This window comes from Mucilaginibacter koreensis (genome assembly GCF_054783355.1).
Window position 1 is genome coordinate 334,462 of sequence record NZ_BAAGQS010000002.1, and the last position, 57,671, is coordinate 392,132.

A 57,671-nucleotide genomic window follows, 5' to 3' on the forward strand; every position below is an offset into this window, starting at 1 on the left:
GTACGTAATGCAGCTTGGTATACATTGTTGCCTAAATCTACAATATTCATTTCAGCATAATTTACTGATATTCCACTGGTGTTCAATTTAGCAACACGAACTGGTGTAGTCATTTCCTTTCCTGAATAGGTAGATTGATAAATATTTGCACCAGCTAAATCAGCGGGGGTAGCCGTAGTAGGATATTTATTCCAAGGATTCTGAACAATGAATCCTGACATTGGAAAAAGGATCTTGGAGCTATCTTTCCCTATTGGGGTTGGTTTGGTATTGATTACGCCATTGAACAAAAATTTAGGTTTAGTAATCACTATTTGATCGTTAACATATTTGATTGTAATATACCAAGAACCCAACTGGCCTCCATCCCACATACCAACTGAGCCAGCCCATGATAAATTTAAATTGCCAAGTTTGTCTTTCCAAAAGTTAGCGTCAAAATGACGTACCATCGGATCAAAAGATCCGATAATTAACTTATGCTGTTTCCAAGTTTGGCCACGGTCAGTGCTTACCGCAACAGAAAGATAGTTGCCGGGTTGTTCACCAACTCCACCTGTTTGCCAAGCCACAAAGTGAGTATTTCCTAATATGCCTAACGCAGGGCAACCTTGATACTGATGCGTAGTGTAAGTCGGATTTCCACCTTGATTATACAAGAAAGTTGTTTTAGAAGCACTATCTATACTAATAGGTGGAACTATAGATGTGGTATTAAGTATAGGTACATCTTTATTATCTATAATAACTGCAGTGGGTTTAGCATTTTCTTTTTTACAGGAATAAGAAAATAAGCTAAATAAAGTACCAGTGATAACAAGTAAGGTTTGTAATTTTTTGTTCATATGAGTAAATCAATGCTGCTACTCATTGGCAAAAGGTGTTCCATAGAATATTATAGGTATAATTGAGGTTATCAGGTTAAAATGTGCTGATTTTGTGATTATAACTGAGGAAAATATTACACAAATCCACAATTATAGGCTTGTTGTTATTGTATATATATATCGTATCTTTGATTTTCATGATAAGAGAAAATTGTGATTGCAAAATATAATTAATTCTTTGTGTTTATAATATTGTATCAAATAGTTATTGAAAAAATAATATTAAATACATAGATATACATCAATTTTGTGTGTGAATTGGCTCTGCTAAAAATTTAACAATATTTATGTACAAAGTATTAGACTGCACCTTACGTGATGGCGGTTACTACAATGGGTGGGATTTTGATGATAAAATTACATCAGTATATTTCCAGGCCATGGAGCAACTGCCTATTGATTATGTAGAGATAGGATATCGTAATAATCCCTCAAAAGGTTACGAAGGTAGATATTTTTACTGCCCGCAGTTTGTGTTGGAGCGCTGCAAAAGCATGATGCCGAGCAAAAAAATTGCGGTAATGTTCAATGAAAAAGAGGTTAAACCGCAGGATGTACACAAATTGTTGGAGCCATGTAAAGGCTTAGTAGATATAGTTAGAATTGCCGTAGCACCTAACAAATTCAAGCAAGCCATTGAACTGTCAGCAGCTATACGTGCCGAAGGTTTTGAGGCTGGGGTTAACCTCATGTACATGAGCAGTCTCCTAAATAGCGGTACCGAAGAGGTATTTGATACGCTTGCTACTATTGAGGGTATTGTAAACTATTTTAGTTTGGTTGACTCATACGGAGGTGTTTATCCAGAGGACGTTGCCCGCTTAATTAAGCAATGCAAAGCTGTTACTAATGTACCGGTTGGATTTCATGGTCACAATAATATTGAATTAGTTTTTGCAAATACTTTAGCTGCCATTAACGCCGGGTGTGATGTTGTTGATGCTACAGTAACCGGTATGGGCCGTGGCGCCGGTAATTTAAAAACAGAGTTATTATTAACCCATCAGGCTACCCGTGAAGGTAGAAATGTAGATTTTAATAGTCTGGCCGATGTAGTTTCAAACTTCGAACAATTACAAGATATATATGGTTGGGGTACTAATCTACCCTATATGGTCTCCGGCACTAATTCCTTGCCGCAAAAAGATGTAATGGATTGGGTATCTAAACGTACATACTCCATCAACAGTATCATAAGAGGACTCAGCAATCAATCAAAAGGGCAAGAAGATAATTTGAAACTTCCGGTTTTTGATGGTAGTAAGCATTATAAAACTGCTGTGATTGTTGGCGGTGGTCAAAATGCAGTTGCTCACGCTGAGGCTATTAAAAAATTCATTGATCAAAATAATGATATATGCATCATTCACGCCAGCTCAAAAAACAGCTGGATATATACTGATATAAACGTTCCGCAATTCTTCTGTCTGGTAGGCAACGAGGGGCACCGGTTGGAAAATGTGTTTAGCGATGTAGCTAATATTAATCCAATATGTATTTTGCCGCCGTTTCCTCGTAAAATGGGTACTTATATTCCCAAAAGTGTGATTAATGATTCTTATGAACTGGGCGAAGTAAACTTTGCAGACAGTTATAAAGACTCGCATACAGCACTTGCCGTACAATTAGCAAAAGAACTGCAGGTTCAAGACCTGTATGTTGCAGGTTATGATGGATATCTGGCACAGCCTGTGTTGCAAAAGGAGCAGGATCTATTAATTGAAAATAATTACCTTTTTGCTTGTGCAGAAAAACATTTTGGTAAACTGACTTCGCTTACTTTTACCAACTATAAAACATTGAATATTCAGTCTGTTTATAGCTTGATTTCCTGATTTAATATGCGCATAGTAGGAATAATTCCGGCCAGGTACAAATCATCCAGGTTTCCGGGTAAGCCATTAGTAATGCTTCATGGTAAGCCTATGGTGATCAGGGTAGCAGAGCGCACAGCTGCAGCTCTCGGTACAGAAAATACTTATATCGCAACCGAAGATCAGCGGATTGTGGATGTGTGCACACAATATGGTTATCAGGCTGTACTCACCAGTGATAATTGTAAAACCGGTACAGATCGCTTGTATGAAGCCTCATTGCAAATTGAAGCTGATATCTATATTAATGTTCAGGGCGATGAGCCTTTGGTTGACCCACAGGATATTAAAAACATAGCCCAGGCAAAAGTTAACCAGCCTGAATATGTAATCAATGGTATGCGTGCTTTAGAAGAAACCGAAGAGCCAACCGATATTAATATTCCTAAAGTAATTACTAATAGGTTTAATGAGTTGGTTTATATGTCGAGGCTGGCTATACCGGGTATTAAAGATGTAAATATTGGTAAGCCGGTATACAAAAAGCAGGTATGTATTTATGCTTTCAGTAAAACCAACCTTAAAGATTTCAGTAGCTTTTCATCAAAAGCTTATAATGAACAATTCGAAGACATTGAAATATTAAGGTTTTTTGATACCTATACTAAAATTTTGATGGTTGACACTGAAGGGCAGAGTTTGGCTGTTGATATACCCGGCGACGTTGCTAAAGTGGAAAACTTTATGGCTGCGAATCAAATTACCTGATTACTTAAACCTTTACTGTTTATGCTAAGCAAATACAAAAACATCATTTGGGACTTTGATGGTGTCATTCTGGATTCGATGCCGATCAGGGATAGCGGGTTTTCTGCTATTTTTGAAGGTTATCCTGCCGAGCAGGTAGAGCAACTGCTAGCATACCACAAAAGCAATGGCGGCATATCTCGTTTTGCAAAAATCAGGTATTTTTACCAGGAGATATTGAAACAGGATATCACCGATGAAAAAGTAAATGATTATGCTGCTGCTTTCTCAAAAATCATGAAGCAAAGGTTAACCAACAAAGACCTGTTGATTGCAGAAAGCGTTGCTTTTATTAAGTCCTCTTACCAAAAGTATAACTTCCATGTAGTATCGGCTTCTGAGCAATCGGAATTAAGATATTTGATTGAATATCTGAATTTGCAGCCTTACTTCAAATCAGTGCATGGCTCACCGGTTCCGAAGATTGAAAATGTGAAAAAGGTGATTGAAGAAAACCACTACAATCGCGCCGAAACTTGTTTGATCGGTGATTCCGGTAATGATCATGAAGCCAGCGAAATTAACGGAATTCACTTTTTTGGTTATAATAACCTGAAACTGGTAGACCGAGGTCAGGGTTACCTGCATAATTTCGATTTTGCTGTTTAATTTCCAATATTAAAAGGCCTGATGAAGTTTAGGCGCTTACCTCAAATATAGTTAACCGCAGTAGTGGAAAAACACGATAAAATATATATAGCAGGCCATCAGGGCATGGTAGGTTCGGCTATTATGCGTAAGCTACAGTCCGAAGGGTTTACTAATTTTGTAACCTGCACCTCGGCCGAACTCGACCTGCGCAACCAGCAGCAGGTGGCAGATTTTTTTAAAGCCGAGCAACCCGATTATGTATTTCTGGCTGCAGCCAAAGTGGGTGGTATCATCGCCAACAATACCTATCGTGCCGATTTTTTGTATGATAATTTGCAAATTCAGAATAACATCATCCATTCATCTTATTTAAATAAGGTAAAAAAGCTGATGTTTTTGGGTTCCAGCTGCATTTACCCCAAAATGGCACCGCAGCCTTTAAAGGAAGATGCACTACTTACCGGACTGCTTGAACCTACCAACGAGCCTTATGCCATTGCAAAAATAGCCGGCATAAAAATGTGCGATGCCTACCGCTCGCAATACGGCTGTAATTACATTTCGGTAATGCCTACCAATTTATATGGCTATAATGATAATTATCATCCCGAGAACTCGCATGTGCTGCCAGCCTTAATACGCCGCTTTCATGAAGCTAAAACTAAAGGGTTGCCTGAAGTAGTTATTTGGGGCAGTGGTTCGCCCATGCGCGAGTTTCTGTTTGCCGATGATTTGGCAGCCGCCTGTTATTACCTGATGCAAAACTATGATGAGCCGGGCCTGATTAATATTGGTACGGGAGAAGACCTCAGCATTAAAGATTTAGCTTTACTGGTAAAACAGGTGATTGGGTATGAAGGTGAGATTAAATTTGACACTACCAAACCGGATGGCACACCACGTAAATTGATGGATGTTTCAAAATTACATGCCAAGGGCTGGAAGCATACTATAGATTTACCTGAAGGCATAGCATTGGCTTATCAGGATTTTTTGAAAAGATATTAAATATAAAATTATACACTCACAAAACAAAGCCTTATGGAAACATAGGGCTTTGTGCTTATACTTGCAAAGCAAAACGAACATTGCAGCCGCTACTGCGTTACATATACCGCTAAAGTAATTTATGTTAAACATTATCAAATCACAAATTGCCTCATCGGTACAGGTAAAACAAGAACTGTTAAACAATGAATCCATCCTGCAGCAAATTGCAGATGCTGCGCAACTGGTTATTGATACTTATCAGCAAAAAGGTAAAACTTTATTGGCAGGCAACGGCGGCAGTGCTGCCGATGCACAGCATATTGCTGCCGAGTTTGTGGGCCGTTATTATTTCGACAGGCCGAGTATTCCATCCATTGCCTTATCAACCGACACCAGCATTATTACGGCCATAGGCAATGATTATGGTTATGATGAGCTATTTGCGCGCCAGGTGCAAGGTTACGGCACAGCAGGCGATGTATTTATCGGCATATCTACTTCAGGGAATTCAGCCAACATTTTAAAGGCTTTACACGTATGCAAAGAAACCGGTATCAAAAGCATTATACTTACCGGCCAAAGCGGGGGTAAAATGGATGGCGTAGCTGATATTTGTATCAAAGTGCCTTCGGCCGATACGCCCCGTATACAAGAGTCGCATATATTAATTGGCCACATGATGTGTTATTTGGTAGAGCAGGCCTTGTTTTCTAAAAGTAGTTAGTTTTAGTTTTTAGTAAGATAAGTATGGCAAAAATATTGGTGTTAGGTGCACAGGGGCAATTGGGGCAATGCCTGGCTAAAGTGGCTGAGAAACAGCAGATACAAGGCATGATTTTTCCGCCTAAAGATGAAGCCAATATTTTAGATATGGATGGCCTGCAACGTTTATTTGAACAACATCAGCCTGATTTTGCGATTAACTGCGCCGCCTATACGGCAGTGGATAAAGCGGAAGATGAAATGGCTGCAGCCCGTAAAGTAAATTGCGATGGTGCCGCCAACATCGCCCGTTTATGTAAAGCGCACAACGCTACGCTGATCCATATCTCTACTGATTTTGTATTTGAAGGCAATACGCCTTATCCTCTGGTAGAAGCTGACGCAACTAACCCTATCAGTGTGTACGGCCTCACCAAACTGGAAGGCGAAAAGGCGATTGCCGAACTCACGGATGCTTATTTTACCTTACGCACCAGCTGGCTGTATTCTGAATATGGTAATAACTTTGTGAAAACCATGCTTCGCCTGGCCGAAGGGCGTGATGAACTCAAAATTATTGCAGACCAGGTAGGTACACCAACCTATGCCATTGATTTAGCCAGAACCATATTTGCCATTATAGAAAGCGGTAGCCAAGCCTATGGTATTTATCATTACAGCAATGAAGGCGTCACTTCATGGTATGATTTTGCCAAAGGGGTTTTCGATGTAGCGGGTGTAAAAATTAAAGTCTTACCTATCCGTACCCATGAGTATCCAACAAAGGCCGTACGTCCGCCTTTTTCTGTAATGGATAAAACCAAAATCAAGCAAGCATTTGGTATCAGCATCTCCTACTGGAGAGATAGTTTGGTAGAATGTATGGGTAAATTATAAAATATCAATCAGTAAAGAACTATCAGTGTTGCTTAAGCTGTTGATCGAGCTGGGCAATTAAATGGTTGAGATCTTCAGACTTATTAAGCCACTGTATCTCATCATCGCGCCTAAACCAGGTGAGTTGCCTTTTAGCAAAGCGCCGGGTGTTTTGTTTAATGGCAGCAATGGCTGAAGACAAATCTGTTTTCCCATCCAAGTAATCAAATAATTCAGTGTACCCCACAGTATTTAGCGCGTTCAGGTGCCGATAGGGGAGCAAACTTTTTACTTCTTCCAGCAATCCCTCCTGCATCATGATGTCTACCCGGTGGTTGATACGATCATATAATACTTCGCGGGGCAAATCAATGGCTAACTTGATAATGTGAAAAGGCCGCTGCTTATTAATTGCTTTCCGTAAAGATGAAAAGGGCTGACCTGTACTTTTAATGACTTCTAATGCACGGATCAACCGTTGCGGGTTGTTGATATCTACTTGTTGATAATAAACCGGATCAGTTGCCTGCAATTGCTGCTGTAGAGGCGCAATGCCTGATTCCGTATATAAGTGGTTTAATGCTTCGCGAATGGCCGGGTCAACCGTTGGTAAGTCATCAAAGCCTTCGTGAATGGCTTTTAGGTACAGGCCTGAACCACCTACCATAATAACCACATCGTGCATTTGAAAAAGTTGATTCAGCAATGCCATGCCTTGCTGCTCAAAATCACCCACGTTAAAGCTTTCAGTAATGGAGTGAGAGTTGATGAACTCATGAGGTGCGGCTGCTAATTCATCAGGCGTGGGTTTGGCCGTACCGATAGACATTTCACGATAGAATTGCCTCGAATCGGCCGAGAGAATGACGGTATGATAATGCTTAGCCAACTCAATAGCCAAAGCCGTTTTGCCCGAAGCCGTAGGGCCGGCAATGCTGATGAGTGTCTTCGCAGGCATATGATATAATTGTTTATTAAACTAAAACGTCATTGCGAGGAACGAAGCAATCTTTTTTGTAGTGGAAGTTGTAGAGAGATTGCTTCGTTCCTCGCAATGACGGGTATGATATTGTATATATCTTCACCCAACTTTCGTTAGGCTTAATCAATAATTTTTAATAATCATCATCGTGGCCGCGTTTACCGGATGAAAACTCATCTTCATCATCCGAAAATTCGTTACCAAATTCATCTTCTTCTCCACTTTCTTCTTCATGCTCATCAGCCACGGCGCCATCTTCGCGTACTTCCGAAAAGTCTTCTGTGTCTTCAGGGGTATATTCCATTTCGTTCAGGAAATCGAATTCTTCGCTGGTTGGCGGTATCACGGTAGGGTTATACACATTGCCAAATTGCTTGGGAGCTTCGCCCACAGTTTTAGCAGTAACAGGGTAAGCTACGCCCGGCGCATCATCCAGAATCTTTACCAGCTCCACATGAAAGTCAAACGGGCGGTCGAAGTTAGAAGTATAATAAAATTTTTGATGCGGGTCATCAATAAAGCCGCTTAACTTGGTGTTTTCCATTAACCTTATTCCGCGGTCAATTTTACGCTGTGTGGGTTTGTAAGCAATTTCTTCACCTTTGGTCCATTGGTCATTGCTTACATAAAAAGACGAGGAATAATCCGGATTGTAGTTAATAGATTGGTGTATGGCCATATGCAAATCCTGAAAAGTTTGATTAGACTTTACATCAATATCTCTGCTCACTTCATCATAATCCTCGAAGGTCACTCTAAACCGGTATACTGCCATGTTTTTATACGTAGATTTTAGTCAAAAATAATATTTTCAGTTTTAATTTGAGTTTGTTACAACTTTTAAGCCAATTTCTTCACCTTTTTGAATAGTGAACTGTATAGCAGCCTCATAAGTGTTCGGTATGTCACCTTCCAGTATTGCTTCGCGGATTTGGTTTTTGATTATACCCACCTCACGGCCCTCTTTGAGGCCAAAGAGCTGCATAATATCATTTCCTGTTACCGGGGGCTGCCAGTTGCGTATACGGTCGCGCTCTTCAACATCTTTTAGCTTCTGTTGTACCAGTTCAAAATTCTGACGGTACTTTTTTATTTTGTACTCATTTTTGGTGGTAATGTCGGCTTTGCACAACAGCATCAGGCTTTCGGTATCATCGCCGGCATCAAAAAGCAAACGCCTTACGGCTGAATCGGTCACAATTTCCTGCGCCAGTACAATAGGCCGCATGTGTAATTGTACCATCTTTTGCACAAATTTCATGTGCTCATTCAGCGGTAGCTTTAATTGGGCAAACAACTTGGGCACCAAGCGGGCACCGCGGTCTTCGTGGCCATGAAATGTCCAGCCATGGCCCGGCTCAAAGCGCTTGGTAAGCGGTTTGGCAATATCATGCAGTAGGGCAGACCATCGCAGCCACAAATCGGTAGTGGTAGCGCTAATGTTATCCAGCACCTGCAGGGTGTGATAAAAATTATCCTTATGGCCGCGCCCGTTCACAAAATCAACTCCATGTAATGCTGCCATTTGGGGAAAGATGAGCTGCAATAAGCCGGTATCAAACAAATACTTAAATCCGATAGAAGGCTTGGGCGACAGCATAATTTTATTTAACTCATCTGTAATGCGCTCTTGTGATACAATACCTATGCGCTCTTTTTGCCTTTGTATTGCCTGAACTGCCTCTTCGTCAATACTAAAGTTCAACTGGGTAGCAAAGCGGATGGCGCGCATCATGCGCAGCGGATCATCTGAAAAAGTTTCCAGCGGGTTCAGCGGTGTTTTAATCAACTGCTGCTCCAAATGCTGCAATCCACCAAAAGGATCAATTAATTGCCCGTACTCATCAGGGTGGAGTGCAATGGCCAGTGCGTTGATTGTAAAATCACGGCGCTTTTGGTCATCATCCAGGGTGCCGTTCTCTACTATAGGCTTGCGTGAATCAGAACGGTACGATTCTTTTCGGGCACCTACAAACTCTACTTCCACATCCTGGTAGCGCAACATGGCCGTACCAAAATTTTTAAACACAGCCACCTTAGTATTTAAGGCCTTGCCCATAGCTTCGGCAAACGCAATACCGTTGCCTAAAACCACAATATCAATATCTTTAGAGGGCCGGTTCAAAAAAATATCGCGCACAAAGCCACCAATGGCATACGCCTGTACCTGCTGTTCCCCCGCCATACGCGAGATCATTTTAAATACCGGATGCTTCAGGTGCTGCTTCATAAATAACAGGCGCAAAGGTAAGGATATCGAAGCAGGTTAAAAATGATTGGAGTAAATTAAGGGAGAGGATACGTTTGCAAAATAAGTGAATCACTTCCTATCATCACGTGATTGCAAAGTACAAGCAATCCTTACACGCCTAATTAAGACACTGAACAGAAATATTGCTTCGTACCTCGCAATTATGTGGTATGCTTTTACAAGGAAAAGCAATTACAATGCAATTTACACTGCCAGTCCCACTATCTGTTGTAAGTCCTAACTGTGCTGCGGGCTTTCCACTGCTATCGGGTTTAGCGAACTTAAGTCTGTGCTGTTAAGCGAGGAAATATAAAATTAACGATACCAAACTTTACCGCCGTATAAACTCGAACTTTCCACTTGCATCCAGGCGCATAATGGTGGATGGCTTTTTAGGTGTGGTATCATACTGCTCCAGGTTAACTACATAGTCTACGCCGTTGATAACATCCTCGCTAACATCGGCAAAGGTTTGGGGCGAAGGCTGTCCGCTGATGTTGGCCGATGTAGAAACGATAGGCTTGCGGAAGCGTTGTATCAGTTGCTGGCAAAAGGGGTGTTTAGCCACACGAATGCCCACGCTGCCATCAGCATTGATAACGGCAGGTGACAGGTTTTTTGCATCAGGCAATATCAACGTAAGCGGGTGCTCGGCGTACTCAATTAAATCATAAGCAATGGCCGGGACTTCTTTGATATAACTTTCCAGCTTGTTTTCTGTATCCAGCAATACAATAACACTTTTAGCCTCGTCGCGCTGTTTCAGGGCGAATACTTTTCTCACGGCCTCAGTATTAGTGGCATCGCAACCAATACCCCAAATGGTATCGGTAGGGTAAAGGATGATACCGCCCTGTTGCAGTACGGTAAGTGCTTTGGCTATTTCTTCTTTAAGCATAATGTTGCAGCGTTTGCTGATACAAAGTTATATGTTGTGCAGCTAAATCAGCATCATTAAACCGGTTTGCATAAATTTTACCTTGCTCAATCATACGCTGGCGTAACGAGTGATCTGCAAGTATCCGGTTGACTTGAATGGCCAGGCCTTCTGCATCATCTGGATCAATGTATAAGCTATCTGGCCCGCCGGCCTCCTCCAAACAAGAGCCGGTGGCAGCTATGACCGGGATACCCGAGTTTAAAGCTTCCAGTACCGGGATGCCAAAACCCTCGTACCTCGATGGGTATACAAACACAGTGGCCAGTTGGTAAATGGCAGGCAAATCGCTGAACGGAACCTGATGTAAAAAAGTAACCCGGTTGAGCAAATTATACTCTTTTAAATAAACTTTTACTTCATCGAGATAGGGGGTAGGTTTACCTACAGCTACCAGCTGAATATCTACAGGTAATTGCTGTAAAGCTTGAGCAACGAGCAGCAGGTTTTTACGCATTTCGATGGTGCCAACGGTAAGCAAAAATTTATCGGGTAGATTGTACCGGTTACCTACGGCAACTTTTTGTTCAAGGCTTATAGGATTGCTGAAAACGGCATCGCAGTTCTGGTAAATCACACTAATTTTTTGGATATCTACCTGTAACCGCTCTACTAAATCTGTTTTGGTTTGTTCGCTGATAGCGATAACGTGATTGGCTGCGCGGCAGGCGTACTTTAATTTGGCAACATAAATTTTTTGGTTCAGCCAGCTAAAGTACTCAGGAAAACGAAGCGCAATAACATCATGAACGGTAACTATTGAGGCTATACCGCTATTTACAATGCCTAAGGGTAATTCATGGCTTAAGCCATGATAAAGCTGTATACCATCGGCTTTTAAATCTTTAATAATTCCCTTACTGCGCCACCACGAAGTGAGCCACTTACTTTTAGGTAAATGAATGTTGGTATGCGCTAAAGCCTTAAGCAAACTTAGGTAAGCGTTCGGCTTCTTTTTGGGAGTATATAAATGATAGGTATGATTAGGTTGATGTTCGCTTAAGCTTTTGAGTAACCAGCGGCTGTAATTACCCAGCCCGGTTCCGTTTAAAAAAGCACGCTTGGCATCAAATCCAATCTTCATTATTGGGGTTTATTGGTTCATTAGTTCAATGGTTCATCAGGAAAATAACATCTTCCCTAATCAACCAATGAACTAATGAACCATTGAACTATCTTACACTGCAACGTTATTTTCGCGTAAGGCGTCGTTCAGTGAGGTTTTTTTGTCGGTCGACTCTTTGCGTTTACCAATAATAAGAGCGCAGGGCACCTGGTATTCGCCGGCAGCAAATTTTTTGGTATAAGAACCGGGGATGACTACCGAGCGGGCAGGTACGCGGCCTTTGTATTCAACGGGCTCAGATCCGGTTACATCAATAATTTTAGTAGAGGCAGTTAATACCACGTTGGCGCCTAATACAGCTTCGCTTTCTACATGTACACCTTCTACCACAATGGCGCGTGAGCCAATGAAACAGTTATCTTCAATAATTACAGGGGCAGCTTGTACCGGCTCTAAAACACCACCTAAACCTACACCACCGCTTAAGTGGCAATTTTTGCCTACCTGTGCGCATGAACCTACCGTAGCCCAGGTATCTACCATGGTGCCTTCATCTACAAAAGCGCCAATGTTAACGTAAGACGGCATCATAATTACGCCTTTAGCCAAATGCGCACCGTAGCGGGCAATACCATGAGGTACTACACGTACACCAGCCTTTTTGTAATCGGTTTTAAGCTTCATTTTATCATGAAACATAAACGGACCTACTTTAATTTCCTCCATCTGCATGATTGGGAAATATAAGATTACCGCCTTTTTAATCCAGTCATTTACATGCCAGCGGTTGCCAATAGGTTCGGCTACGCGCATCTCGCCTTTATCCAGGCGGGCAATTACAGTTTCAACCGCGTTGATATAGTCATTTTCGCTTAACAGGGAACGGTCTTCCCAAGCTTCTTCAATCAGTCGTTTTAAATCAGTATACATGGGTATTCAAAAAGTTTGGGCAAATTACGGCTTTTTCAGGCTAATTTCAGCAATGCAATCCTTACTCAATTTTTCGGCTTGCTGCTTAATCAGCTCATCCGTAAAACCATCTGGAAACTGCTTTTGTAATTTGGCCAACAAGCAGTCTACCAGCTGGCTTTTTACTTCGTCTTTATAAATTTGCATTTCCGGCCGGTTAAGTACCGTCAGTTTAATGCGCTCTACCAGCATAGGCGACCACAGGTATACCGGATTTTTGATGCTTTGCACGCAGCTGGCTCCAATCTGGTTAGCCAACTTAAACACACTATCCTGCGATACAGAGCTGATGCCTTTAGGCAAAGCAATTTTTAATTTGGCAACCGAGCAGTTGGCCCATTCCTGCCGCTGGGCATCCTCTTTCAAGAGTTGTTTTGAGGAGTTGAACAGAATGGTATACAACTCCTTCTCATCAGCCGCCGACCAGCCAGCAGCGGTAGATTGCGCTGAAACATTTGAGATGTTTATTAAAGCGAATAAGAAAGCAAAAATGAAAGTGAAGTAAACAGGTTTAATCATGAATTTGAGTTTTACCAAAAATATGAAATTAACTCGTGGTTGCGTTGAATCAAACCCAATGATATCTGTGTTATCATACAATGTGTTAATTTTGTATGCTGGCCGTTAAAGGCTGCGTAAATAGTGTTTGATTAGAATGCCAGAAAAAGAAAAACTCCGTATAGATAAATACTTGTGGGCCATACGCCTGTTCAAAACCCGCTCTTTAGCTACCGAAGCCTGTAAAGCCGGCCGGGTAAAGTTGGAGGGTAATAATATTAAACCTGCACATGAGGTGAAGGTAGGAGAGACTTACCACATTTCTAAAGGTCCGGAACGTAAAATTGTAAAAGTAACCGGATTGCTTGAAAACCGGGGTGATTACCAAACCGCCATTAAATTTTATGAAGATTTAACACCACCTGCAGAAACACACGGTTTCGCATCCATGTTTCATTCACCTGTGCTGCGGCGCGATCGTGGTGCGGGCCGGCCTACCAAGCGCGACCGCCGCGAAATTGATGATTTGCAAGGCGGCTATTTCGAAGGTAAAGAGGACGAAAATTAATAATATTCGTAAAACAAAAAGCCTCTCCAATAGGAGAGGCTTTTTGTTTATTTCAGCACGTCATCGTCCTGGTTACCGGTATTCAGGTCCTGGTCGTTTTTGGGGTACCCTTCTTCGTCCAGATCGTCACGGTCGTCTTCCGGTGTGCGTGACAGTAGTTCATCTACTGGGTCAAGCTCCGTAATTTGGCCGTCGTCAATGTGCATGCCCAAGCTGTCGGCATCCGTTTCCAGTGAGCGGTTTTTGTCATATTCGCCTTTGGTATCATAAGGATTAGCCTCATCATAGCTCGAATCGAAATCACTGCCATTAGGTGCGGCAGAGTCAAATAAAGCTGGTGGATCGTAGTCCGGGTCTTTACTGGCTATATTAATTTCGTAGCTATCCTGCTCGGCATCATAATTTAAATCCTCGGCTTCGCTTTCTTCGCCCAGGTCTTCTTTCATTTTTTTATCGCGGTCCAGATTTTCATCATTAAAACCCGGATAAAATTGCTCGTCGTTTTTCATAGGTTGGTGGTTTTAAGCTCTTATACAGAAAAAACCTTGCCAATACCTATATTGTTTTAAAGGATGTGGATAAGTAGCCGATAACTGTATTCTAATAATGTATCTGCTTGCGGTAGGAGGTAACTCCGCCTATGGCAAATTTAAAACCAATTACCCACTGGCCAAATGTATCGAAATGCTGGCCGGCCTTTATACCATCCAACTGATCGCCTAACACAAAATTGTGCTGATAGCCAACGTCAACTTTAAAAGTGGGTTCATTGTAATCATTGAACACCTTAAACTCATAGCCTATTTTAGCCGGTATGAATATTTCCTGGCTATCATCCAGTCCGGTTGAGGTATAGTTAGGTATATAAAGTGAGTTTCGGTTAATGATATCCATATGGTTATAAATTAACCCGATGCCGCTGCTTACATAAAGGTTTTTAAAGGCATTACCGAAAGTGCTGTTCGAGTAATCGTAAAACTCACCGGCCTGCAGTTGCCCTCTGAAGGTAAGCGCCGTGTAGTTATTGCGGAACTGACGGCTTGAAAGCGTAGACAAGGAGTCGCCCCCTGAAAGGCGCCCTAATTGAAGCTCGGCTATAAAGTTAACAAAGGGGGTTTGGTTGTAAGTAAAATGTATACCTACGCCACCGGTGTATTTCTGCGTTTCGGCATCAGAGTAAGCCATTTGGTAAATACCGCTCAGGCCGAAATCATATTGTGCATAATTATAGCCCAATTGCGCTTTGGCCAGCAGGGTGCATACGCATATTAACGTGGTAAGTAGCAGCTTTTTCAAAATATTGATATTGGGCGCTTAGTGAGTTAGTGCTTGTAAATATAGTAGTAGGCAACCGTAGTAGTTACCTGTCCATTTTTGGTACTCTCAGTTTGGTAAATTACCAAACTGTCTTTACTTACTTTATTTACATTATACTTGGCCAAATAAGCCTGGCTTTTAAAGGTTAAGGTTGATGGGGAATTGTTGGCATTGGCCGAATAGTAACCATCATACATTTTACCAATGATAGTAGAAGAGTAGGTAGCCGCGTTACTGGTTTTAAATTCAAAAAAATCTTGCGAAGTGAAACTTTTGGTACTGTCTGTTTTGATGTCGGAAGTATTATCAGCAGTGGTTCGGCGCAATAATGTTTTTAAATACCATTTACCGGTAAGGCCAGGGTACTGTAAATTGGCTGGTATGCCTGTATCTTCTTTCTGGCAACCGGCTAAGGCTGAGCATAGTAAAAATGCAGAAATAATAGAAGTGTAAAACTTACTCATCAATAGTTGATTAGAGCCTTAAAGATAATACATTGCGCTCATAACACAAAAATGAGTGATAATTTAACAGTGGCGCCTGATTAATCTTGATTGCAGAAAAAAGCAATTCACTATATTTGGCCCCTGTATATTACCTAAAAAAAGCCTGATATGTCAAAAATTAAAGTAGAAAATCCGGTAGTTGAGCTGGATGGCGATGAAATGACCCGTATCATCTGGAAATTTATTAAGGATAAACTGATTACGCCTTATTTAGATCTGGATATCAAATATTATGACTTGGGTATTGAGTACCGCGATGAGACCAATGACCAGGTAACTGTTGATGCAGCCAATGCTATCAGAGAATATGGTGTAGGCATTAAGTGCGCTACCATTACCCCTGATGAAGCCCGTGTTAAAGAATTCGGCCTGAAGCAAATGTGGAAATCACCAAACGGTACCATCCGTAATATTCTGGATGGAACAGTATTCCGCGAGCCGATTGTAATGAGCAATGTGCCCCGCCTGGTGCCTAACTGGACTGCCCCAATCTGCATTGGCCGCCACGCTTTTGGCGACCAGTACCGCGCAACCGATTTTGTAACCAAGGGCAAAGGCAAACTGACGGTAACTTTCACCCCTGAAGATGGCGGTGAAGAGCAATCTTTCGAAGTATACAACTTCAAAGGTGACGGTGTGGCTTTAACCATGTATAATACTGATGAATCTATCAAAGGCTTTGCACATGCTTGTTTCAACCAGGCATTGATGAAAGGCTGGCCTTTATACCTGTCTACCAAAAACACCATCCTGAAAAAATATGATGGCCGTTTTAAAGATATTTTTGAAGAGATTTATCAGAACGATTACAAAGCGAAATTTGACGAAGCCGGTATCACTTACGAGCACCGTTTAATTGACGACATGGTAGCCAGTGCCCTGAAATGGAATGGTAACTTTGTATGGGCCTGTAAAAACTATGATGGCGACGTGCAATCTGATACCGTAGCTCAAGGCTTTGGTTCATTAGGTTTGATGACGTCTACGCTGGTTACCCCTGATGGTACCGTTATGGAAGCCGAAGCTGCACACGGTACCGTAACACGCCACTACCGCGAGCATCAAGCCGGCCGCCCAACTTCAACTAACCCAATCGCCTCTATTTTTGCTTGGACACGCGGTTTAGAGTTCCGTGGCAAACTGGATAACAACCAGGAGCTGATTGATTTTTGCCATACTTTGGAGCAGGTTTGTATCGAAACTGTTGAAAGCGGCAAAATGACTAAAGATTTGGCCATCACCATCAAACCTAAAGTAGAGCACGGTACTGATTACCTGTATACTGAAGAGTTTTTGGATGCCATTGACCAAAACTTAAAAACGAAGCTGGGTAAGTAACTCCAATTCATTTATAACAAAGCCCTGCTTAATCTATTTAAGCAGGGCTTTTTGTTTAAATTGGGGTTACAATTTAGTTCTATATGTTGTGGCTTAGTTAGGGTAATATAATTATTTAGTACGGTTGCCTTTTGCTGCTTTTACTGCTTGTTCATACACATCTAAACTTTTATCCAAATCTTGGCCTGTGTTGTGTATACTTTCACAAAATACTTTGCAGGCTTCCGGGTTTTCGTTCTTGCCGCATTGCTTTTCACAGTCGGTTAGCGTGTTGCGGGGCTTAAGGTTATACATATGGGTAACAGTAAATACAAAAGCTATTAAGCCAATAAAAACGCCACCAAAAAAACGTATAGGGAACCTATTATCCCGCGTTAGCGGTACTAACGGCTGCTTATTAAATGGAAAGATGTATTTTATTTTGTCATAATTCCAGCATAGTAAATACACGCAGGCAACCACCATTAATGGCGCTGTCAGTAGTGAGCCTTCAAACCTTACCGCTAAAGATAATATGCAGATGTTTAATATGATAGGCAAATACAGCAAAGTACCCAATACCACCGTTCGGGGAATAAGTAGTAACAGGGCTGCAAGCACCTGTGCATAACCGATAAATGTGCAGTAATAGCCAGTGTGATGCAAGGCCTCCAGGTAATGCCCCATGGGCTGATTGTTATGCAGGTCGGTAAAGCGTTCGCCAATAATTTTTACATAACCGGCAGGTAAAAAACCGGCAGCAAGTGCCAGTCGTGTAAATGTGGTGAAATAGCGCATCCACTTATTCCGTATGGTTTGCGTATGTAAGGTGTCTAATTTTGCTGATAGGTTCATTTTAAAAGTACTTTGTTGTGCAAAGTTATATAATGTTAACTTATTTGCAAATGATCTGGAAACTTCATTTGCTATTGATGGATGATGCGCTATACTTATCTATAGAGGTTTATAAAACAATTTCAGGCCGTTTATATTTGTATCGTTACTTTAGCAGAAAAATACAACCCTATGTCAATGTTATATCCTTTAAAGTTCAACACCATATATAAAGACAAAATATGGGGCGGACAAAAAATAAAAACTTATCTGCACAAAGATTTTGGCAACCTGCCCAATTGCGGCGAAACCTGGGAAATATCAGGCGTTAAATCTGATGTATCAGTAGTGGCCGACGGCCCGCTGGCCGGCGAGTCATTGGCTGATTTGCTGGAAAAATATACCGACGCTTTGGTAGGTAAGCATGTGTATGCCCGCTTTGGCAATGAGTTTCCGCTGCTGGTGAAGTTTATTGATGCGAATGATGATCTGTCCATCCAGGTACACCCGAATGATGCTTTGGCGAAAGAGCGCCACAACTCATTCGGTAAAACCGAGATGTGGTATGTAATAGAGGCCGATCCGGGTTCAACCCTGATTGCCGGTTTTAACAAAGAGGTGACCCAGCAGGAGTATTTGGACAAGCTGAACAGCGGCCATTTGACTGATATTTTAAACAAGGAAGATGTAACTGCAGGCGATGTATTCTTTTTACCAGCCGGCCGTGTGCACACCATTGGTAAGGGATTGCTGATTGCCGAGATTCAGCAAACTTCAGATATCACTTACCGCATTTACGATTTTGACCGTGTGGATGACAAAGGCCAGAAACGCGAGCTGCACACCGAGGAAGCCCTGGCTGCTATTGATTACAAGCATTACCCCGAATACAAGACCAGTTATCAGCCGCACCAAAATGAAGTGGTTGAATTAGTAAGCTGCCCTTACTTTACTACCAGTGTGCTGGATTATACTGAAAGCACCAGCCGCGATTATACCAACTTGGATTCATTTGTGATACACGTATGCCTGGCCGGTGAGTATACCATTAAGCACAAAGGCAACAGTTATCATGTAAAGATGGGGGATAGCTACCTGCTACCCGCTACCATTGATGAAGTGGAAATTATTACCACTACCGGCTTTAAAGCGTTGGAAAGTTATATAGAACAGAAGTAACTGTAACGTTTAAGCACTGACATGAATATGCCACTGCTGCGCGCAGCGGGTGCAGCATGCGCAGCGCCACGCAGCATGCGCAGCACCCTGAAGCAGTGCGCAGCACCCTCAGCAGCACGCAGCACCTGCAGCAGTGGCACAAGCGTGTCAGTACTCAATCTGTAAGCATATAAAAAGGCGGCTAATGTACATTAGCCGCCTTTTTATATAAATAGATATACTTTAACGCCTACGCATCAATCTTGGCATATTTGGCGTTCTTTTCAATGAAATCGCGGCGTGGGGCTACTTCATCACCCATCAGCATACTGAAGGTGTGGTCGCACTCGGCAGCGTTTTCAATGGTGGCGCGGCGCAGGGTACGGGTAGCCGGGTTCATGGTGGTGTCCCATAACTGCTCGGCGTTCATCTCACCTAAACCTTTGTAACGCTGTACGTGTACACTGTCCTCACGGCCGTTGCCTTTAATGCGGTCAACCGCGGCAATACGCTGCTCTTCTGTCCAGCAGTATTCAAACTCTTTGCCTTTTTTCACCAGGTAAAGCGGCGGGGTGGCAATATATACGTAACCAAACTCTACCAACTCCTTCATGTAACGGAAGAAGAAGGTAAGGATCAGGGTGGTAATGTGCGAGCCATCCACGTCGGCATCCGTCATGATTACAATTTTGTGGTAGCGCAGTTTGGTAATGTTCAGTGCCTTGTTGTCCTCCGGGGTGCCAATGCTTACGCCCAGGGCGGTAAACATGTTCTTGATTTCCTCGTTCTCGTAAATCTTATGCTCCATGGCTTTCTCCACGTTCAGGATTTTACCCCGAAGCGGCAGGATGGCCTGGGTATCGCGTGAGCGGCCTTGTTTGGCCGTACCACCCGCCGAGTCACCTTCCACCAGGAAGATTTCGCACAGGGCCGGGTCGCTGTTGGCACAATCGGCCAGTTTGCCCGGTAAGCCTGAGCCGCTCATTACGCTTTTGCGTTGTACCATCTCGCGGGCCTTACGGGCAGCGGCACGGGCAGTAGCGGCTAAAATTACCTTGCTTACAATCATGCGCGCCTCTTTCGGGTGCTCTTCCAGGTACATACTTAAAATTTCGCCTACGGCTACGTTTACTGCACCACTTACCTCGCTGTTACCCAGCTTGGTTTTGGTTTGCCCTTCAAACTGAGGCTCCTGTACTTTAACCGAAATAATGGCAGTCAAACCCTCACGAAAGTCGTCACCACTAATTTCAACCTTAATATTTTTCAGTAAGCCTTCCTTTTCGGCGTAAGCCTTTAAAGTACGGGTTAACCCAGAACGGAAACCGGCTACGTGTGTGCCACCCTCAATGGTGTTAATGTTATTTACATAAGAGTGTACATTTTCAGAGTAGGTATCATTATACTGCAAAGCCAGCTCCACTGGGATGCCTTGTTTGGTACCTTCTACATAAATAGGCTCGGGAATGATAGGTACACGAGTGCCGTCCAAAAATTTAACAAATTCTTTCAGGCCGCCTTCAGAATAAAACTCTTCGTACAAAAACTCACCGTTTTCTTCGGTTACCCGTTCATCAGTTAGGGTTAAACGAATGCCTTTGTTCAAAAAGGCAAGCTCACGCAGGCGCGCAGCCAGGGTATCAAATTTGTACTCGGTGGTGGTGGTAAAAATCTCCGGGTCGGGCTGAAAGGTCTGGATGGTACCGGTGTCATCAGATACGCCGATTTCCTTTACATCAAACATTGGCTTGCCGCGCTCATACTCCTGGGTGAAAATTTTACCCTCGCGGTGTACTACCGTTTTTACGTGGGTTGACAGGGCGTTAACGCAGGATACACCCACACCGTGCAAACCACCTGATACTTTGTAGGTATCTTTATCAAATTTACCGCCGGCATGTAATACGGTCATTACAATTTCCAGCGCCGATTTATTTTCTTTTTTGTTGATACCGGTAGGAATACCCCGGCCATTATCTTTAACGGTAATAGAATTACCTTTATGTATGGTTACATTAATATCGGTACAGTAACCGGCCAAAGCCTCATCTATGGAGTTATCCACCACCTCATATACCAGGTGGTGCAAACCTTTAACACCGGTATCGCCAATGTACATGGAAGGGCGCTTGCGTACCGCTTCTAAACCTTCTAAAACCTGTATATTATCCGCGGAATAATTGGATCTGTCCTGATTTTCTTCGCTCATATTTATCTGTTGAAATAACTATCAAAAATACGAAAAAGTAAGCAAAAAACCGCATTTGTGGATAAATAACAGCTTCGTTATCAGCATTTCAAAAACTTTAGTAATCTTGCGGCTAAATTTTATCTTTGTCAGAAAATTAGTATTGAGCAAATGAAAACCCCTTCTTTAATTTTTACAAACGTTGCCCTGAGTTTAATGGTAGCCACGGGACTGGTTGCCTGCAATGGTAATAAATCTGAAAGCAAAACTGCTTCAACCCCAGCTGCCGCTGCCGCACCGGTAGATGAGAAAGCACAAATTGTGTTTATCAATCAGGATACCCTACTGTCGCAATATAAATATGTAAAAGACCTGAATGCCCGTATGGAAAGCAAAGGCAAGGCTGCCCAAAATGATTTGGGTGCCAAAGGTCAGGCTTTTCAGCGTGAGGTGGCCGAGTACCAAAAGAATGCCAACACCATGACAGCCGAACAGCGCGCCGCCAGAGAGCAGCAATTGCAACGCAAAAACCAGGAGTTGGTGCAGTACAGAGATAACACCGGTGCACAGGTACAAAATGAGCAAGCTGTTGAAACTCAAAAGCTGTATGAGAAAATAGCAGTATTTGTAAAAGATTACGCTAAAGAAAAAGGTTACAAAATGGTATTAACTTACCAAAAAGGCAACACCACCATGTGGTATGGCGACCCAACTTTAGATGTAACCGGCGACGTGGTAAAACGCCTGAATGACGCTTACGATAAAGACAAAAAGTAATAATTTGATGTGCAGATGTGCGAATATGCGGATGTGCAGATGATAGATGTACAGATGCGTAAAGAGGCAGATGTGCAGATAACGAGAAAATGTGCGGATGCGTGAATATGCGGATGTGCAGATGAAATTAAACAAAATTAAAAATTAAAACCCCAACCGAAAGTTGGGGTTTTTTAATGCGTATATATACTATGGAAAATAACCAGCACGAACAATTTATGCGGATGGCCATTGCCTTATCCAAACAAAACGTAACAGAAGGATTGGGCGGCCCCTTTGGTGCCGTAATTGTGAAAAACGGCGAGGTGGTTGCCGCAAGTGCCAATAAAGTAGTGCCCAGCAATGACCCTACCGCCCATGCCGAGGTATCGGCCATACGTTTGGCCTGCCAAAAGTTGAACACGTTTAATCTGGAGGGCTATGTAATTTATACCAGCTGCGAACCCTGCCCGATGTGCCTGGGCGCTATCTATTGGGCCCGTTTGGACAAAATTTATTATGCTAATACCAAGGCCGATGCCGCCCATATTAATTTTGACGACCAGTTTATTTATGAAGAGCTGGACCGCCCGGTAGCCGAGCGCAAATTGCCGGTAGAGCAAATACTAAGAGACGAAGCATTAGAAGCTTTTAAGATGTGGGAGGAGAATGAGAGCAAGACGCATTATTAAGATATAGTCGTTTTTTTAGCTGTCTTGTAAAAGCAAAAGGGCGACATTTTGTATAAATAGTCGCCTTTTTTTTATAAAGCCTTCTCACCGCGTCATTGCGAGGTACGAAGCAATCTCTCTGCTTCCTATCGTGAATAGTTATACAGAGATTGCTTCGTACCTCGCAATGACGTAATGGAAATAGTTTTGTTATGGCAAGCGATAGCGTGGCAACCGCTCAGAGGTATGTGCGCCCCTTTATAGCAAGCGATTGCCACGTCGTCCCTCCTCGCAATGGCAGTTTTAACTGGCTTTAACCTAATGATTTACTACTATATGTTTTGCCCTTATTTCAACAATGGCTGAATATTGGTCAACTGATACACCGCCTCTAATAAGTCATCACTCGGATTCACGCGGATATCTTTAGCAGATAAATCGGTGCTGATGTGATCTTTGTTATCAAAAGCTTCGTTATCAATTACTTTAAATTTCAGCATACAGTTTTTTACCGGATACTTGGTTTGGTTGGTTTCCAAAATATCGCTCAACTCGGCCAGTAACTTATCGGTAATCATGTTCAGGCTTAGGGGCACTACCAAGGCTTTAGTCATCTTGTCGCGCATCTCTGATAATAGCTCAATATTGCTGATGCGCAAATCCCAGTTGTTTTGCTGGCGGTACTTTTCTTCCACCAGGCCCTTTACCCTAATGAAGCAACCCTCAATTAGCAAATTACGAAATTTAATATAATCATCGCCAAACAGCGCAAACTCGTAGGAGTCATTATAGTCTTCGATTACGAAGGTTCCAAACGGCTTGCCCATTTTGGTGGTTTTGTGCTGCACATTAGCCATTAAGCCGCCAATGGTGAGTTCGCCTTGCCGGCGCAGGTGGTTAAAGCGCTCGGTCAATTCATCATCGGCCTCCCCATTGCGCATTTTTACCAGCAGTTTCAGGTCTGATACCTTGTTCTGGCAATAACGCTCGAGTTCCAGCTTATAATTATCCAGCGGATGGCCGGTTAAATAAATGCCGATCACATCTTTCTCATATTTCAGCTTCTCAATCAACGGCCATTCATCGCATTCCGGTAACGAGGGTTCAGGAATGTAAGCGGCTACCGTTCCGCCAAATAATGAGGCCTGTGAGCTGCTTTGTGTATTTTGATAATCGTTAGAGTATTTGGTTAATCGCTCGATGCCGCTCAGTAAGCCATTTTCAGTTTTGGCAAAGAAGCGCGCACGGTTGATACCAAAGCTGTCAAAAGCACCGCTATATACCAGGTTTTCATAAGCCTTTTTATTTACGGCGCGGCCGTTGCTGCGCTGGGCAAAATCATAAATACTTTTGTAAGGCCCGTTGGCATTACGTTCTTCAATAATACTCTCAATGGCTTTTTCGCCAATACCTTTTACGCCCGAAAACCCAAAGCGTACCTCACCCTTTTTGTTTACACCGAAAGACCAGAACGATTCGTTTACGTCAGGGCCTTTTACCTCGATGCCCATGCGGCGGGTTTCTTCCATAAAGAAAGAAATTTTGTCAATACTGTTCTGGTTGTTCAATACCGCTGCCATGTACTCAGAGGGGTAGTGGGCCTTTAACCAAGCGGTTTGATAAGCCACAAAGGCGTAGCAGGTGGAGTGCGATTTATTGAACGCATATTGAGCAAATGCTTTCCAGTCATTCCAGATTTTGGTTAGTTTATCTTTAGGGTGGCCTTTAGCTACGGCGCCATCCATAAACTGCTTCTCCATCTTGTTCAGGATGTCGATTTGCTTTTTACCCATGGCCTTACGCAATACGTCGGCATCGCCTTTGCTAAAGCCGGCCAACTTTTGCGACAGCAACATCACCTGCTCCTGGTAAACCGTAATACCATAGCTTTCGCTTAGGTACTCTTCCATTTCGGGCAAATCATAGGTAATGGGTTCCAAACCATGCTTACGCTTGATAAAGTTCGGGATATACTCCAGCGGGCCCGGGCGATACAGGGCGTTCATGGCGATCAAATCCTCAAACTTATCCGGCTTCAGGTCGCGCAGGTACATCTGCATGCCATCACTTTCAAACTGGAAGGTACCGTTGGTATCGCCACGCTGGTATAGTTCGTAAGTTTCCTGGTCATCCAGCGGAATGGTATCAATATCTATCTCAACCCCGTGGTTTTGCTTAATCAGCGCCAGTGCGTTTTTGATAATGGTAAGGGTTTTCAAGCCCAAAAAGTCCATCTTGATTACGCCTGCATCTTCAATTACCCGGCCGTCAAACTGGGTGACCAGCAAATCGGAGTCTTTTGCGGTAGCTACCGGAACAATATTGGTGAGGTCGTCAGGGGCGATAATGATACCCGCAGCGTGCACGCCGGTATTACGCACCGAGCCTTCCAATTTTTCAGCTTCGCGTAATACGGTACCGCGCAGGTCATTGCTTTTGTAAATCTCCTGAAGTTCGGGTACCTGCTCAATAGCCGTTTTCAGGTTGATACCCAAAGTTTCGGGTACCAGCTTTTTCATCATGGCTACTTCGGATAGCGGCATATCCAGTACCCGGCCCACATCCTGTATACTGGTGCGGGCGGCCATAGAGCCGTAGGTTACAATCTGGGCAACCTGGTTTTTGCCATACTTATCTACCACGTAATCAATTACCTTCTGGCGGCCTTCGTCGTCAAAGTCGGTATCAATATCGGGCATGGATTTACGGTCGGGGTTCAAAAACCTCTCAAACAGTAAATTATACTTAATGGGGTCGATATTAGTAATACCAATACAATAAGCGACCACTGAACCCGCCGCCGAACCACGGCCCGGGCCAATAAACACGCCCAAATCGCGCCCGGCCTTAATGAAGTCGGCCACAATGAGGAAGTAACCCGCAAAACCCATGGTTTTGATGGTAAATAACTCAAAGTTGATACGCTCTTCCGTAGATGCATCAATATCCACATAGCGTTCTTTGGCGCCCCTGAAGGTCATGTCCTTCAGATATTCCCACTGGTTCAATACATCGGCTTCGGGACCGTCGTGAATCTTAAACTCCGGCGGGATAGGGAAGTTGGGCAGCATGATATCGCGCTTCAGCTTCAATACATCTACCTTGTCTACAATCTCATTGGTGTTATCTAATGATTCGGGTATATCATGAAACAGCTGGGCCATTTCGGCCTGCGTTTTAAAGTAAAACTGGTCGTTCGGGAAACCAAAGCGATAGCCCTTGCCGCCTTCCTCATCGGTAGCAATAGGGGTACTCTGCATATCGCCGGTATTTACGCACAATAAAATATCGTGGGCATTAGAGTCCTGCTGGTCTACATAATGAGAGTCGTTGGAACAGATCACCTTCACGTTATGCTTCTTTGCATACTTCATCAGCGTATTGTTGATGATGGTTTGCTCCGGTATCTCATGGCGCTGCAGCTCGATGTAATAATCTTCACCGAATAAATCCAGCCACCATTTAAATTCCTGCTCGGCTTCCTGCTCGCTTTTCTTTAAAATGGCCTGCGGCACCGAAGCCCCAATACAGCAACTGGTGGCAATTAAGCCTTTATGATGTTTTAAAATCAGTTCTTTATCAATACGGGGCCACTTGCTGTATAAGCCTTCCATGTAGCCGTAAGAACATAGTTTGATGAGGTTGCGGTAGCCTTCAGCATTTTTGGCAATCAGCAACTGGTGGTGCCTTACGTCTTTTTTCTCCTTGGTAAACTGCTTTTTATGGCGGTCTTCCACCACGTAAAATTCGCAGCCCACAATAGGTTTCACATTGTGCTTGCCAGCTTCGGCCACAAATTTAAACACGCCGAACATGTTGCCATGGTCAGTAATGGCCAGGGCTTTCATGCCGTCGGCAGCAGCTTTTTTATAAAGCTTGGAAATGTCGGCGGCACCGTCGAGTAAAGAGAACTGGGTATGTACGTGCAGGTGTGAAAAATCGGGCATAATCTAATCAGTTTCGCCTGTTATAAGGTTAACAGGGAGTACACAAATTTACCAAATTACGGGCGGATTAGGTTTCTTTTAAGGCAATTATTTATACACATTACTTGTGGATGATAAGCGCTTTCGGAGTACAATCACGCAAGCATCCGCGTTACTGATATTGACTGCATTAAACGTCTGCCTGGCATCGGGGGATGGAAAAGCTTGTCTGTAAAGTTTAATACGGTAGTTTTACAATTACCTGCAGTGCGCTACTAATATCCAATACAAAGGCGTTACACAAAGTTGATATGTACAGTGATGTTAGCGTTATCAGTAATAATGCAGAAAAGATTTTGGTTGACGTAAAAGCAGATAACTGGTGGGGTTAATCTCTCAGTAGTTCTTCCACTTTATCCAACAGGGTATTCATTTCGAAAGGCTTCTCTACAAAGCCATCAGCGCCGGCCTCGAGGGCAGAGCCGCCAATGTGGCGGCTGGCCGAGATCATGAGTACCGGGATGTGCCGAGTGTCAGGATGGGCTTTGATCTGCCGGCATATATCGCGGCCGTCAATCCCCGACATCCAAATGTCCAGTACAACAATATCAGGTTGCTTTGTTATCGCCATTTCGGGTACGTTGTTACCCTGAATGGTATGTACCACCTCGTAACCCATTACTTCAAACATCAGTACGGTAGCATCTACAATTGCTTCATCATCATCTGCCAGTAAAATGGTTTTAGTATCGGCTTTAATCATATTTTGTATACTGAACAATATTAACAGTGAAATTTTAAAATGTTTTAAGCTACAGGTGCCTCCACCGGGATTGCAAAGCAAAATGTAGAACCTTTGCCTTCAACTGAGTTGACCCATATTTTGCCCCCCATGCGTTTTACAATCTCCGACGAGATGTACAAGCCCAGGCCCAGACCCGGAAACGTATGCTCTTTGCTGCCGCTTACCCGGTAAAATTGTTCAAAAACGCGGTCTTTTTTATCCTGGCTGATGCCGATGCCAAAATCCTGCACGCAAAGCTGTACCTCGTGCCCGTGGTCTTCGGTATAAATAACAATCCGGTTGGCATCTGGCGAGTATTTGATGGCATTGGTAAGCAGGTTGGTAATTACCTGGCTGATGCGCTCACGGTCGCCCTGCATCTGGCGGTGAAACTTAAATTGTTTTTGAATAGCGTGCTTCTCGGTGGTGAGCTGTACACTTTCTACCACCTCCTCCAGCATCTGGTTAAAATCATAATGCGAGTAATGGAACTCCAGCCGTCCGGTGTTAATTTTGGTTACATCCAGCAAATCGCCAATGAGGCTGGTAAGGCGGTTCAGCTGTTTATCCATTTTGGCCACAATGGCCGCATTACGGGTATCGCCCGAGCGGGTGAACAGGGTTTCCATTACCTGTGCGTAAGCTTTAATACTGGTTACCGGCGTTTTAAGCTCGTGGCTGGCTACGCCCAAAAAGTTGTCTTTCTGGCGGGCCAGTTCTTTTTGCTCCTGTATATCGGTATTGGTACCATACCATTTTAAAATACGGCCTTCACTATCACGCAGGGGCAGGGCCTGTACCAGGTACCAGCGGTAGTTGCCCGATTTTTCGAGGCAGCGGTATTCGGTTTGAAAAGGTACACCTGTGGTGATGGAATGCTGCCAGGCATCCCAGGCGTTTTGCCGGTCATCAGGGTGGATTACATCAGTCCAGTTGGTGCCTAAGCTATTATCAATGCTAATGGCGCTAAGCTGGTTCCAGCGCTCGTTTACATAATCTATGTGCCCGTCTGGAGTACTCGTCCATACAATTACCGGAACCGAATCGGCCATAAAAGCCATTTCGGTTACCAGGGCGCTAAGTTCGGCATTTTTAACATCCAGGGCTTTGCGGGCGTTCAGCTCAGGGCGTAAATCGCGGGCAATGCCGGCAATGGCCACCGGCTCGTTGGTAATCTCTTCGCGTACCATAAACATTTGTTTATGAATCGGAATGATTTCACCGGTAACCTGGTGTACCAGTTCCAGCGGGCCCGACCACCTACCGGTTTTCAACAGTTGCGGTATCAACTCATCAGCAATTAAACGGTTGGATGCATCTGAGTGGTATTCATACAGCTGCTTACCATAATATTGCTCTTCTGTTAAGCCAATCAGTTCCCGGCCCGATTCGTTTAAATAAAGGGTATTGCCGTTGATGTCGCAATAATTGCAAAAATCTTCACTCACGTCAATCAGTGTAGCCAGGCGCTGCAGTTCGGCTTTGGCTTTCAGTTCGGGCCGCAAATCGCGCGCGGTAGCGCCCCGGCCAATCACCTCGCCGGTTTGCGGATCTTTAATGAGTATATAGTTTACCTGACATGGAATCACATCATGCGTTTTGCGGTTCATAAGGTGGATTACACCCTGCCAGCCCTTTTCACTGTCAATTTGCGGAATCACCCCTTGCTGTACCCGTTTAAATTCCTGCGGCTGGTAAAAATCCTGTGCGGTATAGTGGGTAACATCTTCGTGCTCATCTACACCTAATATGGTACGGGCTGCCGCATTCATATAAATCAGATTGCCTTCCATATCGGCAATTGACATGTGGTCGGCATTGCGCTCTACCAGGCTCAGTAATTGCAGTTCGCGCCTGCGGGCACCCGCCTCTGAGGTAACATCAAGTGCAGTACCGGCAAAGCGGTAAGGCTGGCCATCGGCATTAAAATAAGCATTGCCTTTGCAATGCAGCCAGCGTATTTTACCATCATCAGCACCCAGGGTTCTGAATTTTATATCATATACACCACCGGAGGCCGGGGTGAGGGCATAAGCTACTGCCCGGTTTACACGCTCCACATCGGCTGTGTGCATATATTTCAGCACCTGCTGATAGGGCACTCTATCTTCTTTCGAGAAACCGTAAAGTTCTTTGCAGCGGTCATCCCAAATTACTTCGTTAGTTTCGAGGTTTAAATCCCAGGTGCCCATACCGGCCGACTGTAGCGCGAATGACATGCGCTCTTCGGTTTCGCGTATGCGGGCACGGCTTAATACCAATTCGGTAACATCGGCAGCTGTATTGATAATCGCCTCGGTTTGGCCTTCGGCATTCTTTAAAGGTTTGTAGGTAAATGTAAAGTAAAAGCTTTGCAGGCGCCCGTCTACTACCAAATCGGCACGGCCTTCTTTTGCAACATATGGTTCACCGGTGGTATATACTTGTGCCAGCAAATCATGAAAAGGCTGACCATCTAACTCCGGTAAAGCTTCGCGCAGTGTCTTGCCGATAACAGATGCTTTTTTTCCCCATAAATTCAACATGGCTTCGTTGGCCACGCTGATTATCATATCAGCTCCACTGTATATTGCGGTAGGCATAGGGGAGGCTTCAACTAAAGGCTGAAAGTGAGTATGATCGGTAATTTGGGTTGACATAGATAGAATGTAAAATAACAAAGTTACAAATTCCGGCTATAGAAATACACCATTAAGGAATATATGTAGCCCTAATTTGTGTATGGTGTGAAAATTATATTTTAACTCTTAACGCTACATTGAATACACGGCCGTCAATAGGAGCCCATATCGGGCGGAACACCGGGTGTGCAATGGTGCCGGTGTACAAGCTTTCGTAGCGGGATTGCCTGAAATCGTTAATGTTTTCGCAGTTGACCACCAAGCTTACATGGCCGCCAAATTTCCGCTCAACCATAGCTGCTAGGAATGGGAAATTGCGTACCCGCTGGTTATTATAGATGTACTGATTGGTTTCCAGGCTGCCTTCAATACCGAAGCGCCACTGCCCTTCAATTTCGTAAGCAATGGTAGTTGAGAACTTGTTTTGGGGGCTGAATGGCAAATACACCGTTTGATTACTACGCGCTTCTTTTGATACGGTATGGTTATACCCGAAGTACAACTCCAGTTCATCAACCTTAAGCCTGATATAAGTATCTGTACCTGCTGAATTGATACGATAGGCTGCGTTATCAAGCGATACGGTATTGTTAGCATTGATGATAGGAATTAAAGGATTATTGATGCGGGTATAGTATAGGGCCTGGTCAATATCGAGCGTAGCCTCGTCACTGAATTGAAGGTGGTAGTTGGCATCGAAATTAACACCAACGGAGCGTTCGCTCTTTAAATCCGGACTGGCCGGTACCAGGTTGCTATAGCTGCCTGCCAGGGTTTCGGGTATAAAAATATTAGGAGCTTTGTACCCCAAGCCACTGCTTAAGCGCACCGATAAATTGCTTAGGGGTTTATATAGCAACGCAATACGGGGCAGCACGAACCAGCCATAACGGTTATGGTGATCGGCCCGGAGGCCACCTTCGGCCAGTAATTTGTTGGTAATGTGCCAGCCATCCTGGGCAAAGGCACCAAGCGTGTGGTAAGTATAATCGGTGAGGGGGGTAGGGTCTGAGGGTAACTTGTGAAAGTATTCGCCGGTGTAATTAATACCCATCACAATATCATTACCAGAAGCTCTGATATAATCGGATGCCTCAACATAGCTCAAAAGCTGGTTGCCTTTAAAATTAAAACCGTCGTCCTGGTTGATGAGCCGGTAGTTGCTTACACTGCCTTTAATGGTAAGCCGGTTAGCCGTATCAATATCATTACGGTAATGTACATCGGCAGTGTGCCTGTTCGATATGTTTTTTTCGAGGTAGGTGTGCAGGGCATCGGCCTGGTTGTTCAGTACCTGCATATCGCCGCCACGGCGGTCTTCATAGGTATAAGCATACCCGGCATCCAGTTGCGAGTGCGTATTGATGTAATAAAACAGGCGCGGATGAATGATGGTAGAATTCAGCTTGGGCACATCAGCAAAGCCATCTTTATTCACGTCAACCGGGTTTTGCAGGGTTTGTTGTGCGAGCATGGTAAAACCCAGTTTCCCCCAGCGCTGTGCAAAATAACTGTTGAGGTTGTTTTCTTTCAGGGTTGAATGGTTAAGTGTAAAAGAAAGTTCACGCTCGGTAGCAGGCGCTTTGGAAATGAAATTGATAATACCTGCAATGGCCCCGCCTCCGTATAGGGTAGATGATGATCCTTTTACAATTTCAATTTGCTTTAAATCTAACGGCGGAATAGAAAGTACCCCAAAGTTGCCCGAAAAGCCATCGAACAGGGGCAGGCCATCACGCAGTAACTGCGTATACCGGCCATCCAGACCCTGCATGCGTATAGTAGTGTTACCTGTAGTGGCCGATGTTTGCTGCACGTGGATCACCGACAAATCTCCCAGGATACTGGCCACGTTCCCCGGTTTTATCTGGTTCTCTTCCTCCATTTCTTCCTGGCCCAATACTTCAACCTTCATGGGTAAATCCTCAATGCGCGAGTTGGTGCGGGTAGAAGAAATAACCACCTCATTAATTTCGGTAGATAAAGATTTCAAATTAACCGTCAGTACCTGTGAAGTATCTGTTAACGGGAATGTAAGCGGGACGGATAGTGTATGATAGCCGATAAAGCTAAACACCAGTACCTGATTGCCTGCGGGTATGTGCGTGAGCAGTGCCCGTCCCTGGGCATCAGTACTTGTACCGTTGGTAGTGTTTTTAATAGCGGCGGTTACGCCGGGCATAGGTTCATGGGTGGTGCTGTCTTGCACCAGCATATGCAATTGATGCTGTGCCATGGCGGTATTACCTACCAATAGCAGCAGCCATAAAAAATATTTCATGTAATGGGTTTTAGCAGAGTTTTCCGGGCGCAGCTGCACAGCCTTTCAGGCAAACCCATAGGCAGGGCTGCTATCCGTTCAAAATCCGGTTAGCAATAAGTGTGATTTTTAAAAAAGGAAAGGGAAGATCAGGCAGTAACCGGAGGACGGAAAAATTCGTTGCTGTAGCCCAAATCAGGCAGCGAGTCATTTTGAATATGGTATCTGCGCAGTACAAACTGTGGTTTAATGGCGGACAGGGTAGCCGACTGTAAAATAAAGTTTAATGGATTGGCGGCATGTTGAAACTGCACGGAAGCATAGGGGATAGGGCAGCCCTTGTAAGTATCAGCACCAAATATAGCTTCTCCGTTCAGCAGGTAATCCACCACAAAATCGGCAATACCGATATCTTGCGGGTCATCAATGTTCATGTACTGTTGATACATACCTGGAATATCGGCTAACAGCGCGAAATCGCCTTTAGGTAACAGTATATTACCCAGCAGGAAATGAATAGCCAGTAAACCGGTAATTATACGCTTCAAGTGTAACGTCAGGAATGATTGAGGAGCAAATATAACTGTTTGATGATGTGGTAAGCCGCAAAGCCAAAAAATAATACAGCGATACTGATATTAATGACCTTAGTGCTTAAAGCAAATTTTTGCTGAATGTATACGGCTGATTTGGCATAAGCCAGCAAGCATAAAAAAGCACCGGCAGCCGAACCTAAACTAAATATAATGAGGGCTACATGGCCGGCCAGTATCCAGTTATGGGAAATTACATAGGTGCCAGCAATCATCCAGAAGGGGATTTGCATAGGGTTTAAAAAACCTAACAGAATACCATAACGCACACTTTCCTGGCTGGAGTATTCGGCTTTAGGCGGCTTGTTGCGGTTGAGCCAGGTAATGGTGCCGAGGGTACTGAACATCACAATCATCACCCAATCAATAATGGTACTTACGTGCGCCTGCTGTGAAAGCCAGCGGGCGGCGTGCATTACAAAAAAGGTAAAAAAGAACTCAACTGATGAAAAGGCGATAATGAAACGCATGGCCTGGTTCATGCCCCGGTTAATGGTGAGCTGGGTTAAGGTAAGGTTGATATTGCCGGGCGGAATGTAGCCGATAAAATTGGCGATGAGCCCCACAAAGAAAGTAAGCACGATCATGGCTTCAAAAATAAGTAGCTTTTTGAGTTTTAAGTGACATTTGATGTTTAAGCTACCCTGAAATTAGGTTTAATTTGCACAAAAATTTTAACGATGTCCGTTCAACGCATTATTTCTCTGCTGCCCGCTGCCACCGAAATTGTATGTGCCCTTGGTTTGGAAAGCCAACTGGTGGGCCGCTCGCACGAGTGTGATTACCCAGAAAGTGTAAAGGCACTGCCGGTATGCACCGAGGCGCACATTCCTGACGGGTTGAGCAGCGCTGCCATTGACCATAAAGTAAAGGAAATGCTGCAGGATGCTTTGTCGGTGTACTCGGTAAAGCGCGAGGAGGTAAAGGCCTTGCAGCCCGATGTAGTGATTACCCAGGCGCAATGCGAGGTATGTGCCGTATCACTGCCCGAGGTGGAGCAGGCGCTGGATAACTACCTGGAAAAACCGGCATCTATAATTTCACTGCAACCCAACTCACTTAACGAGGTACTGGCAAATATTGTTGAGGTAGCCAATGCTCTGCAGGTGAAGCCGCAGGCTGATAGTTTGATTGAAGCAATGGAGGAGCGCCTGGATATTGTGCGCCATAAGCTGAAGTTCATGGAAAACAAGCCCACAGTAGCTTGTATAGAATGGCTGGAGCCACTGATGATATCCGGCAACTGGATACCTGAAATGGTGCAGATTGCCGGCGGTACCCCTGTGCTGGCTTCGGCTGGTAAACATTCGCCTTATATAGAGTGGGTGGATTTGCAACTGGCCGACCCGGAAGTAATTGTGGTAATGCCCTGCGGGTTTTCTATCGGGCGTACCTTAAAAGAAATGAATATCCTGCTGCAACTCCCCGGCTTTGCCGGCCTGAAAGCGGTAAAGAACAAACGCCTTTACATTGCCGACGGCAATCACTACTTCAACCGCCCCGGCCCGCGTGTGGTAGATGCGGTTGAAATTTTAGCTGAAATGATTTACCCCAAGCAATTCATTTTCGGGCATGAAGGTGAGGGGTGGATTAAGTTTGATGTGTGAGCGTTAGTGAGGTTGTGTTTCATTATGACTTGGTTGTAATTTATGAGCGTCAGTGGATGTTACTTTCTTTTTTCCGCAAAAAGAAAGTAACCAAAGAAAAACTCGTGGCTGCGTCTTTTTCTTTGAGATGTGCAGTGCTTGGGCGGCCGGTAATGGTTACCGAAAAAGCCAAGGCCACATAGCTTAAGGTATGGGCGGTTCGTGGTGGCAGTTGTTAATACTGCTTTTAATTCATACTTTAAAATTCTGTTCATTCTGTCAATTCTATAAATTCCAGGTCAGGCATTCTTGCGTTAGGGATAGCAGCGGAAAGCCCGCAACGTTAGCGAGGACTTGCAGCGAATAGCCCGGGCCGAAGGCAACGCCCAAAATAATCAAAGCATAAATCAACTATCAAACTTTAAAAGCACTTCAATTTTATACCTTCCCATCAACTTTATATAACCAAAGTTAAAAATCAAGTTTAAGCAATACATCCATATTACCGCAAAAAGTTAATTTCTGTTAAATTAGCTGTGGCGTTGCCGATAAAAACGTTTTTAATTTTACCTTTAGGCTGTGTTTGCTATTTTCGCAATTCATTAGCAACGTATGGAAGAATTTGAAGCAAGTACAGCCGCCAAGAAAACCAAAACCATTTATATTTCTACCGTATTTGGTATTGCCATGGTGCTGCTGATGTTGGGCTTGTTGGGCCTGATACTGGTACATGCCAATAACCTGTCGCGTTATATTAAGGAAAATATGGTGGTGAACGTGTTTGTGGATGAAAGCGCGCGCGAAACCGATGTGCTGCAACTGCAAAAGCAACTGGAAACCAACAAATATGTAAAGCAGAGCCAGTACGTAAGTAAAGAGCTGGCCGCCCGCAATTTGCAAAAAGACTTAGGCGAAGATTTTGTGCGCTTTCTGGGCGTTAATCCACTGTCGCAATCTATTGATGTATACATCAAAGCCGACTATGCCAACAATGCAGATTTAAGTAAGTTCAGTGCCGAATTATTGAAAAACCCCCTGGTGCAAGAGGTGAAATACCAACAGTCGCTGGTAGATACCATGAATAAAAATCTTGGTAAAATCAGTTTAATTATACTGGTGTTTGCAGGTATATGGGCGGTAGTTTCTGTAGCGCTCATTAACAATACCATCAGGCTGGCTATTTATTCGCAGCGTTTTCTGATTAAATCTATGCAACTGGTGGGTGCTACTAAAGGGTTTATCCGCAAGCCGTTTTTACTGTACGGCATCTGGCATGGCATATTGGGTGCATTAATTGCCATAGTTATATTAATGGGTATGCTATACTTTGCTGTTCAGGAAATACCTGATTTGGTCATACTACAAAGCCCTATAGAGTTTGGCATTGTGTTTCTGCTGGTTATTGGCCTGGGTATTTTTATCTCGGCCTTCAGTACCATTTTTGCAGTGAACCGCTTTTTACGTTTAAAAATTTACGATTTATACCGATAAACATATGGCACAACAATTTAATAAGCCAACCCGCCCGGTAACCACCGGCGGCCGTTATACACCAAAAGCGGCAGCAGAGCCGCAGCAGCCGGTAACTTTTGTATTTACCAAAACTAATTACCAACTACTGACTGTTGCTATTGCATTGGTAACGCTTGGCTTTATATTAATGAGCGGCACCACCGATATCTACAGCAATACCAAAATTGTAGTAGCGCCTATTGTGGTTTTAGCCGGCTTTGCCATGGGTTTTTACGCCATCCTTAAAAAGCCTGCCGACGCTAAAATATGAGTTTATTTCATGTCATCATTCTGGCCATTATTGAAGGCCTGACAGAGTTTTTGCCGGTATCATCTACCGGGCACATGGTTATTGCTTCATCGGCCATGGGCATAGCCAGTAATGATTTTGTAAAGCTGTTTACAGTAGCTATTCAATTAGGCGCTATCCTTTCGGTGGTAGTACTATACTTTAAAAGATTTTTCCAATCGGTTGATTTTTATCTGAAACTGATTGTTGCCTTTATTCCTGCTGCCATATTTGGTCTGCTATTCAGTAAAAAAATTGATCAACTGCTGGAAAGCGCTTTAACAGTGGGCATCACTTTGTTTGTTGGCGGTATTATTCTGTTGTTTGTTGATAAATGGTTTAATACTGCAACGGTTAAGGAAGAGAAGAAAGTAGATTATTTAACCGCTTTAAAAATCGGCTTTTTCCAGTGTATCGCCATGATTCCCGGCGTGTCACGTTCGGCAGCTACCATTGTGGGCGGTATGTCGCAAAAGCTAAGCCGCAAAGCTGCTGCCGAGTTTTCATTCTTTTTGGCCGTACCTACCATGTTTGCAGCTACCGCTAAAAAGCTGTTAGACTTTTATAAAGAAGGGCACAAATTTACCGGCGAGGAAATTAAAATGCTGGCTGTGGGCAACGTGATTGCATTTGTTGTTGCTTTACTGGCTATCAAAACTTTTATTACTTTTCTGGAGCGTCGCGGTTTTCAGCTGTTCGGTTGGTATCGTATCCTGTTGGGGGGCGCTATCATCATTTTATATGTAAGCGGTCATAATCTGCAAATGATTTAAGCTTCTGAAAAATACACTCATCAGCCTGTGCTTGCAAAAAGCACAGGCTTTCTTTTTTGATGTTGTTGTTTAATATAATCAGCTTCGCTGCCACAGGCAGCTAAATGGGTTGCATTCATTACCTTTGCGGCTTAATTGATTTAATTGAGTACGCCATTTACATCCATACAAGACTTTGCCGAAGGGCAACTGCTGCTGATTAACAAACCCTACCGCTGGACCAGTTTCGACATTGTAGGCAAAGTGCGAAACGCCTTTAAGCCGCTTAAACTAAAAGTGGGCCATGCCGGTACGTTAGACCCCCTGGCCACCGGTTTGCTCATTGTTTGTACCGGTAAGCTTACCAAACAAATAGACACCTTTCAGGCACAGGAAAAGGAATACACCGGAACCATTACATTAGGGGCCACCACACCCTCTTATGATATGGAAACCGAGCCCGACCAGCACTTTGACATCAGCAATTTAACCGAAGAGCAGATCCTCTCCGCTATTGAACCATTTGTAGGCGATATTCAGCAATTTCCGCCGCCGCATTCAGCCGTTAAGGTTAATGGCGAGCGTTTGTACGAAAAAGCCCGCAGGGGCGAGGAGGTGGAATTGCGCCCCCGTAATGTAACCGTACGCGAGTTTGAACTTACCCGTATCGAATTACCTGAAATTGATTTCCGTATTGTGTGCAGCAAGGGAACCTATATCCGTTCCTTGGCGCATGATTTTGGTAAGGCGCTGAATAATGGGGCTTACCTGTCGCGCCTGCGCCGTACCCGGAGCGGCGAGTTTAAGGTAGAAAATGCTTGGGAAGTGATGGAACTGGTGAATATCATCCGCGAGTTAAAAGTTGAACCCGGAGTAGAGAAATAAACTATTTTTGCGCTTTAAGGTTAGCCTTAATTATCTGCTATGAAAATCTATCATCATCTGGATGAGTTTAAGCCGGTCAGGAATGCCGTAGTTACCATTGGTACTTTTGATGGGGTGCACATTGGGCACCGTAAAATTGTTGCCGACCTGAAACAACGGGCGGCAGCTACCGGAGGAGAAACCGTGTTGTTAACCTTTTTTCCGCATCCGCGCATGATTCTTCACCCGGAGGATGAACATCTGAAGCTGATCAATACCATCAACGAGCGGGCCGAGCTGTTAGCGCAGGCCGGCATTGACCATTTAATTATTACACCCTTCTCACGCGATTTTTCAAACCAGCAGGCCGAAGATTATATCCGCGAAGTACTGGTAGAAAAAATAGGCGCCAAAACACTGGTAATTGGGTATGATCACCGTTTTGGTAAAGACCGCCAGGGTGGCCTCGCTCAGTTGCAGGCCGCAGCCCCCGTGTATAATTTTACGGTTGATGAAATACCAGAGCAGGATATCAACGAAGTTGCTATCAGTTCAACCCGTATCCGCGAAGCATTACTCAAATCAAATATTGAAGCAGCTAATGCATTTTTAGGCTATCCTTTTTTTATTACCGGCAAGGTAATTCGCGGCGACCAGATTGGCCGACAATTAGGTTACCCTACGGCCAACCTGCAGGTAGAGGAAACATACAAAATTATCCCCGCCGATGGGATATTTGCAGTTACCGTTACCATTGAAAGTCAAACATATCAAGGTATGGCTTATATCGGCCATCGCCCTACCATCAACGGCATGACCCGTAACATTGAGGTAAACATTTTTAGTTTCAATCAGGAAATTTACAACCAAACTGTCCGCCTTCATTTCCATTATTTCGTTCGCCACGATGTAAAGTTCACTTCGCTGGAAGCTTTAACTGAGCAGTTGGGAAAAGATAAAGTAGAGGTGTTGAAGTTGTTGAATGGGTAGGAGTTTTGATGTATTGTAGTTTGGTTTTTGGTGCTATTCGCCGGTTGGGTTCGTGCTTTATGATTGTTCGTTTACTTTTTGCTTGATCAAAAAGTAACAAAAAATCAAGTCGATCCCGCTTAGGCTTTTTTGCCGCACGGGGCCAGCCCTGCAAAGGCGGTCAGCACCACAGGCTGTTTAGTGTTTGCGTATGTGCGGCTTGTGCTTTAATGAGTGGTAGTGCAAACACTAAAAGGCCTCTTCCTGCGCACAAGGCCAGCGAGTGCTGCCCGCCTTTCGCCTAAAGCTGAGGGGCTGACAGAGAAGGAAGAGAATCAAGAGCCAAGAACCAAGAGCCAAGAAACAGGGATTATGAAAGAACAAGCAACGTACACGCATCACCATCACGTCATTGCGAGGAACGAAGCAATCTTTCTGCGCTTTGCCTTAATCAGGCGCAGAGAGATTGCTTCGTTACTCGCAATGACGTGCTTGAGGGAATACCTCTTCGCCCAGGCGCGGTGGGCTGGCAGAAGCCGCCCGGGCCATGCGTTGGACTTGTGCGGGGAAGGATTGTTTCTGCCTTGATTTTTTGTTACTTTTTGATCAAGCAAAAAGTAAACTAACATTCATAACAGCACAAACCCAAACTAGCACCTAGCAAAAACACAACTAATCACAAATGTTAATAACCTGTTGAAAATTATCCACCTTGATTTTCAACCCTTATTGATTAACTTAGTTAATGATAAAAAGGCATTGATTAGCTTTGCTAAACGAATGATAACGAAGCCCACGATAGACCGCATAATGGAGGCCACTGATGTAGTGGAAGTGATAGGGGAGTTTGTGCAGCTTAAAAAGCGTGGTGCCAACTATATCGGGCTGTCGCCCTTTGCCAACGAGAAAACGCCTTCGTTCACCGTATCTCCGGCCAAAGGTATTTTCAAAGATTTTTCCTCGGGCAAAGGCGGTTCGGCGGTTACTTTTTTGATGGAGCATGAAAAGTTCAGTTACCCTGAAGCTTTGAAATGGCTGGCCAAAAAGTACAATATTGAGGTTGAAGAGCTAAACGACAAGCCCGAGAACCGCGAGGAAGAGAACCGTCGCGAAAGCCTGATGATTGTTTCCAATTACGCGGCTAAATTTTTTCAGCATAGTTTATTAGAAACCGATGAAGGCAAACGCATTGGTTTAAGCTATTTCAAAGAACGTGGCTTCAGTACCGAAATTATTAAAAAATTCGAGCTTGGTTACTCGCCTGATCAATGGGAGGCTTTTACCTCGCAAGCGATTAAAGAAGGTTATCAAGCAGAGTTTCTGGAAGAAAGCGGCCTCTCGGTAAAACGCGACAACGGCTCGATGTATGACCGTTACCGGGGCCGGGTTATGTTCCCTATCCACGGCTTTACCGGTCGGGTAATTGCCTTCGGCGGGCGTACCTTGAAAACCGAAAAATCGGTACCCAAATATGTTAACTCGCCCGAGTCGGAAATCTATCATAAATCCAATGTACTATATGGCCTGTTTTTTGCCAAGAAAGCCATACGCGATGAAGATAATTGTTACCTGGTAGAAGGTTATGCTGATGTGCTTTCGGTGCATCAAGCCGGTATTGAAAATGTGGTGGCCTCATCAGGTACATCATTAACCGTTGAGCAAATCAGGCTGATTGGCCGCTTCACTAAAAATATCACCATTCTGTATGATGGCGATGCGGCAGGTATCAAAGCCTCGCTGCGTGGGCTGGATTTGATTTTAGAAGAAGGCCTCAATGTAAAAGTGGTATTATTCCCGGATGGGCACGACCCGGATTCTTATGTGCGGCAGGTAGGCAGCAATGCGTTTAAAACCTACATCGACCAAAATAAAAAAGATTTCATTTTATATAAAACCGGCATCTTATTAAAAGAAGCCGGAAGTGACCCTATCCGTAAGGCAGAGGTGATACGCGAAATTGTGGAAAGCATTGCCAAGGTGCCCGATTCCATTAAAGCTTCGGTATTCATCCGCGAGTGCAGCCAGCAATTGCAGATAGACGAGCGCATTTTGCTGAGCGAGCTGAACAAGATGCGCCTCAGCAAGGCCAAAAAGAATAACCAGCAACCTAACTTGCTGCCCGAAGATGTTGCAGGGCCGCCCGACCAGCTGATTACTGAGCCGCAGACAAAACCTTCAAATGATGGCTTGCCGCAGGAGCGAGAAATTGTACGCCTACTGTTATGTTATGGCAACCGCATTATAGATTGGGATGGCATTGCCAACACCTATATCGGCCCCTTCATCATCGCCGAGTTGAGCGATGTGGAATTTGAGCACGATGTATGTAAGCGCTTTGTGGAGCTGTACAAAACCGAAGTAGAAAACGGTAACCTGCCCGAAGAGCAGGAGTTTATCCATAGCGAAGACCGGGCAATTGTAGATCTGGCCGTCGACCTGATTTCTACCAAGTACGTGCTGAGCGATAATTGGTACGAAATGCACAAAATTATAGTGCACGATGAGCAGCAGAACATGAAGGGCACTATACTGGGTGCTATCTTCCACCTCAAAAAGCAAAAAGTAGGTAAAATACTAGAAGGCATACGCCTGGCCTTACAACAATCTGAGTCGGCCGAGGACCAGGAAATATTGATGAGCCAGTACTTGCACATGAAAAAGATAGAAAAGACCATCACCGATTACCTGGGTTCGGTCATCATCAAATAATGGCGCAGCACCTCGAACTGGGCCGCAGGGGCGAGGAGCTGGCCAAGGCTCATTTGCTGCAGGGAGGCTATGAAATCATTACTCAAAACTGGACTTATCGCAAAGCCGAGGTTGACCTTATTGCCCGCCACCAAAACCAGCTGATATTTGTAGAAGTAAAAACACGTAGCGGTAACCGCTACGGCGAGCCCGAGGATTTTGTGGATGCCCGTAAGCAAAAGCTGCTGGCCATGGCTGCCAACGAGTATGTGTATCAAACCGCTTTTGAGGGCGAGATACGCTTTGATATTATTGCCATTTTGTTTAACGCACAAAAAGAGTTTACTTTAAGCCATATTAAAGATGCCTTTTGGCCGTTAGCCCTGTAATACAATTCATGAAAAAGCAATTCATTTATGCGTTGGCCGCCATTGCGCTGGCCGGCAGTTGCAAAAATAATCCCGACGTAAGCACCCAGATTTTCATCAGCCCCGATGCAGGTACCACTTATCCCCTGGGGCAGCCGGTACAGGTGAAGGTAAGCTATCCTTCAAGCATGAAGGTGGATTCGGTAGTTTACTTTGCCGACTCTGCCCGGGTGGCTTCCGGCAAAGACTCGGCTACCATTACCCTGAAAACGGATGGTTACATGACAGGGCTGAAAACCATTACGGCCAAACTGTATGAAGGTGGCAAACCCCAGGAAGTAAGCACTAATATCGTACTGCTGGCCGCTAAAGCACCCGAAGAATATACCTACCAGGTAGTAAAATCTTTTCCGCATGATACCACTTCCTTTACCGAAGGGCTGGAGTATCATGATGGCTATTTGTACGAGAGTGACGGTGGTACGCCTACAGACGGCACAGGCTTATCCAGCTTGCGTAAAGTGGATATTAACACAGGTAAAGCAGTGCAAAAGCTGGATGGTGACCCAAAGATTTTTAATGAAGGCATTACTCTGATTGATGGCAAGCTGATTCAGCTAACTTATAAAGATCATGTTGGCTTTGTGTACGATGCCAAAACATTCAAAAAGTTGAGTACCTTCCCATATCAGGCCGGTGCCGAAGGATGGGGCTTATGTAACGATGGCAAGAAGCTATACACTACAACTACGGGTACCAATCAAATAGTCATACTTAACAAGGACACTTACCAAAAAGAAGGGGAGATTGATGTATATGATGATAAAGGCCCGGTCAATAACCTGAATGAAATCGAATTAGTTGATGGCCTGTTTTACGTCAATATTTGGCAAACGGACACCATTGTAGTGGTTGACCCTAAAAACGGTGCAGTAGTGAGGCGGGTGAATTTAGCAACGTTATATCCTGAAGATGACCGTCATGCTGATGGGGAAAATATTGATGTGCTCAACGGGATAGCCTGGGATGCCGAAGGCAAGCGCTTGTTCATCACCGGCAAAAAATGGCCTAAGCTATACCAGGTGAATTTTGTAAAGAAATAGGTTGGATTAAGAGAAAAGGCTCTGTAAACTAATCTGATTAAACGAAAGAGGTGCCCGATAAGGCACCTCTTTTGCTTATATATATAAATGTATGCTCTTCAGCCACAAAGCAATATTTATGTGTTAAACTAAGAAGAGGCACTACATAAACCCATCACTATACTGGAATACAATCCAGCCTAACATTTTTAGGTTTTCCACACATTTCCCTTCCTGAAAACAACCCGCTTTTAAAGTTGTTGCTTTATCAATTGACTACTCCTGTATAGTTCAATGGCAATGACCGGCTGGTCAGGTTTGCACACTTATTGTACTACTTAAGGGAATAACAATCTTCACCTTCGAAAATCTACTAATTTGGAACGATTTGGACGTATAGCGCTAAAAACTATTCTTTGGATAATAGCGAGTGTCATCTTTTTGGTGATACTTGTAGTGGTTTTGATACAGGTACCCGCTGTGCAGAACTTTGCCAAAGATAAAGCAGTAACTTTTTTACAAAACAAGATTCACACCAAAGTTGAAATAGGCCATATTACCTTAGGTATTCCTAAAATGCTGGTGCTGGAGGATGTTTATTTTGAGGATCAAAAAAAGGACACTTTAATTGCCGGCGATAAACTGAAAGTTGATATTGATATGCTTGCCCTGTTGAAAAGCAAGGTACAGATCAATGAAATTAACTTACAAGGTATTACAGCCAAAGTAAGCCGCGACCGCGACAGCACATTCAATTTCGATTATATTATTAAGGCCTTTAGCAGTGAACAGAAAAAGGAGCCTAAGCCTACTGACACGACTTCTACTTTAAAATTTGCACTTGATAAAATTATACTTGATCGTATTAATATTTCTTACAAGGATTTAACTACCGGCAACGACGTTAAATTTTTACTGGGCCACTTTGATACCCGTATCAAAAATTTCGATCTGGATAAGATGAAGTTCAGCATCCCCAAAATCAATCTGTCGGATGTGGATGCAGTGGTAATTCAAACACCTTCAGGTTCATCTATTAAGCAGGCCGCAACGGTAGACACCGCAACTACACCATTAAATTTAACGCTTGATTTAGGTACCATTGATGTATCAAAAGTGCGTGTTAACTACCGCAGCAACGAAATGGCTACTAAGGTAAACTTAGGCCAGTTTACGGTGGAAATGGATGACATCGATCTGAAGAATCAAAAAGTTGCCATCAAAAGCATTGCTTTGAATAATACCAAGGCAGCGCTTCGGTTAGCTAAGCCTCAAACTGTACAAAAAGCAGTAGAACAAACGGTTAAAAAGATAGATACACTGGTATCAAAAACCCAGGCAAAAGGCTGGGCCGTCACTTTAGCTAAACTGCAGTTTCAGAATGATGATGTAAAGTTTGACAATGACGCACAGGCCCCTATCCGCCGCGGGCTGGATTACGGTCACATGGACATCAAAGGCCTGAACACTGAACTGGAAGATTTAAGCTATAACCCGGATACCATTTCGGGTAAAATTAAATCGCTAACCTTTAGTGATAAAAGCGGTTTGGCCGTTAAACAGTTCCACACTAACTTTTTCTATGGGCCGCATAATGCTTACCTGAATGATTTGCTGCTGCAAACGCCACAGTCTACCATTCAGCGCCAGTTGCAGGTGAGTTATCCTTCCATCGAAAGCTTGAGTAAAAATATTGGCGCTTTGCGCGTTAATGCCAATTTAGATGGTACTGTATTGGGGTTAAAAGATGTACTGCTGATTATGCCAACTATGGCCAGCATGCCGCCTTTTAACCGGATGCCCAATGGCAAGCTAAGGGTAAATGGCCGTATTATAGGCGCGGTGAATAACCTCAATATCCCTAATGTTGAAATCAGCGGGTTAACAGCTACACACATTAAAGCATCAGCTGTATTGAAAGGATTGCCTGATGTAAACAAAGCGTATTTTGATGTTAACATCGCCGACTTTAACATCAACCGCCGCGATATTTATAGCGTAGCGCCGGCCGGTTCTATTCCGTCAAACATCACCATTCCCGAGCAGTTGAACCTGAAAGGAACGTTGAAAGGGCGCATGAATGATTTTAATACCCGCCTCAACTTACGTTCCAGTTTGGGTAATATGACTGCGGTAGCCAGTGCCAAAAACATCATGAGCACTAATAAAAATGCTGCAGTATATAATGCTGATGTGCGTACCAGCGGCTTAAATGTAGGTGCTTTAATTAAGCAGCCGCAAATGGTAGGCCGGGTAACTGCCGCCTTAAAAGTGCAGGGCAAGGGTTTAGATCCCAAACATGCCAGTTTGCGCTTTAGCGGCAATGTAAGCAGTGCTTATGTGAAGGGGTATTTATACCGTAACCTGGTAATGCGTGGTACGGCTACCAACGGGCAGTACGCAGTAAACGCCCGCATGGCTGATCCTAATATTAATTTCAATCTGGACGCTACGGCTAATATGAACCGCAAGTATCCGTCAGTAAAAGCCAATATACTGCTGGATAGCATTAACCTGCAACGCTTGCATTTCACTACTACCGATATGCGCCTGCATGGTAAAATTGTGGCCGATGTGCCTACTGCTGATCCGGATTATTTAAATGCCAATGTGTTGGCTACCGAATTGCTTTATGCCAGCGGTACCCAGCGTATTGCTATAGATACGGTAAGCCTGGTGTCGACCGCTAATGCCGATAGCAGTTCTTTACGTTTAAAGACACCATTTGCCAGCGCACATTTAGGCGGCAAATACAAGCTGACAGAAATTGGTACAGCTATGCAGGATGTGGTAAATAAATATTTTAATACCGCTTTGGCTGCAGGTCCGGCTGCTAAACCGGGCAAATACTCGCCACAGCAGTTTAATTTTGATTTGCGCGTAGTTAAAACACCGCTGGTTACACAGTTTGCTCCCGATTTAAAACAACTGGATCCCATTAATATCAATGGCCGTTTCAACAGTACATCTGGTGAGTTGGTAGTGAACGGAACCATGCCACGTATTATTTACGGTACTAACGTAGTAGATAACGGTAAACTGAACATCAACACCGGAAACAACGCCCTGAACTACGCCTTAACCTTCGACCAGATCAGCACCGGGCCAAGTATCAAAATTTTATACCCAAGCATTTCAGGGGCTGCGCAAAACAATAAACTGAACATTAGCCTGCAGGTGCGGGATGCCTCTAAAAAGGAACGCTATCGTATAGCAGGGGTGTTTAATGTGGTGCCCAATGCTTACCAGTTCAGCTTCCTGCAAAATGGTTTATTGCTGGATTATACGCCATGGGCAGTTAATGCCGATAACTTCTTTCAGTACGGTAACAAGGGTATACTGGCACACAATTTTGCTATTACCAACAGCAACCAGGTGTTGAGCATCAACAGTAACCCGCAAACGCCGAATGCACCGCTGGATGTAAGGTTCGATAACTTTAAGATAGAAACTTTAACCCGCCTGGCTCAGCAGGATTCATTACAGGTAGGTGGTACTATTAACGGTACAGCCAACGTAAGCAACGTGCAAACCACACCGCTGTTTACCGCCAATATGAATGTAAGCGATTTCAGCTTTAAAGGCGATACCGTTGGTAACATCGCCATTAAAGTAAATAACCAAACTGCCGGTGCGTATGCCGCCAATGTAAGCATTACAGGTAAAGGCAATCAGGTAGATTTAACAGGCTTATACTATACGGCCGATAGCCGTATGGACATGAACCTGAATATTGTTAACCTAAGCATGAAGAGCATTGAAGGCTTTAGCTTTGGCAACCTGAAAAATGCAAGCGGTAACATTACGGGTGCGTTGAAAATCACAGGTACGCCATCGGCACCGGCTGTGCGGGGCGATGTTAATTTTAATAAGGTTGCCTTTAACGTGGCCATGCTCAACTCGTACTTTACCATGCCGAATGAAAGCATCACCTTCAATAATGATGGTATTGTATTTAACGATTTTACCCTGGTAGATTCTACCGGAAATAAAGCCATACTGAGCGGTACTTTATATACAAAAACGTTTACTGATTTTCGCTTCGGGCTGGATTTACGCATGGACAACTTCAGGGCCATGAATTCTACCCAAGCTGATAACCACCTGTATTATGGTCAGCTATATTTAGATAGTCGTATAAGAGTCCGGGGTGATTTAAATAAACCAGTGGTAGATGGTACCTTAACCGTAAATGACAATACCAATCTCACCATTGTACTTCCTACTACCGATCCAAGTGTGGAGGACCGTAAGGGGGTAGTTGAGGATATTGACCAGGATGCACCGAAGCTTGATTCCATCTTAATGGCCAAGCGATTGGATTCATTGAAGCAAACTGAGGTAACCGGCATGGATGTGAACATGACGGTGAAGATTAATAAGAATGCCAACTTCAACATCGTGATTGATGAGCGCAATGGCGATGTGGTACATATTAAAGGTGAGGCTAATTTGCAAGGCGGTATCGACCCAAGCGGTAAAACCAACCTGACCGGTACCTATGTAGTTAACCAGGGTTCATACCAGTTATCATACGCTACAGTAAACCGCAGGTTTGATTTCAAACCCGGCAGCACCATTACTTGGACAGGAGACCCTACCAGCGCGAACATTGATTTGACTGCCATTTATGTGGCCAATATTCCGCCGATTGATTTGGTAAGCAATCAACTGGGTGCAGCAGATTTAACGGTATACAAACAAAAGCTGCCATTTAACGTGAATCTGAATTTGCGTAATCAGTTATTAACGCCTCGCATCAGTTTTGGCATCACCCTGCCCGACAGTAATTATACCGTACCTACTGAGGTCATCAATACGGTGAATACCCGCTTGGATCAAATCAGGCGCGATACCAATGAGTTGAACAAGCAGGTGCTGGGCGTATTGGTACTGGGCCACTTTATCGGAGATAATATCTTCCAGAGCCAGGGCGGCGGCGGTGGCGTAGAAGGCGCCGTACGTAACAGTGTGAGCAGTTTACTTTCAGATCAGTTGAATAAAATTGCAGGTAACCTGATTGCCGGGGTAGATGTGAATTTTAATCTTACTTCGGGCGAGGATTACTCAACAGGCACAGCGCAAAATCGGACGGATTTAAATGTAGGATTGTCCAAGCGATTCCTGAATGACCGGCTGACGTTTACCGTAGGCAACAACTTTAACCTGGAAGGGCAAAACCAGCCGGGACAAAAGTCATCCAACATAGCGGGCGATGTGGGTGTCAATTATAAATTGAGTAAAGACGGGCGCTATACACTACGGGCCTACAGGCGCAACGAATATATTGTGATACAAGGCCAGGTGGTTGAAACAGGCGTGGGCTTTACCCTTACTACTGATTATAACCGCTTCAAAGAGATATTCCGCCTGCGCTCAAGAGAGGAGCGGAGGATGCGGAAGCAAATGAAGCAGGAAGCAAAAGAAAGAGATGAAAGATTACCGGTGCAAGACGTACCTAAAGCACAATCTACACCTACAAACTAAACCATGAGGAAACATTTAACCGTTTTAACTATAACATCAGTACTATTAAGCGCCTGCAGTAATACCAAGTATCTGGCACCCGGCCAGAAATTGTATACCGGCGGCGAGGTTAATATTACAGATAAGAACAATACCAGCAGTAATGAGAACAAAGCCCTAACTACAGATTTGGAGGGGCTGTTACGGCCTAAACCTAATTCCAGTATTTTAGGGCTGCGTTATAAACTGTATTTATATAACCGTTTTTATACTACAAAAAAGAAGGGCTTACGTCATTGGCTATTCTCAAAAGGAGAGCCGCCTGTACTGGTGAGTTCGGTTAACTTAACAGATAACAGTACTATTTTGCAAAACCGCTTGCAAAATGTGGGTTACTTTCAGGCCCAGGTGAGCGGCGATACCATAACCAAAGAAAAAACCGGCAAAGCCGTATATAGTGTACTTACCGGCCCTGCTTATCATTATCGCAAAGTAATTTTCCCTCAGGGTAAAGACCCGTTAGATACTGCGGTAACCGGAACCTCTGCCAAATCATTGATTAAGGTAGGAGATAAATATAATTTAGATGTGGTAAAAAATGAGCGCCTGCGCATTGATGCCCGTTTAAAAGAAGAAGGCTTTTATTATTTCGCGCCCGAAAACTTATTACTGCGCCGCGATACTACCGTAGGTAACCACCAGATAGATGCCTTTTTGGTAGTGAAGCCCGAAACACCGGATAAAGCCCGTCGTATTTATACCATCAACAATATTTATTTGTACCCTAATTATTCATTACGCGATACATCACTGAAGAAAGACTCTGCCATAAAATATCGTTGGTATAATGTAATCGATCCTAAGCACACTGTAAAACCCTATACTTTCAAAAATTCAGTATTGCTGCAGCCGGGCGATGTGTATAACCGCACGGAACATAACAATTCATTAAACCGCTTTATTGATTTGGGGCCGTTTAAGTTTGTGAAAAACCGGTTCGAAGATGTATCTACCGATTCATCTAAACTTGATGTATACTACTTCCTTACCCAATATCCTAAAAAATCATTACAGCTGGATTTGCTGGGCCGTACTACATCAGCTAACTACAACGGTACGCAAATCAACTTAACTTGGCGCCACCGTAATGCATTTAAAGGGGCAGAAGCGCTGTCTTTCACCTTCTTTGCAAGCAGCGACGGACAAATTGGAGCCCGTAACGGTGGCTATGCTTTGTCTCAGGTTGGTGCAACTACTACCTTATCTTGGCCACGCTTTATTAGTCCGTTTAATTTTAAAAGTGATAACGCCTACATTCCGCGTACTAACTTAACCTTGGGGTATTCTGTAATCAGAAGAAGCCAGTTATATACGTTAAACTCGTTTAATGGCTCATTTGGTTACCAGTGGAAGGAGAATATACATAAGCAGCATGAACTGAATTTATTGAACGTCACTTATGTAAAACCCATTGATACTACCAAAAAGTATCTGGATAGTATACGTACCACACGCAATCCTTCACTCAAGCACGTAATTGATCCTCAATTTACATTTGGCCCGAGCTATAGCTATACCTATACCAATACTACCGAAACTTACCGTACCAATACCTGGTATTATAATGGCCGGGTAAGTGAGTCTGCTTCTTTAGTAGGTATATTTTCAGGCGCTGATACTTTAGGCGGTAAGCCTAAAACATTATTCGGCTCAACTTTTAACCAATATGTGAAGTTGGAAAATGAGTTAAGATATTATCATAAATTAGGCCCCAACAGTAGTATTGCTGCACGTGTGCTGGCTGGTTTTGGTATACCCTTCGGCAACTCAACCATATTGCCTTATAGTCAGCAGTTTTTTATTGGCGGACCAAATAGTTTAAGAGGTTTCCGTGCGCGGTCCATTGGTCCGGGTACTTTTGACCCAACCACTTATACCAACAATACTCCCAATTACAATAATTTCTTGGCCGACCAATCAGGCGATATCCGTTTGGAAGCTAATGTTGAGTACCGTCCTAAGCTATTTAGTATTGTTTATGGCGCTGTATTTCTGGATGCCGGTAATATCTGGAACCTGCACTACCAGCGCGGACTGGAGGGCGGCACCTTCGGGAAAAACTTCTATCAGCAGTTAGCGGTTGACGGCGGTGTAGGTTTGCGCTTTGATGTTACCGTTTTGGTAGTGCGTACCGATTTGGGTATACCTTTTCGTAAGCCCTGGCTTCCTTCGGGCCAGCAGTGGTTCAATAATTTACAAGGCAAAGATCTGGTGTTTAATTTAGGTATCGGTTATCCATTCTAAACTAATCAACTGCTTAATGGAGACAGAAATCCCTTTACAGATCATAGATTTACATGAAGACGGCTTCCACCCATTGGTGGAAGTTGTTGTTTACGGGCAGGCCTTTAAAGTAGTGCTGGATACCGGAGCCTCCAAATCGGCATTCGATCAAACCATGCTGCTTCAGGCCAATAGCGAAACATCCATTACAGTAACTGAACGGCTTTCAACCGGCTTGGGCACCAACAGCATGAATTCATCATTGGCAATTTTGCCCATATTTAGTATAGGTAACCTGGGACTTACTGATTTTGAGGTAGCAGTGCTCGATTTATCAAATATAAATATTGCTTATCAGCAGCTTAACCACCCACAGGTGCTGGGTGTACTTGGCGGCGATATATTAATGAAGTACAGCGCTGTAATTGACTATGGCAAACAAACGCTCATGTTAAAATGGGAAGCCAGCTTTTAGGCAGCAGCCGATCCCAGTAAGCTTACCAAAACGGTTTCGCTTAGGGGTTTAATAATATAATCGGTAATTGAAGCATTGCTTTTGGCGCGGGTAATATCAGAAGTATTGATGGATGAACTTACCATGTAAATGGTAATCTCTTTCCCCAATTGTGATTTAATTTCCCCAAAGGCTTCAATAAAATCCCAGCCATCCATTACCGGCATATTAATGTCTAAGAAGATTACATCAGGCAACTGATCGGCATTAGCAGGGTTGGTTAAGAAGTCAATCGCATCTTGTCCATTCTGAAAATCAATGAGTTGAGGGCAAATCTTTTTAATACTCAGTAATCTTTTAAAACCAAAAACGTAAATCTGGTCATCATCAATGATACAGGCGGTCTGCACTTTTCTCTCCGGGTAAATCATTTAGTCATTAGGGTTATACCAGTTTAATGGTAAATTTCGTGCCAACATTAGGTTCGCTTTCTACCTCAATGCTGCCTCCTAATGTTTCTACCTGGTTACGGGTCATGAATAAGCCTAAGCCTCGTGAGTCGGGATGATGATGAAATGTTTTATACATGCCGAATAAACTGTCTTTGAATTTAACCAGGTCAATGCCCAAGCCATTGTCTTCAACGGTTAAGTAAATATGGCCTTCTTTTTCATACGATGTGCAGGTAATCAACAAACTACGTTCGGGATGACGGTATTTGATGGCATTAGTCATCATGTTCAGCATAATACTGTCCAGATAAGCCGGAAGGTAGTAAACAACCGGAACCTTAAAATCAGTAATGATTTTACCATTAGCCTTATCCAAATCACTTTGAAGCGCTTGAGTAATGCCGTTTAAAGTCTCCTGAAATGAGAGCTTTGCTTTTTTGCGTGTGGCATCATCCTGCTGTTTTACAATCTCTGCCAGGTGGTTTACCGTATTAGTTAACCCTGCGCTGATGGCTTGCACATACTGAATACAATCGTTTCGTTCCTCATCCTCCGTATCGGGGTGGGTGAGCAATTGCATCATCGACTGCAGGTTGTTACTATATGATCGCAGGTTATGCGAAACAATGTGGGCGAAATTTTGCAATCTTTTGTTTTGCTCAGTAAGATGTTTGTTGGCTTCTACTAAATCAGTGCCGGTTTGCTGTGGTAACTTTTGCAGGCTACCTTGCAGATATAAGCATTGGCCTTGTGTATCACAAACAGGGGTGCCTTTAAGCTTCACCCATATTTTGTTGTTTTTGGCTGTAATCAGCAAAAAGTCGACAGAAATAGCAATGCGGTCACTAATGGTCGTTTTAATTGTGGTTTCAACCAGCGTGCGGTATTCGGGGTGAACAAAAGCTTTTAAATTCTCAATTGTAGGCTTAAAAGCAGGAGCTACCTCCAGTAAACGGTATAATTCTTTAGAATAGTGAATGCACCCGGTAATAAGGCAAGTTTTCCATGCAGCTGCGTCCAGCATTTCGCCGGCTGTATCGAGCAGGTCTTTTTCAGCTTGTAACGCATTAAACTTGCGTGTTTCTGCATCGGTATTAATCATCATTCCCATCAGTTGCGTAGGTTCGCCATATTCATTCCACCAGGTGCGCCCCGAAATTTTAAACCAGCGGTAGCCCTGGGCCTTTGTTAATAGCCTAAGGTTAACCTGAGCATGGGCCTGATGCCTGATATCGTGTTCAAAAAAATGTATAGCAAGGCGCTGGTCATCGGCATGCACCAGGCGGTTAAGAAAATGGTTCAGATTAAACGAAGCAGAATAAGTTTCATAACCCAGTAATTCAAATACATTGGTAGCAGTCCACTCGTCCGCATCAGGGTACTCAACAAGGTTAAGGCTCCAAATACCAATACATACGCTTTGTGAAAATTGATTGATATACGATTTTAAGCTGTAAAACTCTTCCGCTTCTAATACTCCCCCCTGTTGCTGAAAATTCATTTCAATGAAACTAATACTTAAACAGTATATATGCTGATGCTCAAATAAGTGGAGGCAAAAATATTAAATTTAAATATAAAATATATTTATATAGTTAAATATTTTAGTTCTATAGGTTGTGAAATAGTTAAAAATAGTACTTATACGTCAAATTAATAGCCTAAAAGGTTAAAAAAAGCACTTATTACAGTTAAATTGTTACCCAAATAGTATGAGATACTTATATGATCCCACATCATTAACGCAGCAAACCGCCAAATAACTGCTGATGCCAGCTCTCTTTAAACGGTATTTCCCAGCGTGTGTTAAGTTCTTTCAGTGTTTGTACCAGGTTATTGAATACAATGGTATTTTCATTCACATGGTGCTGCTGAACCAGTTGTTCGAATTGTGCACGGTTGGCCGACAATACTTGCGCACCTTCGCGGTAAGCAATATCAAACCGGTCGAAAAGGTTAATATGGTAAGCCTGCTCAATTTCATGCATAAACCTGACTGATTTATCAATGGAGCAGCCGCTGGCCCCGGCTTGGGTTTCATCAACAATCAAAATGATAAAGCGGTTATAACGTATTTCGGCAGTAGCTTTTAGCTGATGGTTGTGCGCAGTCCAGACCGACGTAAAGTGCTGTAGCTGTTGTTGCAGTTGTATGAGTTCGTTAGTGGTAAACTCCCGGTTGGCCTGGTAAATCCAAACCCTCGAATTTTCAGAAAATTGCATGTACAAAAATAGGATTTTAGTACCTTCGGAAACAGTGAGGGTGTCATGTTAAAATCAGGTTTATTCAAAAAGGCGTGCTTGTTGTTCTTAACGGGCAGCCTGTGTACTGCTTTGTTCAGCTTTTACCATCCTGATGCTGATGAAGAGCAGTTAATTAACTGGAGCAATAAATGCCTGCTGCACTGGTTTAACCCTGATAATGGCCTCAAACTTAAAAAGTGGGAGTTGACCTTAACCGGAGATTGCTTTTTAAGGTTTAAAAAATACTATCAAACCGGAAAGCAGGAATATTACTCTTTCCACCTGCGCCGCTTTAAAGAACTCGATTACCTGGGCACCGCTACAGCAGGCACGCTGCGCCTGTCTGCACAAGCAGATGACATTATTGTTCAAACCTATAATGACCCTAAAGGAAATATTGATTCTATGTCTACCACTGTAGATATTCCGGTACGCGATGTAGCGCCCGAGCAGTTAGACAGTTTAAGAATGAGTTTAATTGAGCTTAAAGAAAAACACACCCTAAAATAATTGTTTATAGCAGCATTGGCTGATTACAAATAGCACTACATGCTATAGTAATGGCAAACAGCTTATGATAAGCCGTTTGCCTTTGCAGTAATTTCTGCAATATCTAATACTTGTATATTTTGTTCCAGCTCCCGGTGTTTCACGCCATCGCGTAACATAGTCATGCAAAAAGGGCAGGAGGCAGCCACTACCTGTGCTTTGGTAGCTATCACTTCTTCAATACGTTCTATATTGATATCTTTATTACCAGGCTCGGGTTCTTTAAAGTACTGAGCACCGCCTGCACCACAGCACAAGCCGTTGCTGCGGCAGCGTTTCATCTCCACCAAATCGGCATCCAGTATTTCCAATGCTTTACGGGGGGCTTCATAAACACCGTTGCCACGGCCCAAATAGCAAGGGTCATGGAACGTAATACGTTTGCCCTTAAAGCTTTCACCTCCTTCGGCTTTCAGTTTGCCTTCGTCTATAAGCTGCTGAATGAGTTGCGAATGATGAATCACCTCGTAATTTCCGCCTAAAGCCGGGTACTCATTTTTTAACGTGTTAAAGCAATGGGGGCAGCCGGTTACAATCTTTTTTACTTCGTAGCCATTAAGTACCTGTATGTTCACCATGGCTTGCATCTGAAATAAAAACTCGTTGCCGGCGCGTTTAGCCGGGTCGCCGGTGCAGCTTTCTTCGGTACCTAATACCGCATAGCTGATGCCTACGTGTTGTAGAATACGGCAAATATCGCGCGTAATGCGCTGCGCACGCTCATCAAAGCTACCAGCGCAGCCTACCCAAAACAGTAAATCAGGCACTTTACCTTCGGCCAGCATTTCGGCCATAGTGGGCACGTGTAAAATTTCAGATTTTGGATTTTCGATTTCGGATTGGTTTGAATTTGGTTCTTCCATTTCAGGTTTATATCGTTTGTGCAGTTACTATCAGCACCTTATCACATTTCAATTATCTGCACATTATTTATCTGCCCAGTTAAAGCGGTCAGCATTCGAATACTTCCAGGGAGCGCCATTATTTTCGGTGTTGCCAAACATGTTATTCAAACTGGCTGGCGCCTGCGATTCTTCCATTACAATATAACGGCGCATTTCGGTAATAATTTCTAATGGATTGATGTTTACAGGGCAGGCTTCCACACAAGCATTGCAAGTGGTACAGGCCCAAAGTTCTTCGCGGCTGATGTAGTCATCCAACAAGGCTTTGTCGTCCTGGTAATCTTTACCATGTTTGTCCACATTATTACCTACCTCGGTCACCCGGTCGCGCGTATCCATCATAATCTTACGCGGCGAGAGCAGCTTACCGGTAATGTTGGCAGGGCATACCGAAGTACACCTGCCGCACTCAGTACAGGTATACGCCTCCATCAGGTTTTTCCAGGTCAAATCGGTTACATCTTTCGCACCAAAACGGCTGATTTCTGCACTGGTTTCGGGTACAACAGAAGGGTCCAGCATTGCTTTAACCTCGTTTGTAACCGATGCCATATTGGTAAATTCGCCTTTGGGAGTAAGTTTAGAGTACCAGGTGTTAGGGAAGGCCAGTATAATATGGAAATGTTTAGAATAGGGCAGGTAGTTCATAAACGCCAGAATGCCCATAATATGAAACCACCAGCAGCCCCGCTCAATTAAAGCCAGTGCCTTGCCCGATGCCGGCAGCAGTGGCGCCAGCAATGAACTTACCGGGAAACTGCCTGCCGTTACATAATCGCCATAATGTAAGGCCTGTAATTTATAGTCAGCTGCATTCATGGTCAGGAATGCGGACATTAATAAAACTTCTATGATTAAAATATAGTTGGCATCCGAACGCGGCCAGGCGGTCATTTCACGTCCGGTCAGTCGCTTTAAGTGTAAAATGTTACGGCGGGCCAAAAAGGTAAGGCAAGCTACCAATACAAGTACGGCTAATATTTCAAAGCCGCCAATTAGTAACCCGTACAAACCACCCAGCGCTTTATGAAACACGCGGTGTGAGCCAAATAGCCCGTCAATCAAGATTTCGAGTACTTCGAGATTGATAATGATGAAACCTACATATATAAACAGGTGCATTATGGCTGCCAGCGGCCGCTTGCCCATTTTGCTTTGGCCCAGTGCTACTTTAGCCATCACCTTCCAGCGGCGGGCAGGCTGATCTGAACGGTTGGTATCGCGGCCTAACAATATATTACGCCGTATTTTCATCACATTGCGGGTAAAAAGCCAGGCTGCGCCAACTAATATTAACAGAAAGATGATTTGTCCAATCATTATGCGTGCATAGTAAATTTTAACTAAGGTAGATAAATGTTTAGTAACCGCAAATACAGTAAACAGGTTCTTTGTAAATACTCATTTACATCTACTGGTTTTCAACGCATATTCCTATTTTTAGCCACGTTATAAACTACATTATGAATAAACATTCTTTTTTTGCCCGGGGCAAAAAGCTGGCACTTACTTGTTTATCGGCAAGCGCGCTGCTCACCTTAAATTTTACAACAGTACACGCACAAGGCTTTCTAAAAGCTAACGGCCGCATTATTACTAATGAAAAAGGCCAGAAAGTAATACTGCGTGGTATGGGCCTTGGTGGCTGGATGCTGCAGGAAGGGTACATGTTCCGGCTGAGTAACCTGGGGCAGCAACATAAAATACGTGCTGCTATCGAGGACGTGGCCGGACCAGAATATACCACCCGCTTTTATGAAAAATGGCTGGCTAACCATACACGCAAAATAGATGTGGATTCAATGGCTTCGTGGGGGTTCAATTCCATCAGGTTGCCTATGCATTATAATTTGTATACACTGCCAGTAGATAAGGAGCCGGTAGCAGGTAAAAATACCTGGCTCGAAAAAGGCTTCGCTTTAACGGATAGTTTGCTGAAGTGGTGCAAGGCCAACCACATGTACCTCATACTCGATTTGCATGCCACACCAGGCGGGCAGGGTAATGATTTGCCCATATCAGACCGCTACCCCGACCAGCCTTCGCTTTGGGATAGCAAAGCCAACCAGGAAAAAACAGTTGCCTTATGGCGTAAACTGGCAGAGCGCTATGCCAATGAACCATCTATTGGTGGATATGATATTATAAATGAACCTAATTGGGGGTTTGAGGACCCGAAAGATACCCGCGGTACTGCAGAAACTAAAAACGAACCCTTGCGCAAACTGATGATGGATATCACCAAAGCCATCCGAGAGGTGGACAAAAAGCATATCATTATTATAGAAGGTAACGGATTTGGAAATAACTATCGTGGCATTTTCCCATTGTGGGATAAGA

Annotated in this window: 50 protein-coding genes (2 of these 50 only partly in view); 25 read left to right on the forward strand and 25 right to left on the reverse strand. The window is 43.8% G+C overall.

The features are described from left to right. Nucleotides 1-845, reverse strand: partial view of a sialidase family protein gene (locus ACYVNW_RS18120; RefSeq protein ID WP_460681323.1) — the 5' portion only. The gene continues 400 nt to the left of window position 1, outside the view; 845 of the gene's 1,245 nt are visible here — the first part of the coding sequence; its start codon is at nt 843-845; its stop codon lies off the left edge, out of view. A 329-nt stretch (nt 846-1,174) separates the two neighbouring features. Between ACYVNW_RS18120 and ACYVNW_RS18125 the strand changes: the two genes are divergently transcribed. The 6 genes from ACYVNW_RS18125 (at nt 1,175) to rfbD (ending at nt 6,688) form a co-directional block, all read left to right on the forward strand. After that, nucleotides 1,175-2,722 carry an aldolase catalytic domain-containing protein gene (locus ACYVNW_RS18125; RefSeq protein ID WP_460681324.1) on the forward strand — a complete coding sequence of 516 codons (1,548 nt, stop codon included), beginning with the start codon at nt 1,175-1,177 and terminating at the stop codon, nt 2,720-2,722. Nucleotides 2,723-2,728: 6 nt separating this feature from the next. Continuing rightward, the gene (locus ACYVNW_RS18130) at nt 2,729-3,469 is read left to right on the forward strand and encodes a 3-deoxy-manno-octulosonate cytidylyltransferase (RefSeq protein ID WP_460681325.1); all 741 of its coding nucleotides are present in this window, start codon (nt 2,729-2,731) and stop codon (nt 3,467-3,469) included. 21 nt (nt 3,470-3,490) lie between these two features. Further along, on the forward strand, nt 3,491-4,117 hold the full coding sequence (locus tag ACYVNW_RS18135; protein ID WP_460681326.1) for an HAD family hydrolase: 627 nt from the start codon (nt 3,491-3,493) through the stop codon (nt 4,115-4,117). Nucleotides 4,118-4,180: 63 nt separating this feature from the next. Next, on the forward strand, nt 4,181-5,107 hold the full coding sequence (fcl, locus tag ACYVNW_RS18140) for a GDP-L-fucose synthase (RefSeq protein ID WP_460681327.1): 927 nt from the start codon (nt 4,181-4,183) through the stop codon (nt 5,105-5,107). A 121-nt stretch (nt 5,108-5,228) separates the two neighbouring features. Then, the gene (gene gmhA, locus ACYVNW_RS18145; protein WP_460681328.1) at nt 5,229-5,813 is read left to right on the forward strand and encodes a D-sedoheptulose 7-phosphate isomerase; all 585 of its coding nucleotides are present in this window, start codon (nt 5,229-5,231) and stop codon (nt 5,811-5,813) included. Between the two features lie 23 nt (nt 5,814-5,836). Next, a complete protein-coding gene (gene rfbD, locus ACYVNW_RS18150; RefSeq protein ID WP_460681329.1) occupies nt 5,837-6,688 on the forward strand; it encodes a dTDP-4-dehydrorhamnose reductase in 852 nt (283 codons plus the stop codon). A 22-nt stretch (nt 6,689-6,710) separates the two neighbouring features. Here the strand turns inward: rfbD and miaA are convergent, their stop codons facing one another. The 7 genes from miaA to ACYVNW_RS18185 all read right to left on the reverse strand — a co-directional run bounded on the left by miaA (nt 6,711) and on the right by ACYVNW_RS18185 (nt 13,391). Further along, nucleotides 6,711-7,625 carry a tRNA (adenosine(37)-N6)-dimethylallyltransferase MiaA gene (miaA, locus tag ACYVNW_RS18155; RefSeq protein ID WP_460681330.1) on the reverse strand — a complete coding sequence of 305 codons (915 nt, stop codon included), beginning with the start codon at nt 7,623-7,625 and terminating at the stop codon, nt 6,711-6,713. A 157-nt stretch (nt 7,626-7,782) separates the two neighbouring features. Beyond that, nucleotides 7,783-8,424 carry an IS1096 element passenger TnpR family protein gene (locus ACYVNW_RS18160; RefSeq protein WP_460681331.1) on the reverse strand — a complete coding sequence of 214 codons (642 nt, stop codon included), beginning with the start codon at nt 8,422-8,424 and terminating at the stop codon, nt 7,783-7,785. Nucleotides 8,425-8,466: 42 nt separating this feature from the next. Beyond that, complete coding sequence (locus tag ACYVNW_RS18165; RefSeq protein ID WP_460681332.1) at nt 8,467-9,879, reverse strand: CCA tRNA nucleotidyltransferase; 1,413 nt, start codon at nt 9,877-9,879, stop codon at nt 8,467-8,469. A gap of 352 nt (nt 9,880-10,231) precedes the next feature. Beyond that, on the reverse strand, nt 10,232-10,798 hold the full coding sequence (locus tag ACYVNW_RS18170) for an L-threonylcarbamoyladenylate synthase (protein ID WP_460681333.1): 567 nt from the start codon (nt 10,796-10,798) through the stop codon (nt 10,232-10,234). Beyond that, on the reverse strand, nt 10,791-11,921 hold the full coding sequence (locus tag ACYVNW_RS18175; protein ID WP_460681334.1) for a glycosyltransferase family 4 protein: 1,131 nt from the start codon (nt 11,919-11,921) through the stop codon (nt 10,791-10,793). The genes ACYVNW_RS18170 and ACYVNW_RS18175 overlap by 8 nt, the downstream gene beginning before the upstream one ends. A 93-nt stretch (nt 11,922-12,014) precedes the next feature. Further along, nucleotides 12,015-12,833, reverse strand: coding sequence for a 2,3,4,5-tetrahydropyridine-2,6-dicarboxylate N-succinyltransferase (locus ACYVNW_RS18180; protein WP_460681335.1), 819 nt, complete (start codon nt 12,831-12,833; stop codon nt 12,015-12,017). 24 nt (nt 12,834-12,857) lie between these two features. Beyond that, the gene (locus ACYVNW_RS18185; RefSeq protein WP_460681336.1) at nt 12,858-13,391 is read right to left on the reverse strand and encodes a hypothetical protein; all 534 of its coding nucleotides are present in this window, start codon (nt 13,389-13,391) and stop codon (nt 12,858-12,860) included. A 136-nt stretch (nt 13,392-13,527) separates the two neighbouring features. Here ACYVNW_RS18185 and ACYVNW_RS18190 point away from each other — a divergent pair, with 136 nt between their 5' ends. Continuing rightward, complete coding sequence (locus ACYVNW_RS18190; RefSeq protein ID WP_460681337.1) at nt 13,528-13,938, forward strand: RNA-binding S4 domain-containing protein; 411 nt, start codon at nt 13,528-13,530, stop codon at nt 13,936-13,938. A 47-nt stretch (nt 13,939-13,985) separates the two neighbouring features. On the opposite strand, the gene ACYVNW_RS18195 is transcribed toward ACYVNW_RS18190, so the two are convergent. The 3 genes from ACYVNW_RS18195 to ACYVNW_RS18205 all read right to left on the reverse strand — a co-directional run bounded on the left by ACYVNW_RS18195 (nt 13,986) and on the right by ACYVNW_RS18205 (nt 15,719). Then, complete coding sequence (locus ACYVNW_RS18195; RefSeq protein WP_460681338.1) at nt 13,986-14,447, reverse strand: hypothetical protein; 462 nt, start codon at nt 14,445-14,447, stop codon at nt 13,986-13,988. Nucleotides 14,448-14,538: 91 nt separating this feature from the next. Beyond that, on the reverse strand, nt 14,539-15,234 hold the full coding sequence (locus ACYVNW_RS18200) for a hypothetical protein (protein WP_460681339.1): 696 nt from the start codon (nt 15,232-15,234) through the stop codon (nt 14,539-14,541). Between the two features lie 26 nt (nt 15,235-15,260). Further along, a complete protein-coding gene (locus ACYVNW_RS18205) occupies nt 15,261-15,719 on the reverse strand; it encodes a hypothetical protein (RefSeq protein ID WP_460681340.1) in 459 nt (152 codons plus the stop codon). A gap of 150 nt (nt 15,720-15,869) precedes the next feature. On the opposite strand from ACYVNW_RS18205, the gene ACYVNW_RS18210 reads away from it, so the two are divergent. Continuing rightward, nucleotides 15,870-17,099: an NADP-dependent isocitrate dehydrogenase gene (locus tag ACYVNW_RS18210; protein ID WP_460681341.1), complete on the forward strand. Its 1,230-nt coding sequence runs from the start codon at nt 15,870-15,872 to the stop codon at nt 17,097-17,099. A gap of 111 nt (nt 17,100-17,210) precedes the next feature. Here ACYVNW_RS18210 and ACYVNW_RS18215 read toward each other — a convergent pair whose 3' ends face one another. Next, complete coding sequence (locus tag ACYVNW_RS18215) at nt 17,211-17,933, reverse strand: hypothetical protein (protein WP_460681342.1); 723 nt, start codon at nt 17,931-17,933, stop codon at nt 17,211-17,213. A 171-nt stretch (nt 17,934-18,104) separates the two neighbouring features. On the opposite strand from ACYVNW_RS18215, the gene ACYVNW_RS18220 reads away from it, so the two are divergent. Continuing rightward, nucleotides 18,105-19,091: a type I phosphomannose isomerase catalytic subunit gene (locus ACYVNW_RS18220; protein ID WP_460681343.1), complete on the forward strand. Its 987-nt coding sequence runs from the start codon at nt 18,105-18,107 to the stop codon at nt 19,089-19,091. On the opposite strand, the gene ACYVNW_RS18225 is transcribed toward ACYVNW_RS18220, so the two are convergent. Further along, the gene (locus ACYVNW_RS18225) at nt 19,073-19,249 is read right to left on the reverse strand and encodes a hypothetical protein (protein WP_460681344.1); all 177 of its coding nucleotides are present in this window, start codon (nt 19,247-19,249) and stop codon (nt 19,073-19,075) included. The two genes, ACYVNW_RS18220 and ACYVNW_RS18225, sit on opposite strands and share 19 nt — an antisense overlap. A gap of 71 nt (nt 19,250-19,320) precedes the next feature. Further along, nucleotides 19,321-21,279 carry a DNA topoisomerase (ATP-hydrolyzing) subunit B gene (gyrB, locus tag ACYVNW_RS18230; RefSeq protein WP_460681345.1) on the reverse strand — a complete coding sequence of 653 codons (1,959 nt, stop codon included), beginning with the start codon at nt 21,277-21,279 and terminating at the stop codon, nt 19,321-19,323. 150 nt (nt 21,280-21,429) lie between these two features. Here gyrB and ACYVNW_RS18235 point away from each other — a divergent pair, with 150 nt between their 5' ends. Together ACYVNW_RS18235 and ACYVNW_RS18240 are read left to right on the forward strand one after the other, a co-directional pair. Beyond that, entirely contained in the window at nt 21,430-22,035 is a 606-nt protein-coding gene (locus ACYVNW_RS18235; RefSeq protein WP_460681346.1) for an OmpH/Skp family outer membrane protein, read from the forward strand. Nucleotides 22,036-22,226: 191 nt separating this feature from the next. Then, nucleotides 22,227-22,706: a nucleoside deaminase gene (locus tag ACYVNW_RS18240; protein ID WP_460681347.1), complete on the forward strand. Its 480-nt coding sequence runs from the start codon at nt 22,227-22,229 to the stop codon at nt 22,704-22,706. A 326-nt stretch (nt 22,707-23,032) separates the two neighbouring features. On the opposite strand, the gene dnaE is transcribed toward ACYVNW_RS18240, so the two are convergent. From dnaE to ACYVNW_RS18270, 6 genes are all read right to left on the reverse strand, one after another. After that, nucleotides 23,033-26,632: a DNA polymerase III subunit alpha gene (dnaE, locus tag ACYVNW_RS18245; protein ID WP_460681348.1), complete on the reverse strand. Its 3,600-nt coding sequence runs from the start codon at nt 26,630-26,632 to the stop codon at nt 23,033-23,035. A gap of 367 nt (nt 26,633-26,999) precedes the next feature. Next, nucleotides 27,000-27,374 carry a response regulator gene (locus ACYVNW_RS18250; protein WP_460681349.1) on the reverse strand — a complete coding sequence of 125 codons (375 nt, stop codon included), beginning with the start codon at nt 27,372-27,374 and terminating at the stop codon, nt 27,000-27,002. A gap of 44 nt (nt 27,375-27,418) precedes the next feature. Continuing rightward, nucleotides 27,419-30,034: a PAS domain-containing protein gene (locus tag ACYVNW_RS18255; protein ID WP_460681350.1), complete on the reverse strand. Its 2,616-nt coding sequence runs from the start codon at nt 30,032-30,034 to the stop codon at nt 27,419-27,421. A gap of 94 nt (nt 30,035-30,128) precedes the next feature. Beyond that, complete coding sequence (locus ACYVNW_RS18260) at nt 30,129-32,297, reverse strand: TonB-dependent receptor (protein ID WP_460681351.1); 2,169 nt, start codon at nt 32,295-32,297, stop codon at nt 30,129-30,131. Between the two features lie 128 nt (nt 32,298-32,425). Further along, complete coding sequence (locus ACYVNW_RS18265) at nt 32,426-32,824, reverse strand: hypothetical protein (RefSeq protein WP_460681352.1); 399 nt, start codon at nt 32,822-32,824, stop codon at nt 32,426-32,428. Between the two features lie 8 nt (nt 32,825-32,832). Continuing rightward, nucleotides 32,833-33,456: a LysE family transporter gene (locus ACYVNW_RS18270; RefSeq protein ID WP_460681353.1), complete on the reverse strand. Its 624-nt coding sequence runs from the start codon at nt 33,454-33,456 to the stop codon at nt 32,833-32,835. Between the two features lie 93 nt (nt 33,457-33,549). On the opposite strand from ACYVNW_RS18270, the gene ACYVNW_RS18275 reads away from it, so the two are divergent. The 12 genes from ACYVNW_RS18275 (at nt 33,550) to ACYVNW_RS18330 (ending at nt 51,203) form a co-directional block, all read left to right on the forward strand. Continuing rightward, nucleotides 33,550-34,476 (forward strand): cobalamin-binding protein, encoded by a 927-nt coding sequence (locus ACYVNW_RS18275; RefSeq protein WP_460681354.1) that lies wholly within the window; start codon nt 33,550-33,552, stop codon nt 34,474-34,476. Between the two features lie 591 nt (nt 34,477-35,067). After that, nucleotides 35,068-35,946: a cell division protein FtsX gene (locus ACYVNW_RS18280; RefSeq protein ID WP_460681355.1), complete on the forward strand. Its 879-nt coding sequence runs from the start codon at nt 35,068-35,070 to the stop codon at nt 35,944-35,946. A 4-nt stretch (nt 35,947-35,950) separates the two neighbouring features. Continuing rightward, nucleotides 35,951-36,238 (forward strand): DUF3098 domain-containing protein, encoded by a 288-nt coding sequence (locus tag ACYVNW_RS18285; RefSeq protein ID WP_460681356.1) that lies wholly within the window; start codon nt 35,951-35,953, stop codon nt 36,236-36,238. Next, complete coding sequence (locus ACYVNW_RS18290; RefSeq protein WP_460681357.1) at nt 36,235-37,029, forward strand: undecaprenyl-diphosphate phosphatase; 795 nt, start codon at nt 36,235-36,237, stop codon at nt 37,027-37,029. Before ACYVNW_RS18285 ends, ACYVNW_RS18290 begins: the two co-directional genes overlap by 4 nt. Before the next feature lie 144 nt (nt 37,030-37,173). After that, complete coding sequence (truB, locus tag ACYVNW_RS18295) at nt 37,174-37,893, forward strand: tRNA pseudouridine(55) synthase TruB (RefSeq protein WP_460681358.1); 720 nt, start codon at nt 37,174-37,176, stop codon at nt 37,891-37,893. A gap of 39 nt (nt 37,894-37,932) precedes the next feature. Then, a complete protein-coding gene (locus ACYVNW_RS18300) occupies nt 37,933-38,862 on the forward strand; it encodes a bifunctional riboflavin kinase/FAD synthetase (RefSeq protein ID WP_460681359.1) in 930 nt (309 codons plus the stop codon). A gap of 759 nt (nt 38,863-39,621) precedes the next feature. Next, a complete protein-coding gene (dnaG, locus tag ACYVNW_RS18305) occupies nt 39,622-41,550 on the forward strand; it encodes a DNA primase (RefSeq protein ID WP_460681360.1) in 1,929 nt (642 codons plus the stop codon). Then, complete coding sequence (locus tag ACYVNW_RS18310; protein WP_460681361.1) at nt 41,550-41,918, forward strand: YraN family protein; 369 nt, start codon at nt 41,550-41,552, stop codon at nt 41,916-41,918. Before dnaG ends, ACYVNW_RS18310 begins: the two co-directional genes overlap by 1 nt. Before the next feature lie 8 nt (nt 41,919-41,926). After that, complete coding sequence (locus tag ACYVNW_RS18315) at nt 41,927-43,000, forward strand: glutaminyl-peptide cyclotransferase (RefSeq protein WP_460681362.1); 1,074 nt, start codon at nt 41,927-41,929, stop codon at nt 42,998-43,000. 357 nt (nt 43,001-43,357) lie between these two features. Then, nucleotides 43,358-48,466 carry a translocation/assembly module TamB domain-containing protein gene (locus ACYVNW_RS18320; protein WP_460681363.1) on the forward strand — a complete coding sequence of 1,703 codons (5,109 nt, stop codon included), beginning with the start codon at nt 43,358-43,360 and terminating at the stop codon, nt 48,464-48,466. A gap of 3 nt (nt 48,467-48,469) precedes the next feature. After that, a complete protein-coding gene (gene tamL, locus ACYVNW_RS18325; protein ID WP_460681364.1) occupies nt 48,470-50,749 on the forward strand; it encodes a translocation and assembly module lipoprotein TamL in 2,280 nt (759 codons plus the stop codon). A 16-nt stretch (nt 50,750-50,765) separates the two neighbouring features. After that, nucleotides 50,766-51,203 (forward strand): aspartyl protease family protein, encoded by a 438-nt coding sequence (locus ACYVNW_RS18330; protein ID WP_460681365.1) that lies wholly within the window; start codon nt 50,766-50,768, stop codon nt 51,201-51,203. On the opposite strand, the gene ACYVNW_RS18335 is transcribed toward ACYVNW_RS18330, so the two are convergent. The 3 genes from ACYVNW_RS18335 to ACYVNW_RS18345 form a co-directional block, all read right to left on the reverse strand. Continuing rightward, nucleotides 51,200-51,592 carry a response regulator gene (locus tag ACYVNW_RS18335; RefSeq protein ID WP_460681366.1) on the reverse strand — a complete coding sequence of 131 codons (393 nt, stop codon included), beginning with the start codon at nt 51,590-51,592 and terminating at the stop codon, nt 51,200-51,202. The genes ACYVNW_RS18330 and ACYVNW_RS18335 overlap by 4 nt on opposite strands. Before the next feature lie 34 nt (nt 51,593-51,626). After that, nucleotides 51,627-53,135, reverse strand: coding sequence for a sensor histidine kinase (locus ACYVNW_RS18340; RefSeq protein ID WP_460681367.1), 1,509 nt, complete (start codon nt 53,133-53,135; stop codon nt 51,627-51,629). 238 nt (nt 53,136-53,373) lie between these two features. After that, nucleotides 53,374-53,856 carry an ABC transporter ATPase gene (locus ACYVNW_RS18345; protein ID WP_460681368.1) on the reverse strand — a complete coding sequence of 161 codons (483 nt, stop codon included), beginning with the start codon at nt 53,854-53,856 and terminating at the stop codon, nt 53,374-53,376. 45 nt (nt 53,857-53,901) lie between these two features. On the opposite strand from ACYVNW_RS18345, the gene ACYVNW_RS18350 reads away from it, so the two are divergent. Further along, nucleotides 53,902-54,387: a hypothetical protein gene (locus tag ACYVNW_RS18350; protein WP_460681369.1), complete on the forward strand. Its 486-nt coding sequence runs from the start codon at nt 53,902-53,904 to the stop codon at nt 54,385-54,387. A gap of 62 nt (nt 54,388-54,449) precedes the next feature. On the opposite strand, the gene ACYVNW_RS18355 is transcribed toward ACYVNW_RS18350, so the two are convergent. Further along, nucleotides 54,450-55,289, reverse strand: coding sequence for a (Fe-S)-binding protein (locus ACYVNW_RS18355; protein WP_460681370.1), 840 nt, complete (start codon nt 55,287-55,289; stop codon nt 54,450-54,452). 63 nt (nt 55,290-55,352) lie between these two features. Next, a complete protein-coding gene (locus ACYVNW_RS18360) occupies nt 55,353-56,651 on the reverse strand; it encodes a 4Fe-4S dicluster domain-containing protein (protein WP_460681371.1) in 1,299 nt (432 codons plus the stop codon). A gap of 143 nt (nt 56,652-56,794) precedes the next feature. On the opposite strand from ACYVNW_RS18360, the gene ACYVNW_RS18365 reads away from it, so the two are divergent. Next, nucleotides 56,795-57,671: the 5' end (the start) of a cellulase family glycosylhydrolase gene (locus tag ACYVNW_RS18365; protein ID WP_460681372.1), read on the forward strand. 899 nt of this gene lie beyond the right edge of the window; only the first 877 of its 1,776 coding nucleotides appear in the window; the start codon lies at nt 56,795-56,797; its stop codon lies off the right edge, out of view.

Coding starts and splice junctions, on each gene's coding strand:
- ACYVNW_RS18125 (WP_460681324.1), top strand. CDS start 1,175: ATGTACAAAGTATTAGACTGCACCTTACGTGATGGCGGTTACTACAAT.
- ACYVNW_RS18130 (WP_460681325.1), top strand. CDS start 2,729: ATGCGCATAGTAGGAATAATTCCGGCCAGGTACAAATCATCCAGGTTT.
- ACYVNW_RS18135 (WP_460681326.1), top strand. CDS start 3,491: ATGCTAAGCAAATACAAAAACATCATTTGGGACTTTGATGGTGTCATT.
- gmhA (WP_460681328.1), top strand. CDS start 5,229: ATGTTAAACATTATCAAATCACAAATTGCCTCATCGGTACAGGTAAAA.
- rfbD (WP_460681329.1), top strand. CDS start 5,837: ATGGCAAAAATATTGGTGTTAGGTGCACAGGGGCAATTGGGGCAATGC.
- miaA (WP_460681330.1), bottom strand. CDS start 7,625: ATGCCTGCGAAGACACTCATCAGCATTGCCGGCCCTACGGCTTCGGGC.
- ACYVNW_RS18160 (WP_460681331.1), bottom strand. CDS start 8,424: ATGGCAGTATACCGGTTTAGAGTGACCTTCGAGGATTATGATGAAGTG.
- ACYVNW_RS18165 (WP_460681332.1), bottom strand. CDS start 9,879: ATGAAGCAGCACCTGAAGCATCCGGTATTTAAAATGATCTCGCGTATG.
- ACYVNW_RS18170 (WP_460681333.1), bottom strand. CDS start 10,798: ATGCTTAAAGAAGAAATAGCCAAAGCACTTACCGTACTGCAACAGGGC.
- ACYVNW_RS18175 (WP_460681334.1), bottom strand. CDS start 11,921: ATGAAGATTGGATTTGATGCCAAGCGTGCTTTTTTAAACGGAACCGGG.
- ACYVNW_RS18180 (WP_460681335.1), bottom strand. CDS start 12,833: ATGTATACTGATTTAAAACGACTGATTGAAGAAGCTTGGGAAGACCGT.
- ACYVNW_RS18185 (WP_460681336.1), bottom strand. CDS start 13,391: ATGATTAAACCTGTTTACTTCACTTTCATTTTTGCTTTCTTATTCGCT.
- ACYVNW_RS18190 (WP_460681337.1), top strand. CDS start 13,528: ATGCCAGAAAAAGAAAAACTCCGTATAGATAAATACTTGTGGGCCATA.
- ACYVNW_RS18195 (WP_460681338.1), bottom strand. CDS start 14,447: ATGAAAAACGACGAGCAATTTTATCCGGGTTTTAATGATGAAAATCTG.
- ACYVNW_RS18205 (WP_460681340.1), bottom strand. CDS start 15,719: ATGAGTAAGTTTTACACTTCTATTATTTCTGCATTTTTACTATGCTCA.
- ACYVNW_RS18210 (WP_460681341.1), top strand. CDS start 15,870: ATGTCAAAAATTAAAGTAGAAAATCCGGTAGTTGAGCTGGATGGCGAT.
- ACYVNW_RS18215 (WP_460681342.1), bottom strand. CDS start 17,933: ATGAACCTATCAGCAAAATTAGACACCTTACATACGCAAACCATACGG.
- ACYVNW_RS18220 (WP_460681343.1), top strand. CDS start 18,105: ATGTCAATGTTATATCCTTTAAAGTTCAACACCATATATAAAGACAAA.
- gyrB (WP_460681345.1), bottom strand. CDS start 21,279: ATGAGCGAAGAAAATCAGGACAGATCCAATTATTCCGCGGATAATATA.
- ACYVNW_RS18235 (WP_460681346.1), top strand. CDS start 21,430: ATGAAAACCCCTTCTTTAATTTTTACAAACGTTGCCCTGAGTTTAATG.
- ACYVNW_RS18240 (WP_460681347.1), top strand. CDS start 22,227: ATGGAAAATAACCAGCACGAACAATTTATGCGGATGGCCATTGCCTTA.
- dnaE (WP_460681348.1), bottom strand. CDS start 26,632: ATGCCCGATTTTTCACACCTGCACGTACATACCCAGTTCTCTTTACTC.
- ACYVNW_RS18250 (WP_460681349.1), bottom strand. CDS start 27,374: ATGATTAAAGCCGATACTAAAACCATTTTACTGGCAGATGATGATGAA.
- ACYVNW_RS18255 (WP_460681350.1), bottom strand. CDS start 30,034: ATGTCAACCCAAATTACCGATCATACTCACTTTCAGCCTTTAGTTGAA.
- ACYVNW_RS18260 (WP_460681351.1), bottom strand. CDS start 32,297: ATGAAATATTTTTTATGGCTGCTGCTATTGGTAGGTAATACCGCCATG.
- ACYVNW_RS18270 (WP_460681353.1), bottom strand. CDS start 33,456: ATGATCGTGCTTACTTTCTTTGTGGGGCTCATCGCCAATTTTATCGGC.
- ACYVNW_RS18275 (WP_460681354.1), top strand. CDS start 33,550: ATGTCCGTTCAACGCATTATTTCTCTGCTGCCCGCTGCCACCGAAATT.
- ACYVNW_RS18280 (WP_460681355.1), top strand. CDS start 35,068: ATGGAAGAATTTGAAGCAAGTACAGCCGCCAAGAAAACCAAAACCATT.
- ACYVNW_RS18285 (WP_460681356.1), top strand. CDS start 35,951: ATGGCACAACAATTTAATAAGCCAACCCGCCCGGTAACCACCGGCGGC.
- ACYVNW_RS18290 (WP_460681357.1), top strand. CDS start 36,235: ATGAGTTTATTTCATGTCATCATTCTGGCCATTATTGAAGGCCTGACA.
- ACYVNW_RS18300 (WP_460681359.1), top strand. CDS start 37,933: ATGAAAATCTATCATCATCTGGATGAGTTTAAGCCGGTCAGGAATGCC.
- dnaG (WP_460681360.1), top strand. CDS start 39,622: ATGATAACGAAGCCCACGATAGACCGCATAATGGAGGCCACTGATGTA.
- ACYVNW_RS18310 (WP_460681361.1), top strand. CDS start 41,550: ATGGCGCAGCACCTCGAACTGGGCCGCAGGGGCGAGGAGCTGGCCAAG.
- ACYVNW_RS18315 (WP_460681362.1), top strand. CDS start 41,927: ATGAAAAAGCAATTCATTTATGCGTTGGCCGCCATTGCGCTGGCCGGC.
- tamL (WP_460681364.1), top strand. CDS start 48,470: ATGAGGAAACATTTAACCGTTTTAACTATAACATCAGTACTATTAAGC.
- ACYVNW_RS18330 (WP_460681365.1), top strand. CDS start 50,766: ATGGAGACAGAAATCCCTTTACAGATCATAGATTTACATGAAGACGGC.
- ACYVNW_RS18340 (WP_460681367.1), bottom strand. CDS start 53,135: ATGAATTTTCAGCAACAGGGGGGAGTATTAGAAGCGGAAGAGTTTTAC.
- ACYVNW_RS18345 (WP_460681368.1), bottom strand. CDS start 53,856: ATGCAATTTTCTGAAAATTCGAGGGTTTGGATTTACCAGGCCAACCGG.
- ACYVNW_RS18350 (WP_460681369.1), top strand. CDS start 53,902: ATGTTAAAATCAGGTTTATTCAAAAAGGCGTGCTTGTTGTTCTTAACG.
- ACYVNW_RS18355 (WP_460681370.1), bottom strand. CDS start 55,289: ATGGAAGAACCAAATTCAAACCAATCCGAAATCGAAAATCCAAAATCT.
- ACYVNW_RS18360 (WP_460681371.1), bottom strand. CDS start 56,651: ATGATTGGACAAATCATCTTTCTGTTAATATTAGTTGGCGCAGCCTGG.